Source organism: Streptomyces sp. NPDC032822, assembly GCF_055578825.1.
The window spans coordinates 620,391-676,251 of the sequence record NZ_JBVIOL010000003.1 but is presented as its reverse complement, the minus strand read 5'-3'; the positions used below and the strand labels follow the sequence as shown (position 1 = coordinate 676,251).

The following is a 55,861-nucleotide window of genomic DNA, read 5'->3' as shown; positions in this document are numbered from 1 at the left end:
TCATGGTGGCCCACGGTGATGAGAGCATCCCGAGAGAAACCTCGGAGCCCGCTGTGGGCCGACGGACATTTGAAGATTTCGTGTACCAACGGTGTCAACCGGGCTTCGGCGTACACAACTTGACTGACCGACTCCGGTCTTTTTTCGAATGCTGGTGCGGATACCGCCGGTAACTTTTCTGAAGCGGCCCCTTTTTGAACATCGGTCACTCGAACTTCTTGTTTCCTGTGATCCGTTTGTGCAAAAGTGAGCGCCCCTTGACCAACGGCTCATAACCGACTGCTCAAAACCGACCCCGCACCTGACGCGGCATAGGTACGCACCAATCAGGCACCTGCTTTCCTACGGACGCGCATTTCGCATGCCGTACTGCGGCTTGGAAGGAATTGGTCCAGTGCAATCCCCCTACCCACCACGGCCCCCGTACCCGCCCCGGCCGGGATCGAGCCCCGGGGAATCGGACCGGGACCTCATGGCCCGGCTCGACGGCGCGGGCGCCGACGCCCACGCCGTCGCACTGCTGATGGCCCGGCACTGGAGGGCGACCCACGACTACGCGCTCATCTGCCTGGTCTCGTCCGCGGACTCGGCGTCGATGGCGACCGCCGCCGCGTTCCATCGGGTGCTGGGGCATGCGGGGGACGGGGCCGTGCGACCCCAACTCCTGAAGGCGGTGCGGGAGACCGTCAGGGAGTGGGCCACGGACGACGGGATTTCCACCGTACTTCCGGAACTCCGCAAACCGACCGGCGGCCGGGGGCTGCGGGCGGCGAGGCCGGCCACCCCCGAAAGGCGAAAGCTCGCCGAGCGAGCTTTCCGGTCACTTCCGGGAGCCTCCCAATGCCTCCTGTGGCACACGGAGGTCGAGGCCGAGTCCATATCCGTACCGGCCGGTCTGCTGGGGGTGGACGCGGCGCGGGCGTCGGCCGCCCTGGAGCAGGCACGGGAGCAATTCCGGGCCGGCTGTGTGCGCGCCCACCGGGAACTCGCGCCCGGCAGGGAATGCCGCTTCTACAACCGTCTCCTCGACGTCCCCATTCGCCGGGGCGGCTCCCTGCTGCCCGATGTCCAACAGCATCTGATGGGGTGCCGGTACTGCCGGCACGCGGCCGAACAACTCAGCCATTTCGAGGGCGGGTTGGAGGAACTGCTCGCCGAGACCGTGCTCGGCTGGGGCGCCCGCCGCTATCTCGACTCGCGGCCCGGCCGGAGTACCGGCGACGCCGCGACCGCCACCCGGCCCGCCGTGCGTCCGAGGCTCGCCGGCCGCCATCGCCCCGCCTCGGCCGGCCTCTTCGCCGCGCAGCGCAGGCACCCGAAGGCGGTGCTCGTGGGCGCCGGTCTGACCTCCCTCGCCCTCCTGGCGACCGTGTTCGTGGCGCGGGGCTGGTCGGACGACGGCCAGGTCGCCGGATCGCAGGCCACCTGGGGCGCGGTCAGCGGGAACTCCGTCTCCCCGGACCCCACGGAAGACGGGACGCCCGGCGGATCGCCGTCCGCGGCCTCCGTGGGCAGCCCCGTCGAGGTCGGACACGGCAGACTGCGCAACGTCGCCGCCGGTCTCTGCCTGGACGCGCGCGGCGGACGAGCCGCCGACGGCGTCGCGGCCGTGCTGGTGGACTGCTCCGCGGCCGACTCCCAGCAGTGGTCGTACCAGGACGACGGAATGCTGCGCAGCGCCGCCGATCCCACCCTCTGCCTGGACGCCGACGCCGACAAGGGCTCGGTCGTCCTGGCCGACTGCGTGGTGCACCCCGGTGAGGTCCGCTACGACCTCACCGTCCGCGGCGAACTGCTGCTGCGCCGCGGCAAGGGACTGCTCGTGGCGCCCGGCTCGGGGAAGACCGTGGTCGTCGCCGAGCGGGACGGGGCGGCGAAGCAGCGCTGGGTGCTGGAAGCCGCGAGCGGCGACACGGGTGACTCCGAGAAGCGGGGCGACGCGGAGGACGACAGCTCCGGCACCCCGGGCTCGACGCCGGACCCGACCCCGACCGGCTCGCCGTCGCCCGACGCAGGTCGGCCGCACCAGGATTCCGGGGCCCCGCAGGACGCGCCGGTGGCGCCGCCGGAGTTCGAGAGACGGATGGCCCAGGTCGATGCCGACAGCGGCGGCGACCCCGGGACGGCCGCGCCCGTCGAGGACGCCGGGAACCTTCCGGGAGCCGTCCTGGGCGCGGTGGGATCGGTCACCGACACCGTCACCTCGACCCTCGGCGCGAGCCTGGACACGACCCTCACCACGGCGACCGGCACGCTGCTCGGCCGGTCGGCCGTCGGCTAGTCGGTCATCGACCGGCCGGTTCGGCGGACAGCGGACGGGTCCGTCGGCCGGTCGGTCGGCCGGGCGCCAGGGGCCACCCCCGTCGGGGTGGCCCCTGCTTCGTTTGTTGTGGGCATGAGGTCGATTTCTGTTCGACTCATTGACACGATTCAGCCTCGGACCTACCTTTCCGACGCACCCTTGGCGTTTCTCACGGATTGTCAAGTCGCTCCTGACGCATAGTGCGTTCATAGGGCGAAAGCAGACCGGGAGGCCGGGGAGCGTCCGCGGTTCACATCGTCGTGCCCGCACACCGAAGGAGTGACGGCCCGTGACCGACACTGTTTCCACCGTCTCCCGCCGATCCGCCCTGCGACTGCTGGGCGTGGCGATCGTCGTCGCCACGGCGGCCACCAGCCGGCTGACCCCGCCGTCCCGCGCCTACGCCCAGGACCGGCTCGACGAGGGCGCGGGTCCGCGCGTCGAAGGCCTCATCGCGAAGCTCGGCCTCGACGAGAAGATCTCCCTGCTGCACGGCGCCACCGACCCCGCCCCGCTCGGTCAGGCGGGCTACATCCCCGGAGTGGAACGCCTCGGCATCCCGCCGCTCCGCCTCGCCGACGGCCCGGCCGGCGTCCGCGTCACCAGACACGCCACCGCCCTGCCCGCCCCCGTCCTGCTGGCCTCCGCCTTCGACCCGGGCCTCGCCCGCCGCTACGGCCGTGTCATCGGCCACGAGGGCCGCGCCCTGGGCCAGGACGTGCTGCTGTCCCCGATGGTCAACCTCATCCGCACCCCCTACGCGGGCCGCAACTTCGAGACGTTCGGCGAGGACCCGCTGCTCTCCTGCGACCTGGTCGCCGCCGAGATCGAGGGCATCCAGGACGAGGGCCTCGTCGCGACGGTCAAGCACTACGCGATGAACAACCAGGAGAAGGACCGCAACACCGTCGACGTCCGCGTCGACGAGCAGACCATGCACGAACTGGAGCTCCGCGGCTTCGAAGCGGCCGTCGGCGTCGGCGCGGGCGCGGTGATGGGCGCCTACAACAGGGTCAACGGAACCTTCGCCTGCGAGAACAAGACCCTGCTCACCGACATCCTGCGCGAGCGCTGGGGCTTCGACGGCTGGGTCATGACCGACTGGTTCGCCGCCCACAGCACGAAGAAGGCACTCACCGCCGGCCTCGACATGGAGATGCCCGACGGCACCTACTTCGGTGCGGCGCTGAAGACGGCCGTGGAGAGCGGCAGCGTGTCCGAGCGGTACGTCGACCGGGCCGTACGCCGGATCCTCGCCGTCATGGACCGCTTCGGACTGCTCGACGGCAGTGCGCCCGCACGCCCCGAACGCGACGCGAAGGCGGGTGCCGCCGTCGCCCGCGAGGTCGCCGAGGCGGGCGCGACCCTGCTGCGCAACGAACGCGGCACCCTGCCCCTGACCGGCGGCGACAGCATCGCCGTGATCGGCCCGACAGGACTGCTCCCCTTCGTCAGCGGCGGCGGCAGCGCCTATGTCGTCCCCGACCACGCCGACAGTCCCCTCGACACGATCAGGTCCCGCGCCGGCGCGGAGGTGACGTACGCGGTCGGCGAGGACCTCTTCGGCAAGGCCGTCCCCGCCTCCGCCCTGAGCCCCGGCCTCGACAGCGAGGGACAGGAGGTCGGCGCCGGGCAGAGCTGGACGTACGACGGGAGGCTCACCGTCCCGGACACCGAGGAGTGGACGCTCGTCCTGCACTTCTCGTCCTCGCCGGTCGACCGCCCCAAGGTGCTGCTCGACGGGGAGGAACTCTTCCCGCTCGCCTCCGGCTGGGGCGAGTTCTTCCCCGGCGGCCTGGTCAACACCGCACCCGACGGGCTGACCGTGCGCCGCAAGGCCCTCAAGCTCTCCAAGGGCGCCCACACCCTGCGGATCACCGCACAGGGCGGCACCTCCGGACTGCTGTTCCGGCTGCGGCGCATCACCGTCGGCACCCGGGCCCAGGACGTGACCGACGCCGTGCGCGCTGCCCGCGCCGCCCGGCACGTCGTCCTGTTCGCCTACGAGGACGCCACCGAGGGCCAGGACCGGACCACCGTCGCCCTCCCGGGCAACCAGGAGCGGCTGATCGAGGCGGTGGCGGCGGCCAACCCGCGCACCACCGTCGTCCTCAACACCTCGTCGTCCACGTCGATGCCCTGGCTGCGCCGCACCGGCGCCGTGCTCCAGATGTACTACCCGGGCCAGGAGGGCGCCGCCGCGACCACCGCCGTCCTGTTCGGCGACACCGATCCCGGCGGCCGGCTCACCCAGTCCTTCCCGACCGACGACGACCACCACCCCGTCGCCGGCGATCCCCTCCGCTACCCGGGCGTGAACGGTGTCCAGGAGTACTCGGAGGGCATCCACGCCGGCTACCGCTGGTACGACGCCGAGGGCGTACGGCCCCTGTTCCCCTTCGGCCACGGGCTGTCGTACACCTCCTTCTCCTACGAGAACATCTCGACCTGGTGGCATCGCGGCGGTCTCGACGTGACCTTCACCGTCCGCAACACCGGGCGCCGCAAGGGGGTTTCGGTGCCCCAGGTGTACATCGGGCCCTCGCCGCGGATCCGACTCGACCAGGCGGTAAGGGTGTTGGGCGGGTACCGGCGGCTGGTGCTCGGGGCGGGCGAGCGGCGGCGGGTGTCCGTTCGGGTCGACGCCCGCACGCTGTCCTCGTGGGATCCGAAGCGGCACGACTGGCTGCTCGGGACGGGCCGCCGCTCGGTGTGGGTCGGGGCGTCGTCGGGCGATCTGCGGCTGCGGACGAACGCGGAGGTGGGCGCATGATCCGGCGCGCGGCCGTCGCCCTGGCCGCCCTCGCGGCCACCCTCCTCATCCCGGATCCGAGCCATGCGGTCCAGCGGACGGATCCGGTCGTCCGCACCGACGCGGGCCGGATCCGCGGCGAGAGCACCACCGAGGGACGGCAGTTCCTCGGCATCCCCTACGCCGAGCCGCCCGTCGGGAACCTCCGCTGGAGGGAGCCGCGGCCCGTCCGGCCCTGGCACGGGGTGCGTACAGCACAGGACTTCGGCAACACCTGCGTACAGAGCGCCAGTTGGGATCCGGGATACGAGCAGCCGTCGTACACCGAGAGCTGTCTGGATCTGAACGTGTACGTCCCCGAAGGCACCGCCCGGCGGGCCGTCATGGTCTGGTTCCACGGCGGGGGCCTCACCGCGGGCGCCGGCCGGGACGTCGTCCCCGACGCCTTCGCGCGGCAGACCGGGACGGTCGTCGTGACCGTCAACTACCGCCTGGGCGCGCTGGGTTTCCTCGCCACGACCGGACTCGACGACGAGGCGGACGACGGCGTCTCCGGCAACTTCGGCCTGCTCGACCAGCAGGCCGCGCTGCGCTGGGTGCGCGCCAACGTCGGCTCCTTCGGCGGTGATCCGGGCCGCGTCACCATCGCCGGCGAGTCGGCGGGCGGCCGCTCGGTCTGCACCCAGCTGGCCTCACCCACCGCGCGGGGCCTCTTCCGGGCGGGCATCGTCCAGAGCGGCGCCTACGACGACTGCGCGGCCCGCACCCACCGGGCGGCCGTGGCCGACGGAGCCGCCTTCGCCGAGAAGCTCGGGTGCGCGAGCCCCGCGTGTCTGCGCGGCAGATCCGCCGCCGAGATCCTCACCGCCCAGGCCGGCATGGACTGGGGCCCGGTGACCGGCGGGGCGGTGCTGCCCGTGCAGCCCCGGCAGGCCATCGAGAAGGGGGCCGCCGCCGGGGTGCCGGTACTGAACGGGGCCAACAGCGACGAGGGACGGCTCTTCGCGTTCTCCCGCTTCGACCTGAGCGGCACCCCGCTCAGCGCCGAGCGGTACCCCACCGTCATGCGCACGGACTTCGGAGAGCGGGCGCTCGCGCGCTACCCGCTCTCCGCGTACCCCTCGCCGACCCTCGCGTACGCCACCGCGCAGGGCGACCAGCTCTTCGCCTGTCCCGCGCTGCGCCTGGACCGGGCGCTCGCCGGACGCGGACCGGTCTACGCGTACGAGTTCGCCGACCGCACCTCCCCGCCCTTCGCCTCCCTGCGCAACCTGCACACCGACTTCGACTTCGGGGCGACCCATGTGAACGAGGTGCAGTACCTCTTCCGCCACTTCGGACTCGACTCGCCGCTCAACGCCGAACAGCGGCTGCTGGCGCGGCAGATGGTCCAGTACTGGGGCTCCTTCGTCCGGGACGGAGTACCGCGCGCCGACGGGCAGCCGGTCATGCCGGGCCGGCCGGGTGCCGTGCTCTCCCTGCGGACGGCGTCCCGGGGCGGGAACGTCGTCAGCGACGCCGTGGGCCGCGAGCACCGGTGCGACCTGTGGGGCGCCGAGGCGTCCCGGTGACCCGGTAGGCTTCCCCGGCGTGCGCCCGTGTCCCGGGCGCACGCCGGGAATCGGGAATGCAGGGACGCGAATTCGGAGGAACCGGCGTTGCACGTCCAGGACTGGCTCGACACGGTGCCCGCGGTCGCCGTCTACGCACTCGTGGGAATCGTCATCGGGCTGGAGAGCCTGGGCATCCCGCTGCCCGGGGAGATCATCCTGGTGTCGGCGGCCCTGCTCTCCTCCCAGCACGCGGGTATCGACCCCGTGATCCTCGGCGCCTGTGCCACCGCCGGCGCGATCGTCGGCGACTCCATCGGCTACGCCATCGGCCGCAAGGGCGGACGGCCGCTGCTCGCCTGGCTCGGCAGGAAGTTCCCGCGGCACTTCAGCGAGGGGCACATCGCCACGGCCGAGCGGTCCTTCGAGAAGTGGGGCATGTGGGCCGTCTTCTTCGGCCGCTTCGTCGCCCTGCTGCGGATCTTCGCCGGGCCGCTCGCCGGTGTGCTGCGGATGCCGTACTGGAAGTTCCTGATCGCCAACGTGCTCGGCGGAATCGTCTGGGCGGGCGGCACGACCGCCGTCATCTACTACGTCGGGATCGTCGCCGAGTCGTGGCTGAAGCGGTTCTCGTGGCTGGGGCTGGTGGCGGCGGTGCTGTTCGGGCTCACGTCGATGCTGGTGCTGAAGCGCAAGGCCAAGAAGGCGCAGGGCGCGGTGCGCGAGGTGGAGACGGTGGGCGCCGCGGAGTGACGTCGGGCGCGGGCCGGTCGCGCCCGCGCGGGCGGAGCCGCACCTCGGAAACGGCCCCGCGCCCCTGTCGGGTCGCTCTAGCCCCCGTGCACTTCCCGGTGGGCCTTCGCCAGGTCCGCGTACAGCGTCCCGTTCAGCGTGACGCCCTGACGCTCCTCCTCCGTCAGTTCCCGCTTGACCTTCGCGGGCACGCCCGCCACCAGTGATCCCGGCGGGACCCGCATGCCCTGCGGCACCAGTGCCTGCGCGGCGACCAGTGAACCGGCCCCGATCACCGCGCCGTTGAGGACCGTGGCGCCCATGCCGACCAGGCAGTCGTCCCCGACGGTCGCCCCGTGCACGACGGCGTTGTGACCGACCGACACCCGCTCGCCGATGGTGACGGGGAAGCCGGGATCGGCGTGCAGCGTGCAGTTGTCCTGGATGTTGCTCCGCGCTCCGACGGAGATCCGCTCGACGTCGCCGCGCAGCACCGCGCCGTACCAGACGGACGCACCCGCCTCCAGCGTCACGTCCCCGATGACCGAGGCCGTGGGGGCGACGAACGCCTCCCCGTCCAGCTTCGGTTCCCTGCCGCCGATGCCCGTGATCAACGCCTGCTGCGTCATCGCCCTCTCCTCCTGGTCGGTTCAAGCGGCACCGTACGCCACCCGGTGGGGTGAAGATCACAGGCCCTCGACCTCATGGGTTCCCGTGACGCTGAGTACGGTGTGCGGGTGCCGAAGAGCAAGAACACGTTCTCATCATGGCCCCGCGGCCTCGCGCAGCGGGCCGTGCACGCGGGCTGGGCCTGGGTGCAGCGCACCGGCTCCGTCACCGCCGCCCACCCGGGACGGTTCCGCTTCGGCGCGCTCGGCACGGGCACCCGGCTGGCCTTCCCGCTCGGCACGGTCTTCGGCGAGCCCTGGATCCACCTCGGGGCGTACTGCATCGTCGGCGAACAGGTCACCCTGACGGCCGGTCTGATGCCCGACCTCGACCTCGGCCCGGACCCGATCCTGCGCATAGGCGACGGGGTCGTCCTCGGCCGGGGCAGCCACGTCATCGCCGACACGACGGTCACCATCGGCAGCGACTGCTACTTCGGGCCGTACGTCTACGTCACGTCCACGAACCACTCCTACGACGATCCGCACGAGCCCATCGGGAAGCAGTGGCCCCGGATGGAGCCGGTGGAGATCGGGCCGGGGTGCTGGATCGGAACGGGCGCGGTGATCCTGCCCGGCGCGCGGATCGGGCGGAACGTGGTCGTGGCCGCTGGGGCGGTGGTCCGCGGGGTGGTGCCCGACCACGCCGTGGTGGCGGGGGCGCCCGCGAGGGTCGTACGGCGCTGGACTCCCGGTGACGGCTGGCAGCCGCCGCTGCGGACACCGGCCCCGGTGCCGATCCCCGAGGGGGTCACCCCGGAGCAGCTGAGCAGGCTGGCCGACCTGGACGAGGAGACGGTGGCGAGGCTCGCCGAGATGGACTGAGCGGGACCGGGACGGGGATCGGTTTCCGTGTCGGGACCGCACAGGGGCAGCAACAGGGACAGCAACAGGGCCAGGGCCGGGACCAGGGGTGGCGACACGGCCGGGATCGGCCCCGAACGGCGATCTCAGCCCGTCGCGAGCAGCAGTGTGCCCACCAGTGCCAGGCCCGCGCCCGCCGCCTGGACCGCCCGCAGCCGTTCGCTGAGGAAGCCGCGTGCGGCCAGGGCGGTCACCACCGGGTACAGCGAGGCGAGCACGGCGGCGACGGTGACCGGGCCGTGCCGGGCGGCGATCGAGTAGGTGCCGTTCGCCGCGACGTCCGCCAGCCCCACGAAGGCGAGCGCCGGCAGCGAGGGCCAGGGGAAGCCGCCCTCGGGAAGGGCAGTGTCGCCCCGCCGCACGGAGACGAGGAGTGCGGCACCGCCGACGGCCACGTTGGTCACCCGCTGCACGAAGAGGGCGAGGAAGAGGCCGGTGAGGGTGGTCGACGCCTCCGCGATCAGCGCGAACACCGTGCCGAAGCCGAGGGCCGCGACCAGGGTGAGGAGGATCGTCCGGCGCTGCACGGGCGCGCCCCGCAGCTGCGGTCCGCCCGCGAGGACGACCCCGGCCACGGCGACCGCGATCCCCGCGACCTGGAGGACGCCCGGACGCTCACCCAAGGAGAGTCCGACGCCGACCGGGACGGCCACGCTGAGGGTGGCGAGCGGGGAGACGACGCCCATCGGGCCCAGCGCGAGCGCCTTGTAGAAGCAGAGCAGGGCCACGGGCCCCACCACGCCGGCCGCCACCGCGAACCACAGGAGCGGACCGGCCTGTGACCAGGCCCCGGTGGCCTGCACGACCGTGCCCAGCACGACCGCGGCGATGGTCTGCGAGACGACCACCACCGTCAGCGCCGGGATGCGTCGCGTCAGCAGTCCGCCGCCGAAGTCGGCCAGGCCCCACAGGAGGCTGGTGACCAGGGCGAAGAGTGCTGTCACGGGTGCCTCGCAGTACAGTTCGGCGAACGATCGGGTGCACCACACCGTAGTGCAGTCGATTGAACTCTGTCATTCAGAATATTGGCCTAGATGTTGGACGGAATGTGTCGGACCTCGACCTGCTGACCCAGTCCCTGGCGCGCAACGTCAAACACTGGCGCTCGGTGCGCGGATTCACCCTGGACGTGCTCGCCGCCCGCGCCGGAGTCAGCCGCGGCATGCTCATCCAGATCGAACAGGCGCGGACCAACCCCAGCCTCGGCACGGTCGTGAAGATCGGCGACGCGCTCGGCGTCAGCATCACCACCCTGCTCGACTACGAGCAGGGCCCGAAGGTCCGGGTCGTCCCCGCGGACCGGGCCGTCCGCCTGTGGCACACCGACGCCGGCAGTTACAACCGGCTCCTCGCGGGCACCGAGGCGCCCGGCCCGCTGGAGATGTGGGACTGGCGGCTGATGCCGGGCGAGAGCAGCCCCTCCGAACCGCACCCCACCGGCACGGTCGAACTGGTCCATGTCACGGCGGGCGAGCTGACCCTCACCGTCGACGGCGCCGAGTACCGCGTCCCGCACGGCGCGAGCGCCACCTTCGAGGCCAACACCCCCCACACCTACGGCAATCAGGGCGATGTCCCGATGGAGATGGTGATGGCGGTCTCGGTGCCGCCGGTGTCCTGAGACGCCTGCCCCGAGGGGCTTCGACCGTCCTGCCGGCGTGCCGTCATGGACGCACCGACCGGAGTTCGCCTCCATGGACACGGCGACCGGGGAGACCGGCAGGGAGTACGGCGGCAGTACCCCGCCCGGACTGCCCGCGGCCTGGCCCCTGTTGGTGGACTCCGCCGTCGTCGACCTGCCCCACGTCCTGGTCGGCGACCGACAGTGGCGCGGCAAACCGCTGGTGTCGGGCAGGGCGCTCGCGGAACTCCCGGGCGCGGACGTGCCGGAGGGGCTGGGTGCCGTCCGACTCCCGGTCATACTCGGAGAGTCCGGGAAGGCTTCGTCTCGTCGGAGTGAGGTCGTGGCATGAGGGCGATCGTCGTGGGGGCGGGCATCGGAGGACTGGCCGCGACGCTGAGCCTGCGCCGGGCCGGCCACACGGTCGCGCTGGTCGAACAGGCACCGCGGTTCACCGAGACCGGCGCCGGGATCCAGCTCGCGCCCAACGCCACCCGCGAACTGCGCCGACTGGGCCTGCTCGACCAGGTCGCCGCACCGGCCACCCGCCCCTCCCACCTGAGCTTTCGCAGCTGGTCCGACGGGGCCGAGATCTGCCGCTACACGCTGGGCCGTGAGGTCGAGGACGCTTTCGGAGCGCCCTACCTCCAGCTCCACCGGGCCGACCTGCAAGGGGCCCTGGCCGCCGAGGTACCGCCCGGGTGGGTGCGCCTGGGCACCCGGGTCGTGGGTATCGACCAGGACGACGGGTCCGCCCACGTGACCATCGCGAACGGCGAGCGCTGGAGCGCCGACCTGGTGGTGGCCGCGGACGGGGTGCGGTCACAGGCCCGCCAGTGGCTCTTCGGCGCGGACCGGGCGGTCTTCTCACACACCGCCGCCTACCGCGCCCTCCTCCCGGCCGGCGCGGTGGCCGACCTCGACCTTCCGGAGTACGCCGGCTGGCTCGGACCCGACCGGCACGTCGTCCACTACCGGGTGCGCCGCGGTGAACTCCTCAACGTCGTCGCCGTGTTCCGGACCGAGGCGGCACAGGAGTCGTGGACCGCGCAGGCGGAACCGGGAGAGCAACTGCGCGAGTTCGACGGCTGGGACCCACGGCTGCTGCGCGTCCTCGCCCGCGCGGGCCGGGTGTTCCGCTACGGCATCCACACGCGGACCCCGCTCACACGCTGGAACACCGGCCGGGTGACCCTCCTGGGCGACAGCGCCCACGCGATGGTGCCCTTCCAGGCCCAGGGGGCGGCACAGGCGATCATGGACGCGGCCGTGCTCGGCGACGTCCTCACGGATGCGACACCCGCGGAGGTCCCCGCCGCCCTCGACCGGTACACGCGCCGACGGGTCGCCACCGCCACGCGGGTCCAGAGCGCCTCCTCGCGGGCGGGGGCGGACTACCACCTGCCGGACGGGCCCGAGGCCCGGCAGCGCAACGCCCGCCTGGTGTCCTACGCCGCCGAGAGCCGGTTCGGTCCGCACTCGGCCTCGTGGGGGCTCGACGTGCTCGACGAGCGGCCCTGAGGGGCGTCGCCAGGCCCCGGTGTCACGCGGTGGTGTGGTGGGCGAGGGCGTGGTGCGGGTCCTTCTCGCCCGGGACCGGTGCCGGGTCGGCGTGCACCAGGGCCGCGGTGAGGCGGGGCACGGCGTGCAGGAGGGCGTGCTCGGCGTTCACGGCGATGCCGTGCGCCTGCCGTACGGTCGCCTCGCCGTCCACCACGACCGCCACCTCGGCGCGCAGCCGGTGGCCGATCCAGCGCAGCCGCAACTCGCCCACCCCGTGCACCCCTTCGACCTCCCGCAGGGCCCGTTCGGCCTCGTCCACCAGGGCCGGGTCGACGGCGTCCATCACGCGCCGGAACACCTCCCGTGCCGCGTCCCGCAGGACCAGCACGATCGCGACCGTGATGGCCAAGCCCACCACCGGGTCGGCCGCTTGCCAGCCGAGGGCGGAGCCGCCCGCGCCCAACAGGACCGCCAGGGAGGTGAATCCGTCCGTACGGGCGTGCAGACCGTCCGCGACCAGCGCGGCCGAACCGATGGCCCGGCCGACCCGGATCCGGTACCGGGCCACCCACTCGTTGCCCGCGAAGCCGACCAGCGCGGCCACCGCGACCGCCGGCACGTGTGCGACGGGCCGCGGATCGAGCAGCCGGTCGATCGCCACCCACCCCGCGAACGCCGCCGACGCGGCGATCGTCAGCACGATCACGATCCCCGCGAGATCCTCGGCACGGCCGTAGCCATAGGTGAAGCGCCGGGTCGCCGCGCGCCGGCCCAGGACGAACGCGATCCCCAGCGGTACGGCGGTCAGCGCGTCCGCGGTGTTGTGCACGGTGTCGCCGAGCAGCGCCACCGACCCGGACACGGCCACCACGAACGCCTGCGCCAGCGCCGTCACGCCCAGCACCGCGAGCGAGATCCACAGGGCCCGCATGCCGCGGGCCGAGGACTCCAGCGCGGAGTCGAGCTTGTCGGCGCTCTCGTGGGAGTGGGGGGTGAGGAGATGCGCGAGGCGGTGGGTGAGGCGAGGGGGGTGCTGGTGACGGTCGTGCGGGCGCGCCTGCCCGTGCCCGTGCCCGTGCCCGTGCCCGTGCCCGTGCCCGTGCCCGTGCCCGTGCCCGTGCCCGTGCCCGTGTCCGTCGTGGTGCCGGTCGCTCACGTGGATCCCCTTCCGGTGTTTCCGGTACGTCCGTGCGCGGAGTGGACGCGCGACGCCCACGACGCCATTATGTGCGTATGAGCGCACGCATGCACCTGTCACCTGCGCACGATGCGCACCCGCGCACCCCCGGCGAGGAGCAGTTCGCGCTCGCCGCCGAACTGCTCGCCCTGCTCGGCGACCGCACCCGGCTCACCCTGCTGCATGCGCTGACCGCGGGGGAGGCCGACGTCACGACGCTCACGGAGGCGTGCGGGGCGGCGCGACCGGCCGTCAGCCAGCATCTGGCCCGGCTCAGGCTGGCCGGACTGGTGACCACGCGGAAGGAAGGCCGCCGGGTGGTCTACTCGCTGCGCGACGGCCATCTGCGCCGCCTGGTGAACGAGGCGCTGAACGTGGCGGACCACCGGATCGGCGACCGCCCGCCGCACGACTGACGGGCGTGGACGAGGGACGCCGTCGGCCGGTTCAGTACGCGGTCGCCGTGCCCAGGTACTGCTCGGCGAAGGCCGCCGCGGCGGCGGGCGAGGTGAACAGGCGGCGGAGACGGGCGAAGGTGGTGCCCGCCCGGTAGGCGTCGCCCGACGAGGTGCCGTGGTAGACCTCGGAGAGCCACTGGGAGAACTCCTGGTAGTCCCACACGCGGCGCAGACACGTCTCCGAGTAGCCGTCGAGACCGGCCTCGTCGCCCTCGGTGAGGTACGCGACGAGGGCGTCCCCGAGCAGGAAGGCGTCGTGCAGGGCGAGGTTCATGCCCTTGGCGGCGATCGGGGCGGTGAGGTGGGCCGCGTCCCCGGCCAGGAAGAGCCGACCGAACACCATGGGTTCGACGACGTAGTTGTGCATGTCCAGGACGCGCTTCTCGATGAGCGGACCCTCGATCAGCGGACCGGTGTCCGTGGCACCGAGACGCAGTTGGAGCTCCGACCAGACGCGTTCGTGCGACCAGTTCTCCGGATCGTCTCCGGGCGGGCACTCCAGGTAGTAGCGGGTCACCTCGGGGCTGCGCGCCATGTGCCCGGCGAAGCCGTTCGGGTGGACGCCGAACACGACACAGTCGTTGGACGGCGGCGCCTCGGCGAGCAGCGCCAGCCAGCCGACGCCGTAGTCGTGCCGCGAGATGTGCGCGTCCGCGGGCAGAGCGGCACGGGTCACCCCGCGCGCCCCGTCGCAGCCCGCGACGAAGTCACAGGCGACGACCTCCCGTTCGCCCGTCTCCGCGCAGACGTACGACACCGAGGGCCGGGCGGTGTCCAGGTCGTGCAGCTCGACGTCCCGCACCCCGAACCGCGCCTGTCCGCCCCGCACGTCCATGTACTCGCGCACCAGGTCCGTCACCAGCAACGGCTGCGGATAGACGTAGTGGTGCGTGCCCGTCAGTTCCCGGTACGGGAACCGGAAGCGTTCGCCGCCGTAGCGGAACTCGCACTCGGTGTGCAGCTGCGCCCGCTCCAGCAACGGGTCCGCGAGACCGCGCTGTTGGAGGCCGCGCACCGCCCACTCCTCGATGACGCCCGCCCGGGGCCGCCGCTCGATGAACTCACGCGTCTCCGTCTCCAGCACGAGAGAGTCGACCCCGGCGGCCCGCAGGATGTTGCCGAGGGTCAGTCCGGCGGGCCCGGCACCCACGACGACGACCGGGAAGCGCTGGGGAGAGCCGGAGTCGGCGTGGGGGGTGGTGGTCACTCGAACATTATGTCGGCCTCGGCGCGGGGGTGTCGGGCAGGACGGCCACGCGGTCGGCGAGGGCGCCGATGTCCGGATCCGGGAGGTCGTTCGTGAACACGACGTGGTGGGCCGCCTTCCAACGGCACTCGGTGGCACGGGCATTGGTCCAGAACCGGTCCCAGTGTCCGATCTTCCACGCGTCCCGGTCGTGGCCGCGCCGGACCAGCCGGTCGAGGACCGTGTCGCCGTCGGCCTCGACGTGCACCACGACCAGCCGGACGTCCGGCCAGCCGTGCCGCTCCCTCGCCCGCACCAGGTAGTCCGGGTCGGCGAAGTAGCGGCCGAAGGGCGCGTCGAGGACGACGGAGTTGCCGAGCGCCAGATTGTCGCCGCACGCCCGCAGCAGGGTCTCGTACTCCAGCGGCAGCACGGTGGAGAGGTAGAAGTCGTTGTCGTCGCGCTCGTTGCCGCCGAACCCCTTCTCCCTGAGGAGGCGTTCGGTGAACGCCGTGGCGAGCGTGTCCTTGTCCAGGTACGCGGCGCCGTAGTGCGCGGCGATCTTCTTGCTCACGGTCGACTTCCCCGATCCGGCCGGGCCGATCACGAGGAACACGGTGGGCTGCATGGCGGTGCGGTCTCCCCGCTGCGAGGTGCTGGTGGGCATGGCGACCGTTCAGGGCCGGACGGTGGTCGCGGGCCGGCCGGTCGCGGGCCGGCGGTCCTTGACGAAGAAGCCGTACGACGCTCCGCCGACGATGAGCATGACGCCGCCGACCAGGAAGACCAGTGCGAAGTTGCCGCCGGTCCGGTCCAGGATGACGCCCGTGACGATCGGGGCGACGGCCGCGCCGACGAAGCCGCCGAAGTTCTGGATCGAGCCGAGCGACGACACCTGGTGCTTCTCGGCGAGGTCGGAGGCGAGCGTCCAGATCAGGCCGATCGGCACCTGGGCGAAGAAGTAGCCGAGGCAGAGCAGCACCACGACCAGGGCGGTGCTGTCCACGTAGGCGACCGGCAGCACCGACGCGGCGGCGAGCACCGCGCCGGTGACGAGCGGGATCTTCCGCGCCCGGACCGTGCCCGTGCCGCGCGCGATCAGCCGGGTGGAGACGTAACCCCCGGTCAGTACACCGAAGATGCCGCACAGGAACGGCAGGGAGGCGACCCAGCCCATCTCGGTGAGGCTGAACCCGCGGTCCGTCTGGAGATAGCTGGGCAGCCAGGTCAGGTAGACCCAGACCGTGTAGAAGAGGCTGAACGCGCCGATCACCATGAACCAGGTGTTGGGCTGCCGCAGCAGCGAGAACCAGCTGGCCCTCTCCACCGGTTCGGCCGGCTCGCCCAGGCCCGTCCGTTCCGTCCGCTCCGCCTGTTCCTTCCGTTCCTTCTGTTCGGAGTCCTTCGTCATCGCCTCGACGGCTTCCGCCGCCTCCGCGCCCCGGATCGCGATCAGCTCCTGGAGCGTGGGATCGCGGTAGAGCTTGATCCACGCCACCGCCACCAGCAGCCCGACCGCGCCCAGCACGAGGAACATCCCGCGCCAGCTCATCGTCAGCAGCATGAAGGTCAGCAGGGGCGGGGCGATCGCGTTCGCTATCTGGGAGCCGGTGTTGATGATCGAGATCGGCAGGGACCGCTCGTCCTTGGCGAACCAGCGCTCCGACACCTTCAGCCCGGAGGTGAACAGCGGGGACTCGCTGATGCCCAGCGCCACCCGGACCGCGTAGAAGAGCGGGAAGGAACTCACGAACGCGGTGAGCGCGCTGACCACCGACCAGACGGAGGCGGCCCAGCCGAGCAGCTTCTTGGCGCCGTACTTGTCGACCAGGTATCCGGCGGGGAGGTTGGCGATCGCGTACGGCCAGGAGAACGCCGACAGCAGCAGGCCCATCTCGATGGTGTTGAAGCCGAGGTCCGAAGCGATCGTCGTGTTGCCGATGCCGAGGGCGTTGCGGTCCAGGTAGTTGATCACGCAGGCCACGACGATGAGCGCGATGAACGCCCACCGCACGCGGACGCCCTTGCCGGGCCCGGCGGGCTCTTCGGGTGCCGATGGTCCGGCGACCTCGGAGGTCCCCACGGTGGTACCGGTCATACGACTCACTCCTTTGTCAGTCGGGGAACGGGAGCGGGAGCGGAGCGGGGGTCCCCCCGGAGAGGGGTCTCAGGGGGAGAGGCTTACGGGGCGGTCCGGGCGGCGGTGACGGCGGAGAGGAAGGTCTCGGCGGCCCGGGTCACCCGTCGGTGGTCGCCCTCCTCGCCGCCGGCCTTGGTGATGAAGCTGCCGACGCCGACCGCGGTGACGCCGGCGTCGAACCACTCGCCGACGTTGTCCGGGGTGACCCCGCCGGTGGGGGCGAGCGGGACGTGCGGCAACGGGGCCATCACCGTCTTCACATAGCGCGGCCCGAGGAACTCCGCGGGGAACAGCTTCACGATGTCCGCGCCGGCCTGGACGGTGTTCACGATCTCCGTCGGCGTGAAGGCGCCGCTCATCGAGACGGCCTGGTAGCGGTGGGCGACCGTGAGCATCTCGGGGTTGAGCTGCGGGCTGACCAGCAACCGTGCGCCGGACTCGACCGCCCGGTAGGCGGAGTGGCCGTCGAGCACCGTGCCCGCGCCGACGAGGACGCCCTGGTCGCGGTACTCCTCGGCCAGGGTCTCGATCACCTTGAGGGCGTTGGGCACGGACAGGGTGATCTCCAGCGCGCGGATGCCCCCCTCGACCGCCGCCCGGGAGACCTCCAGGGCCGCCTTGTCGTCGTCGAGCCGGACGATGAGGACGGTGCCGGTGGCGCGGATGGATTCCAGGTGCTGCAACTTGCTTACCATGTTTTCACACGCTAGATCATGGATTCACATCGCACAACACCCTGTATCAAGGGTTAACATCTGGATGCGGGAACTCCAGCGGGGCTCAGCGGGACCCCGGCTGGAACTCCGACAGGAACGGGGGCGGTGACGGCGTGGCCGAGAAGACGTTCGCGGTGACGGGCGGCGGCGAGGTGCCCCTGATCCCGGAGCAGCGGCACGAGAAGCTGCTCCGGCTGCTGCGCCGGGAGGGGATCGTCAGCACCCGCACCCTCACCGACTACCTGGGCGTCTCGCACATGACCGTCAGGCGGGACATCGCCGCACTGGAGTCCGCGGGCCACCTCGTCTCCGTCAAGGGCGGCGTCCGGCTCGCCGACAAGGCGCCCACCGGGCAGGAGCCGCCCCGGGAGCGACGGGACCGGGCCGTGCTCGAACTCCCGCGCAAGTCGGCCATCGCCCGGCACGCGGCCACGCTCGTCCAGGACGGCATGGTGGTCCACCTCGACGCCGGCACCACCTGCCAGCTGATCGTCCCGCTGCTGGCCGGGCGCAAGGACCTCACCGTCGTCACCAACGACTTCCACGTCGTGACGAGCCTCTTCGAGCTGCCGGAGATCGAGGTGATCCACACCGGCGGCATCGTCGACCGCGACAGCGGCTCCAGCAGCGGACGCCTCGCCGCGCGCACCCTGGAGACGATCAACCTGGACCTGTTCTTCATGAGCACCGGAGCCTGGAGCCTGGAGCGGGGCGTGACGTCCTTCTCGCTGGACAAGGTCGAACTCAAGCAGGCCGCGCTGGCCGCGAGTTCGCAGTGCGTACTGCTGGCGGACAGCACCAAGTACGGCTCGTTCGCGAAGTACCGCGTCACCGACCTGGCCAAGGTCGACACCATCGTCACCGACGACGGGCTGCCCGAAGGCGGCCGGGAGAGCATCACCGCCCTCGGGGTGGAGCTGCACGCGCTCACCCCGAGGGTGTGAGTCCTCAGCCCAGACGGGGGATCTCGATCGCCGGGCAGCGGTCCATCACCATCTCCAGGCCGGCGGCCCGGGTGCGCTCGTACGCGGCCTCGTCGATGACGCCGAGCTGGAACCAGACCGCCCGCGCGCCCTTCGCCACGGCCTCGTCGGCGACCGCCCCGGCGAGATCGCTGTTCACGAACACGTCGACGACGTCCACGTCGAACGGAATCTCCGCCAGCGAGGCGTATCCCCGCTCCCCGTGCACGGTCTCCGCCTGGGGGTGCACCGGCACGACCCGCTTGCCGTAGCGCTGGAGCACCTCGGCCACGCCGTACGCGGCGCGTCGCCGGTTCGACGACAGGCCCACCACGGCCCAGGTGTCGCCGAGCCCGGTGAGGATCTTGCGGACCGTTGCCTCGTCGCCGTACACCGTGGGTCTCCTCGGGGGTCGTGAAAGGGCTGGCCCCTGCCACAACCGTGCGCGGCGATCGGCGATTCCCGCACCGTGATAGCTTGCCGAGGCCAGTCGAACCCATGCACGTGGGTCAGGGAATCCGGTGCGAATCCGGAGCTGACGCGCAGCGGTGAGGGGGACGGGCGGGGCATCGGCCACTGGACGACGCGTATGTCGTCCGGGAAGGCGCCCCGACCGGACGATCCCGAGTCCGAAGACCTGCTGGCGACCCCCGCGGCCAACGCACGGCGGGGGAGCACCGTACGACCGGGCTCCGCGTTAGGGCCCTCGACGACCGAGGATCGACTCCCGTGCCGATAGCACGTCTTGCCCGTCCCTCCGCGCTGCTCGCGGCCACCACCCTGCTCCTGGCCGGCTGCGGCGACGCCGACAGCACCGACCCGGCCGCCGCCGTCACTCTCGACAACTGCGGTCATGCGGTCCGGGTCGAGGCCCCGCCGCAGCGGGCCGTCTCCCTCAACCAGGGCACCACCGAGATCATGCTCTCCCTCGGTCTCGCCGACCGCATGGTGGGTACGGCGACCTGGACCGACCCCGTGCTGAAGGGGCTGGAGAAGGCCAACGCCAAGGTGCCGCGGCTCGCGGACAACGCCCCCTCCTTCGAACGGGTCCTGGACACCGAACCGGACTTCGTCGCCTCCTCCTTCGTCTCCACGCTCGGCAAGGGCGGTGTCGCCACCCGGGACCAGTTCGAGAAGCTCGGCGTGCCGACCTACGTCTCCCCGTCCGACTGCGCGGGCAAGGACAACTCCGGCGACGGGGACGGCGCCCGCGGCGAGCCCCTGACCATCGAGGCCATCTACGACGAAGTGCGGGACCTGGCCGCCGTGTTCGGTGTGGAGGAGCGCGGCGAGAAGCTGGTGGCCTCCCTCAAGAAGCGGATGGACACGGCCACGTCGGACATCGACGCCTCCGACGTGAGCCTCCTCTACTGGTTCGCCAACGCCGAGTCGCCCTACATGGCCGGCTGCTGCGGCGCCCCCGGAGTCGTCACCCGTGAGCTCGGCGCGAAGAACGTCTTCGACGACACCCACGACGAATGGCCGCAGATCAACTGGGAGACGGTCGCCGACCGCGACCCCGACGTCCTCGTCATCGGCGACCTGACCCGCAAGTCGCAGACCGCCGAGTCGGCCGAGAAGAAGATCGCCTTCCTGGAGTCCGACCCGGTCACCAAGAACATGACGGCGGTCCGGCACCAGCGCTACGTCCTGCTCAGCGGGCAGGCCCTGAACCCCAGTATCCGCACGATCGAGGGCGTGGAGCAGGTCGCGGCGGGGCTGCGCGACTTCGGACTCGTGAAGTGACCACCCGGGCGGTCCTGCTCGGTGTCGCCGGGACGGTCCTGCTGTGCTGCTCGGTGGCCGTCGCCATCACCATCGGACCCGCCGACATCGACGTCGCCGACGTCTGGTCCGTGGTGGCCGCCCATCTGGGCATCGGCACCTCGGAGTTGACGCCGATCCGGGACGGCATCGTGTGGCAGCTCCGGCTGCCGCGCACCCTCCTCGCCGCCGTGTGCGGTGCCGGACTCGCCGTCTGCGGCGCGGTGATGCAGTCGCTGCTGCGCAACCCGCTCGCCGACCCGTTCGTGCTCGGGGTGTCCTCCGGCGCCTCCACCGGAGCCGTGGTGGTGGTCGTGCTGGGCGTCGGCGGGGGCGCGCTGTCCGTCCCGGCGGGTGCCTTCCTCGGCGCCCTGCTCTCCTTCGCGCTCGTGCTGTTCCTCAGCCACACCCTCGGCGGCAGCACCGACCGGGTCGTCCTCGCCGGCGTCGCCGCCATGCAACTGTTCTCCGCGCTCACCTCGTTCGTCGTGATGACCGCGGCCGACGCCGAGACCACCCGGGGCGTCCTGTTCTGGCTCCTCGGCTCCCTCGGCGGGGCGGGCTGGACCGACGTCTGGGTCTGCTGCGCCGTCCTGGCCGTGGCGCTCGTGGTCTGCCTGTCGTACGCCCGCACCCTCGACGCCTTCGCCTTCGGGCAGGACGCGGCGGCCGCCCTCGGGGTGTCGGTGGCCCGCACCCGTCTGGTGCTGCTCTGTGTCACCGCCCTGCTCACGGCCGCGCTGGTCAGCTCGGCCGGGGCCATCGGCTTCGTCGGCCTGGTGCTGCCGCACGCCGCCCGCGCCCTGGTCGGCCCGGGCCATGTCCGGCTGCTGCCGGTCACCGCGCTGGCCGGTGCCGTCTTCCTCGTCTGGGTCGACACCCTGGCCCGCACGGTCCTCGACCCGCAGGAGGTGCCGGTGGGCGTCGTGACGTCCCTGATCGGCGTGCCGGCCTTCGTGGCGGTGCTGTACCGGACGCGGAGGGTGCGGTGACCACGACCCCGCGTACGGAACGCGAGACGCCCCTCGCCACCGGCCTCCGCGCCGACCGCGTGAGCCGCCGCGCCGACGGCCGGCTCATCCTCGACGGCGTCGGCCTCACCCCCGAACCGGGCTCCACCGTCGGCCTCCTGGGCCCCAACGGCTCCGGCAAGTCCACCCTGCTGCGGCTGCTGGCCGGCCTGCTCACCCCGAGCGCCGGCGTGGTCACCCTCGACGGCACCCCGCTCGCCGACCGGCCCCGCCGCGAGGTCGCCCGCCGTCTCGCCGTGGTCGAGCAACAGGCGGACACCCAGGTCGAGTTGACGGTCCTGGATGTCGTACGGCTCGGACGGGTCCCGCACCGTCGCGCCTGGACGCCCGCCTCCGCCGACGACGAGCGGGCCGTGCTGGCCGCCCTGGACCGCGCGGGGCTCACCGACCGGGCCGGCCAGCCCTGGCACACCCTGTCGGGCGGCGAACGCCAACGGGTGCAGATCGCCCGCGCGCTCGCCCAGGAACCCCGTGAACTCCTCCTCGACGAACCCACCAACCACCTGGACATCCACCACCAGCTCGATCTGCTGGCCCTGGTCACCGCCCTCCCGGTCACCACGGTCGTCGCCCTGCACGACCTCAACCTCGCGGCGATGTACTGCGACCAGGTGGTCGTCCTGCACTCCGGCCGGGTCGTGGCGGCCGGCACCCCGGGCGAGGTCCTGACCGAGCGGCTCATCGCCGAGGTCTACGGGGTGCGGGCCGCGGTGACCCCCGAGGGCCCTCGGGGGCGTCCCCATGTGCGGTTTCTGGGCACCCTGGCTTGAACGCGTGTTCGGTCAGGCGGTGGCGCGGCGCTGCCCGCCCGCCTACGCTCGGCCCGTGCTGAGCATCATCGACGCCCGAACCGGCAAGCTCGTCCAAGCCGCCCCCGCCCGCCGGGGCCTGACCCGTGTCCAGGCCCACGCGGAGGGCTACGACAGCACCACCCTGCGCGTTCTGCTGGTCGCCGATGTCCTGGTCCGGGCACTGGAGATCGGCGGCACACCCGTCTGGGCGCTACTCACCGGCGCCCGGGAGCAGGCGGAACTGCACGCGGGCGCCGCCGCCCTGGGCATCCGGCCCTTCGAGGACAGCCGGGACGTCTCGGCCGGGCTCGGGGAGGCGCAGGTCGTCCATGTGGTGGGGGAGAGCGGACCCACCCCCGAGGGCGTCCGTGTCGCCGTCGCCCCCGTGGAGCGGACGCCCGTCGCGCTCCTGGAGGGCGCCGCCCCGGCCGCCGTACGCCTGGCCCTGCTCTCCCGGCCCCGGAACGAGCCCGTGCGACTCGACGCGGACGCGCTGGGCGACGCCCACCAGACCCTCGTACGGTGGCGCCGCGCGGTGGCCGACTGGGCACGCGAGCCCTCGCGGGCCATTCCCGAGGACGTGCGCGCGGAACTCCGTACCGCCTGGGAGAACGACCTCGACGTGGGCGCGGTGCTGCGGGTCCTCGGGCAGGTGGAGACCTCGGACCGGCCGGAGGGCGCCCGCTTCGAGACGTACGCCTACGCCGACCGGCTGCTCGGTCTCGAACTCACCCGCGACGTGGGGTCGTCGGCGTGATCGCGCGGGCGGGAGCGGGCCCGCTGCGACACCTGGTCGTCCTGCGGCACGCCAAGTCGCAGTGGCCGGAGGGTGTCCCCGACCACGAACGCCTGCTCGCGCCCCGCGGACGCCGGGACGCGCCGGCCGCGGGCCGGGCCCTCGCCCTGGCCGACCTGCTGCCGGACCTCGCCGTGTGCTCCACGGCGGCCCGCGCCCGGCAGACCTGGGAGCTGGCCTCCGCGCAGTGGGACACCCCGCCGCCGGTGCGGCTCGACGCGCGGGTGTACGCGGCCGACGTACCCGAACTGCTGGCCGTCGTGCACGAGACGCCCGCCGAGACCGACACCCTGCTGCTCGTCGGTCACAATCCCGGTCTGGAGGAGCTGGTCCTCGGCCTGGCCGGGGACGGCCTCGACGGTGCCCTCGACGAGGTCCGCCTCAAGTTCCCCACCTCGGCGGTCGCCGTCCTGGCCTGGCGCGGTACCGACTGGCGCGACCTGGCCCCGGGCACGGCCCTGCTGACCGACGTGATCGTCGCCCGCGGAAAGAAGGTCTGAGGACCGGCCCGGCCGATCGGCCCCGCCCCGCCGCCGACGTCCCGCGGCGGATGCGCGCACCACCCGGCGGCAGACCGGCGGCGCGGCCGGCCGGGGTGGCGCGATCGGCACCGGCGTCGTGAGCGGTCCGGCCGCGGGCGGACCCGGTGCCGCGCGGTCCGCCCGCCCAGCCCCTCCGGTCGCCCCGCCCGGAACGGGCCGTGCCGGTCAAGTGGTCTCCCCGCGCACCGACCACAGGGGAGCCGGGTGTCCAGGACACCGCCCCCACACCTCCGGCGGCGGCGGGCGCGGGCGCGCCGCATAGGGTGGCCGGATGCCGGACGAGTACCGCACAGTGGCCCGCGCGGGCGTGCACGAGACCGAGGTCAACCGCTCCCGCTTCCTGTGCTCGCTCGCCCCGGCGGCCACCGAGCGGGAGGCCCAGGACTTCGTCGCCGGTGTCCGCAGGGCGCATGCCGATGCCACCCACAACTGCTTCGCGTACGTCATCGGCGCCGCAGCCGGGATCCAGAAGGCGAGCGACGACGGCGAACCCGGCGGCACCGCGGGCGTCCCCATGCTCCAGATGCTGCTGCGCCGCGACATGCGCTACGTCGTCGCCGTCGTCACCCGCTACTACGGCGGCGTCAAGCTCGGCGCGGGCGGCCTCATCCGGGCGTACGGGGGAGCGGTCGGCGAGGCCCTGGACACCCTGGGCACCCGCACCCGCCGCCGCTTCCGGCTCGCCACGGTGACGGTCGACCACCAGCGGGCCGGCAAGCTCCAGAACGAGCTGCGCGCGACCGGCCGCGAGGTACGGGACGTGCGCTACGGCGAGGCGGTCACGATCGAGATCGGCCTGCCGGACGCCGACGTCGAGGCGTTCCGGTCCTGGCTCGCGGACGCGACCGCGGGGACGGCCGGGTTCGAGCCGGGCGGAGAGGCGTACGGAGACGTGTGACATGCCCTCGCGGGCCTGACCGGACGCGGGCCGCGACAGAGGAACGCACAGGGCTCTTCGGGCCATCCCGGACATTCCCCTTCATCCCGCGTCGGGTCCGGGTGACAGGCCGGGGTTCGTGGTGGATCAGGGACCGGAACGCGTTAGCGTGGTCGCTGCTGACGGCGTGCTTGTGCTGGTTCGTGAGGGTTCCAGGACAGGTCCTAGGGGTGTAGCAGGGGGAGACATGCGGTTCGGAGTGGCCTTGTGAGGTTGCTGCACACGTCCGACTGGCATCTCGGCCGGGCCTTCCACCGGGTGAACATGCTGGGCGCCCAGGCCGAGTTCATCGGTCACCTCGTCACGACCGTGCGGGAGCGCGCAGTGGACGCGGTGGTCGTCTCGGGGGACGTGTACGACCGCGCGGTGCCGCCGCTCGCCGCGGTCGAACTCTTCGACGACGCCCTGCACCGCCTCGCCGACCTCGGCGTACCCACGGTGATGATCTCCGGGAACCACGACTCGGCCCGTCGGCTCGGCGTGGGCGCCGGCCTCATCGACCGCGCGGGCATCCACCTGCGCACCGAGCCGTCGGCCTGCGGCACCCCCGTGGTGCTGACCGACCCCCACGGCGACGTGGCCTTCTACGGACTGCCGTATCTCGAACCCGCCCTGGTGAAAGACGAGTTCGGCGTCGAGAAGGCCGGACACGAGGCCGTTCTCGCCGCCGCCATGGACCGGGTCCGCACGGACCTCGCCACCCGCGCCGACGGCACCCGCTCCGTCGTCCTCGCGCACGCCTTCGTCACCGGCGGCGAGGCCAGCGACAGCGAACGGGACATCACCGTCGGCGGCGTGGCAGCCGTGCCCGCCGGGGTCTTCGACGGAGTCGACTACACGGCACTCGGCCACCTGCACGGCAGCCAGACCATCACCGACCGCGTGCGCTACTCCGGCTCCCCGCTGCCGTACTCCTTCTCGGAGGCCGAGCACCGCAAGACCATGTGGCTCGTCGACCTCGACGCCGACGGCACGGTCACCGCCGAGCGCCTGGACTGCCCGGTCCCGCGCGCGCTGGCCCGCATCCGCGGCACCCTGGAGGACCTGCTCGCCGACCCGGACCTCGCCCGGCACGAGGAGGCGTGGATCGAGGCGACCCTCACCGACCCGGTCCGCCCCGCCGACCCCATGGCCCGGCTCGCCGAGCGGTTCCCGCACACCCTCAGCCTCGTCTTCGACCCCGACCGGACACCGGACGACCCCGCCCTGTCGTACGCCACCCGGCTCGCCGGGCGCACCGACCAGGAGATCGCGGAGGACTTCGTGGCCCATGTGCGCGGCGCCGGACCCGACGAGCGCGAACAGGTCGTCCTGCGCGACGCGTTCGACGCGGTGCGCGCCGACGAGGCCGTACGAGAGGTGGCGCGGTGAGGCTGCACCGGCTGGACATCACCGCCTTCGGCCCGTTCGGCGGCTCCCAGAGCGTCGACTTCGACGAACTGTCGGCGGCCGGACTCTTCCTGCTGCACGGGCCGACCGGAGCAGGCAAGACCTCGGTACTGGACGCGGTCTGCTACGCGCTGTACGGCGCGGTACCGGGCACCCGGCAGAGCGGGCAGGGCATGACGCTGCGCAGCGACCACGCCGCCGCCGGCACGCGCACCGAGGTCCGGCTCGAACTCACCGTCGCGGGACGCCGGTTGGAGATCACCCGGCAGCCGCCCCGGGAGCGGCCCAAGAAACGCGGTACGGGCACGACGCTCGACAAGGCCCAGAGCTGGCTGCGCGAGCACGACGCGGTCGCCGGCCAGTGGAAGGACCTCAGCCGCTCCCACCAGGAGATCGGCGAGGAGATCACCCAGCTGCTCGGCATGAGCCGCGAGCAGTTCTGCCAGGTCGTCCTGCTGCCCCAGGGCGACTTCGCGCGCTTCCTGCGCGCCGACGCCGAGGCCCGCGGCAGACTCCTCGGCCGTCTCTTCGACACCCACCGCTTCGCCGAGGCCGAGAAGCGGCTCGCCGAACGCCGACGGGTCACCGAGGCCCAAGTGCGCGAGGGTGACTCCGAGTTGCTGGCCGACGCGCACCGCATGCAGCAGGCCGCCGGACCGGCCATGGAGCTGCCGGACGCGGCACCCGGCGAACCCGGCCTCGCGGACGCCGTCCTGGGCGCCGCCGCCGTCGCCCGCAGTACCGTCCGCGAACAGCTGACGATCGCCCACTGCCGCCTCACGGCCACCGAGTCGGCCCACGCCGCCACCGACCGGGCACGGGCCGACGTACGCGAACGGGACCGGCTGCAGCGGCGGTTCGCCGAGGCACGGGAACGGGCCGCGCTCCTGGAGGAGCGCGCCGAGGGCTACCGCCAGGCGCAGGCGCGCATGGAGCGGGCCCGCAAGGCCGAAGCGGTGGCGCCCGCCCTGGAGCTGCGGGAGGCCACCGAGTCCGAACACCGGCGAGCGGCCGAGGCGCGGACCCGCGCCCGTGCGCTGCTGCCCGACAGCCTCGCGGACGCCGAGGCCGCCGGACTCGCCGCCGCCGCCCGCCGGTCCGCCGAGGAACTGGGCGGCCTGGAGTCGGCGCGGCGCGGCGAGCGACGGCTCGCCGAACTCGTCGACGAGCGTGCCGAGTTGGAGCGCCAGGAACGGGACGACGAGGACGTACGGCAGGAGGCCGAGAGCTGGCTGGCCGGCTGGGAGGAGACCCGCACGGGCCTCCAGACGCGGATCGACGCGGCCCAGGAAGCGGCCACCCGGGCCGAGCAGCTGTCCGTCCGGCGCGATCCCGCCGAACGCCGACTGGGATCCGCCCGGCAGCGCGACGCACTCGCCCACGACGTGGAGTCCGCGCAGCGACAGGTGCTCACCCTCACCGAGGACGCCCAGCAGGCCCGAGCGCACTGGCTGGACGTCAAGGAGCAGCGACTCGACTCGATCGCCGCCGAACTCGCCGCCGAGCTGAAGGACGGTGAGCCGTGTGCCGTCTGCGGTTCCGACGCCCACCCCGCGCCCGCCCGCAAGGACGCCGGACACGTCGACCGCGCGGCGGAGGAACGGGCGCTCGCCGACTTCCAGCGGGCGGAGGAGAGGCGCGCCCAGGAGGCGGAGCGCCTCGGCCTCGTACACCGGGCACTGGCCGCGGCCGAGGCGGAGGCCGGTGACATCCCGACGTCCCGACTCGCCGAGGAGTTCCAGGAGTTGGAGCGCAGGTACGCCGAGGCCCGGGCCGCCGCCTCCGGGCTGCACGGCGCGAACGAGGCGCTGCGGCAGGCCGAGCGGGAGCGTGAACGCCGGAACACCGTCCGCCAGGACGCCCAGGTGCGTGCCGCGTCACGCACCACCCGACGCGAGGCCCTGGACCGCGAACAGGCCAGCCTGGAAACCGAGTTGGAGCAGGCGCGCGGCGCCGCCGACAGCGTGGCCGCGCGGGCCGCGCAGCTGGAGCTGCGGGTCGCGCTGCTCACCGACGCCGCCGACACCGCGCGCGCCGCCGAGGACACCGCCCAGCGCCTCAAGGACGCCGACGCCCGGCTCGCCGACGCCGCCTTCCGGGCCGGCTTCGACACCCCGCAGGCCGCGGCCGCCGCGCTCCTCGACGGGGCCGCCCACCGTGAGCTGCAACGCCGCCTGGACGCCTGGCAGTCCGAGGAGGCCGCCGTCCGCGCCGTCCTCGCGGAGCCCGACACTTCGGCCGCCGCCCAGCAGCCGCCGGCCGACGTCGTCGAGGCGGAACAGGCCGCCGCCGCTGCCGCCCGGCGGCTGCGCGACGCCGCCTCGGCCCGTGACGCGGCGGCCCGCCGCTGCACCGAACTCGACCGGCTCTCCGCGCGAGCCGCCGCAGGTGTACTACGGCTCGCGCCGCTGCGCGACGAGTACGACCGGGTGGCCCGACTGGCCGGCCTCGCCGCGGGCACCTCGGCGGACAACGAACGCAAGATGCGGCTGGAGTCGTACGTGCTGGCGGCCCGCCTGGAGCAGGTGGCCGCCGCCGCGACCGTACGGCTGCTGCGCATGTCGTCCGGCCGCTACACCCTCGTCCACTCCGACGACCGCAGCGGACGCGGTCGCAGCGGCCTCGGGCTGCACGTCGTCGACGCCTGGACCGGCCGTGAGCGGGACACCGCGACCCTGTCCGGCGGCGAGACCTTCTTCGCCTCGCTCGCCCTCGCCCTCGGCCTCGCGGACGTCGTCACCGACGAGGCCGGCGGGGTGCGCCTGGACACCCTCTTCATCGACGAGGGCTTCGGCAGCCTCGACGACCAGAGCCTGGACGAGGTGCTCGACGTCCTCGACTCGCTGCGCGAACGCGACCGCAGCGTCGGCATCGTCAGCCATGTCGCCGATCTGCGCCGGCGCATCCACGCGCAGTTGGAGGTCGTGAAGGGGCGCTCGGGGTCGGCGCTGCGGCAGCGCGGGGTCGGCTGAGCCCGGGAGTTCACCGGATCCCCGGGCCTCACCGGCCCAGCGGCCGGCGCGGCAGCGGCGAGGAGTACACGACGCTCGTCGTCACCGAGCCGAGGGCGCCGATCCTGCCGGACACCTCTTCCAGATGGCGCATCGAGCGGGCCGCGACCTTGATGACGAAGCAGTCGTCGCCGGTCACATGGTGGGCCTCCAGGATCTCGGGCGTGGCGGCCACCAGGTCGTGGAACGGCTTGTAGTTGCCGGTGGGATAGCGCAGCCGGACGAAGGCCAGGACCTTGAGGCCCAGCCGGTCCGGGTCCACCACCGCCGCATACCCCTGGATGACGCCCGCCTCCTCCAGCCTGCGCACCCGCTCGGTGACCGCGCTCGCGGACATGGAGACGGCCCGGGCCAGCTCGGCGAAACTGGCCCGGCCCTCCCGCTGGAGGACATCGAGGATGCGCCAGTCGGTGGCGTCCGGGGAATACGTGGTCATGTCCGAGGAATAGCAGGGGAATCCCCGGCCGGACAAGACCCCTGCCGTGGAATGCCCCTTCAGATCGCCGATCGGCGGCCATAGGTTGCCGGTCATGGAGAACGACCACGTCCACGTCCACGATCACGAAGGGTCCTCGACATGACCGGCACCACGACCACCGCCGACGCCGTGCTGCGGACCGCTCCCGCCGCCCCTGCCGAGGCCGCCGCGTACTTCCGCGCGAGCCTGGCCTTCCACACCGACGTGTCCGACGTCGCCGCCGCGCTCGCGGCCGACGGCGACCCCGGCTTCGTCGTCCTCGACTGCCGCTCCACCGAGTCCTGGGACCAGGGGCACGTCCCCGGCGCGGTCCACCTGCCCACCGCGCTCGTTCCCGAGCAGGCCGAGCGACTCCTCGACAAGTCCGTGCCGGTCGTGACGTACTGCTGGGGTCCCGGCTGCAACGGCGCCACCCGGGCCGCCCTCGCCCTCGCCGAACTCGGCTACCGCGTCAAGGAGATGCTGGGCGGCTTCGAGTACTGGGCCCGCGAGGGCTTCGCGTTCGAGACCTGGCAGGGCGGCGACCGACGCGAGGCCGACCCGCTGACCGCACCGGTGGACGCCGACAACTGCGGTTGCTGAGGCGGAAGATCGCCGGGATTTGCGAACGTGTAGGTTCAGCCGCATGGTGCGATACGCGGAGCCGGGCACGGCGGACTGGGTGGAGTCGGGCGGCGGTCCGCTCATAGCGGTGCCGGAGACGGTGCTGCCGTTCTGGGCGGGGGCCGACGGGGACGAGACGGCGTCCGACTACGACCGGGCGTGCGAGGTCGACGGACTCGTCGGACTGCTGCCCGTCGGTGACAGTGCCGCCCTGGTGTTCGGCGATGAGCCCGCCTCCACCACCTATCTGCCGGACCACCGGACCTTCGTACGGTGGTCCGCCGCCGACTCCGAGGCCGCCCTCCTCGCCGAGGTGCCGAACGCGCTCGACACGGCGGCCTGGGAACCCGAGGTGTGCTGGACCGTGCCGGGCGCGGTGCTGCTGTTCGACGCGGCCTGGCCCGGCCCCGACTCCGCGCGCACCGACCACGTCAGGGTCGCCCTCGATGCGGGCCGGTACGCCGTGCGGGCGGCTCAGGTGCAGCCCGGCCCGGAGACCTGGCTGGGCCTCGTGCAGCTGCGGCGGCTGCCGGACTGAGCCCCCCCGGAAGCCGCTGGCCCGGCCCCCGGGAACCGGCTGTCCGAGCCACCTCGGAGACCGCCGGGTCGCCCCACCCCGGAAACCACGTCGGACCGAGTACTCCGCAACCGCCGGACGGAGCCCTGCGCAACCGCGGGACCGAGCCGCTCCGATGCCTCGGACCGGGCCGCCCCGGAAAACGGGGTGCGCCGGGTGCGGGCCGCCGCTGATGATGATCGGCATGCCCCTGTTCCCGCACCCCACCCCCGACGAGCTCCGCCGCGACCCGCTGCCCCTGCGCGGCCGGACCGCCCTGGTCACCGGGGCCGGCCGACGGGCCGGGATCGGGCACGCGGTGGCCCGGCGGCTCGCTGCGTACGGAGCGAGCGTCTATCTGCACCACCACGTCCCGCACGACGAGCGCATGCCCTGGGGCGCCGACCGTCCCGAGGCCGTGGCCGACTCCGTGCGCGAGGCGCTCGGCGATCCGGCGGCCCGGGTGGAGTCGGGTCCCGGCGACCTGTCCGACCCCGCCATGCCCGCGGAACTGGTCGCCACCGCCGCGGCGGCGCTCGGCGGGCGGCTCGACATCCTCGTCGCCAACCACGCCCTCAGCGGTTCCGACGGCGCCCTCGACGCGCTCGACGCGGCGAAGCTCGACGCGCACTGGGCCGTCGACACCCGCGCCGTGCTGCTGCTCGTGCAGGCGTACGCGCGGCTGCGGGCCCAGCTGCCCGGAGGTACGCCGGGCGGCCGGGTCGTGATGATGACCTCCGGCCAGGACCACGCGGGCGGCATGCCCGGCGAGCTGGCCTACGCCCTCCAGAAGGGCGCCCTCGCCTCCGTCACCCGCACCCTGGCGACCACACTGGCCGAGCACGCGGTCACGGTGAACACCGTCAACCCCGGCCCCGTGGACACGGGTTACCTCACCGGGGAGGCCTACGACGCCGTCGCCGCGATGTTCCCGGGCGGACGCTGGGGCATGCCCGACGACCCGGCCCGCCTCATCGCGTGGCTCGCGACGGACGAGGCGGGCTGGATCACCGGCAATGTGATCGACTCGGAGGGCGGCTTCCGGCGCTGACGCCGCGGCTACAGCTGCGACAGCTCGTCCACCAGGTCGTCCAGGCCCAGCGAGCCCTGCGAAAGGGCCGCCATGTGCCAGGCCTTGAGGTCGAAGGCGTCGCCGTGCCGCTCACGCGCCTTCTCCCGGCCCAGCAGCCAGGCCCGCTCGCCCAGCTTGTAGCCGATCGCCTGCCCCGGGATCGTCAGATAGCGGGTCAGCTCGCTCTCCACGAAGTCCGCCGGACGGCTGCTGTGCGCCCCGAAGAACTCCTGCGCCAGCTCCGGCGTCCAGCGCTCGCCCGGGTGGAAGGGGGAGTCCGCCGGGATCTCCAGCTCCAGGTGCATGCCGATGTCGACGATGACCCGGGCGGCCCGCATCATCTGCGCGTCGAGATAGCCGAGCCGCTGCTCCGCGTCGGTGAGGAAGCCCAGCTCGTCCATGAGCCGCTCCGCGTACAGCGCCCAGCCCTCGGCGTTGGCGCTGACCATGCCGACGGAGGCCTGGTAGCGGGAGAGGCTCCCGGCGACGTGCACCCACTGGGCGAGCTGGAGGTGATGGCCGGGGACGCCCTCGTGGTACCAGGTCGAGACCAGGTCGTAGACCGGGAAGCGGGTCTGGCCCATGGTCGGCAGCCAGGTGCGGCCGGGGCGCGAGAAGTCCTCCGAAGGGGGTGTGTAGTACGGGGCCGCCGCACCGCCGGGCGGGGCGATCCGGGACTCCACCTTCCGGACCTGCTCGGCGAGTTCGAAGTGGGTGCCGTCCAGCGTCTCGATGGCCTGGTCCATCAGGCCCTGCAGCCAGTCGCGGACCTCGTCGACGCCCTCGATGTGCCTGCCGTGCTCGTCGAGGTGGGCGAGCGCCACCCACGGTGTCCCGGCGCCCGGCAGGATCCTCTCCGCCTCCTGCCGCATCTCGCCGAGCAGCCGGTGGTACTCGGCCCAGCCGTACGCGTACGCCTCGTCCAGGTCGAGGTCCGTGCCGTTGAAGTAGCGGGACCAGCGGGCGTAGCGCTCCCGGCCCACCGTGTTCGGGGCGCCCTCGACGGTCGGCGCGTACACCTCGCGCATCCAGTCCCGCAGCTCGCCCACGGCGGTGGTCGCGGCGCGGGCCGCCTCGTCGAGTTCGGCGCGCAGCGAGTCGGGGCCCGCCGACGCGAAGTCCTCGAACCAGCCGCGCCCGTGGCCGTCCGTGTCCGCCCACTCGGTGAGCTGTTCGACGAAGGTGGCGGTCGGGCGCGGGGCCGCGTACAGCTTGCGCTCCAGGCCCAGCGCGAGGGACGCGCGGTACCCGGCGAGCGCGGCCGGCACCCCGCGCAGTCGCTCGGCGATCGCCGCCCAGTCCTCGTCGGTCTCCGTCGGCGTGACCGTGAAGACCTCCCGCACCGCGTGCGCGGGCGTGGCCATGTTGCCGACCGAGCGCAGCCCCTCGTCGGCCTCGTGCACGGCCAGTTCCGCGCCGAGCCGCTCCCGCAGCAGACGCGCGCACCGGCGCTCGATGTCACTGTCCGCGCCGGGCCGGCGTTCGGCCTCGTCGAGCCGGGCGAGTGTGGACCGCTGGAGTTCCGCGAGCGCCTCCTGGCCCGCGGGCGAGGTGTCGGGCAGCCTGCTCGAACTCTCCTTCACGCCGAGATACGTACCGGTCACCGGGTCGAGGGCGATGAGCTCGTCGACGTACGCGTCGGCGATCTCACGGGGCAGCGGGCTCTGGGTATCGGACATGGCGACCATCCTCGTACGAGGTGTCGCCGCACGTCACCCCGATTGCGCGGTCGGCGTACCCGGCGGCAGCAACGGCCCGCAGTCCCACTGCTGGAAGATCAACCGGGTCTCCACACGGGCGACTTCGCGCCGGGACGTGAACTCGTCCAGCACCAGGCGCTGCAGATCGGCCATGTCCGCGACCGCGACATGGACGAGATAGTCGTCGGGACCGGTGAGATGGAAGACGGTCCGCGACTCCGGCAGCGCCCGGATCCGCTCCACGAAAGGGCCCACCAGCTCCCGCCGGTGCGGCCTGACCTGAACGGACAACAGGGCCTGCAGGCCTCGCCCGAGGGTGGCCGGATCGAGCCGCAGCTGATGACCGAGGATCACCCCCGACCGGCGCAGCCGGGTCACACGGTCGAGACACGTCGACGGGGCGACGCCGATCTGCGCGGCGAGATCGCGGTAGGTGGTCCGGGCGTCGTTCTGCAACAGCCGCAGCAGGTGGAGATCCACCGGATCCAGTACGACGGATTCGGTCATGCGGCGAACGTAACACGGCGTTCGATCCCCTGAGCCCGGTGGTTGTTCACTCTTCCGCCATGGACTCCACGAGAGCACTCGCCACCGAAGCCGTCCACGCCGGCCGCGACGACCTCGCCCGGCAGGGACTGCACGCCCCGCCGATCGACCTGTCCACCACCTACCCGTCCTACGACAGCCGCGGCGAGGCCGCCCGCATCGACGCCTTCGCGACCACGGGCGCCGAGCCCGAGGGCCCGCCCGTCTACGGGCGGCTCGGCAACCCGACCGTCGCCCGCTTCGAGACCGCCCTCGCCCGGCTGGAGGGCACCGAGGCCGCCGTCGCGTTCGCCAGCGGCATGGCCGCCCTGAGCGCCGTCCTTCTCGTACGGTCCTCCCTGGGCCTGCGGCACGTCGTGGCCGTACGCCCCCTGTACGGCTGCAGCGACCACCTGCTCACCGCGGGGCTGCTCGGCTCCGAGGTGACCTGGACCGACCCCGCCGGGATCGCGGACGCGCTGCGGCCCGACACCGGCCTGGTGCTGGTGGAGTCCCCGGCCAACCCCACCCTCGCCGAACTGGACCTCAGGGCCGTCGCCCACGCCTGCGGCTCCGTGCCGCTGCTCGCCGACAACACCTTCGCCACGCCGGTCCTGCAACGCCCCGCCGAACAGGGCGCGCGGCTGGTGCTGCACAGCGCCACCAAGTACCTCGGCGGGCACGGCGACGTCATGGCCGGGGTGGTGGCCTGCGACGAGAAGTTCGCCGGGCGGCTGCGGCAGGTCCGGTTCGCCACCGGCGGCGTCCTGCATCCGCTGGCCGGCTATCTGCTGCTGCGCGGTCTTGCCACCCTGCCGGTGCGGGTACGGGCCGCGTCCGCGAACGCCGCCGAACTCGCCCGGCGGCTGGCCGCGGACCCGCGCGTCGGCCGCGTCCACTATCCGCGGATCGGCGGCGCGATGATCGCCTTCGAGGTGTACGGCGATCCGCACGAGGTCATCGCGGGCGTCCGGCTGATCACCCCGGCCGTGAGCCTCGGCAGCGTCGACACCCTCATCCAGCACCCCGCCTCCATCAGCCACCGGGTCGTGGACGCGGCGGACCGGCGCGAGGCGGGCGTGAGCGACCGGCTGCTGCGGCTTTCGGTGGGGCTGGAGGACGTCGAGGACCTGTGGGGGGACCTGGACGCGGCGCTGGACGGGGCGCCGGGCGCGGCGCCTGGGGAGCGGTTCGGAAGCACCCGCCGCACCGCCCACTCCGTCGGCGCCCTCGACTCCTAGTCCCGCACGGCTAGTCCCGCAGGGCCGATTCCCCGAGCTCCCGCCCGTGGGACGCCCGGCCCGCGACCGCGGCCGTGTCCAGCCGGGCCGTGATCACCAGGGTGCCCTCCTCGATCTGGTAGTCGAGGGGGAGCCCGAGGCCGCGCATCGCGGCGACCATGCCGGTGTTGGCCGACTGTGTCACCGCGTACACGCTCGCGCAGCCGGCCTCGGCGGCCATCGTGACCAGCCGGCCGAGGAGTTCGCCGCCGATGCCGCGCCGCTGCCAGGCGTCCTCGACGAGCAGCGCGACCTCCGTCTCGTCGCCGTCCCAGAGCAGATGACCGAGCCCGACGACGCGACCGGAGGTGGTCTCTACGGCGAGGGTGCGGCCGTAGCGCGGGCTGAGCAGGTGATTGAGGTAGCGGTCGGCGTCACCGACCGGACCGTGGTAGCGCAGGCCGAGGGTCCGCTGCGAGCACCGCTCGTGCATCGCCTTGGCGGCCTCCAGGTCACCCGGGTCGGCCCGCCGCACGGTGATGTCACTGCCCTCGGACAGCGTCAGCACGTCCTGGCCGCGCGGCACCCGCGGGCCGAGCCGCGCGTCCAGCTCCACCAGGGCCCGCGCCCGCGCGAACTCGGTCGGCGTGAACGGCAGGTACGGCCGCTCCACGGTGATCACTCCGCCCTCCGGCGCCCGAAGACGCATCACGGTCTCCTCCAGCACCCCTTCCACCGGCACCGACTCGGGTCCCTCGCCCCCGCCGGCCGGCCTGCCGGGCAGCGAGCGGATGGTGCACCGGCCCAGCAACTGGCGTAGAGCCAACGGCAGTTCCGCCGCGTCCAGGGCGGTGCGGGTGGCCAGGCCCAGGACCCGGGTCGGCGCGTCCACCAGGTCGTGGGTGTCGGCCCGCTCGATCCAGGTGTCGCCGCCGCCGGCCAGTGCCACCGCACCGGTGATCCTGTCGCCCGCGAGCGCGCCGGGAGCGCGCAGCAGGAACTCGTCCACCGTGCCGTGGGCCAGCGGGTGCGTCTGGAGGCTGAGGATGTCGACCCGGTGCCCGGCGAGTGCCGTGCAGAGCACGGCCAGCGAGCCCGGCTCGTCCTTCACCGTGGTCCGCATCCGCCACAGCGTGCTCTCCGACACCGAGTCCTCCCGGATGTCGGTATCGGTATCGCCCACTGGAGGCGCGTGACCGTGGCGGCGTGTCCACCATGTGCGGAACCCCGCGGTGGCCCGCTGCCAGTGCGCTACGGGGCGGCTGCCCTGGGAACCTGTCGCTTCAGATACTTCTCGACTCATGCAACCACTGTGCGGGAAGGGTGTTGCGTGATCACGAACGCCTTGTGACCGATCGGTAAAGCGTGGTCCGCGCCTTTTGTTTTTGTTTGTACGATTTATGGGTGTGCGCTACTGCCCCACCCGCCCCGGCCGCAGCACCTGTGTGAACAGCACGGTGCCGTCCTGTTCCCGCAGCCGGACCGTCATCTCCCCGCTGTCACCGTCGATGTCGACCTCGCCGAAGAACTGGTAGCCCTCGGCCGGAGAGACGTTGGCCACGGTGGGCGCCTTGACGAAGACCCGGTCCGGGCCGAACGTGCCGTCCAGCGTGTTCGCCGGGAAGGCGCCCGCGTTGAGCGGCCCGGAGACGAACTCCCAGAAGGGTGCGAAGTCCTTGAACGCGGCCCGCGAGGGGTCGTAGTGCTGGGCCGAGGTGTAGTGCACGTCGGCCGTCAGCCAGACCGTGCCGGTGATCCGCCGGTGTTTGACGAACCGCAGCAGTTCGGCGATCTGCAGCTCACGGCCGAGCGGGGCCCCGGGGTCACCCTGGGCGACCGCCTCGATGTTCGGCTGCCCGTCCGTGGCGTCCGGGACGACCAGGCCGAGCGGCATGTCGGAGGCGATCACCTTCCACACCGCGCGGGAGCGGGCCAGTTCGCGCTTGAGCCACTCCAACTGCTCACGGCCGAGGATGCCCTGCGGGTCGGAGGTCTGGTCGTCCGCCGAGTTCGCGTCGCGGTACGTCCGCATGTCCAGGACGAAGACGTCGAGGAGCGGGCCGTAGCGCTGCACCCGGTGGACGCGGCCGCTCGGCCGGCGCAGGGTCGAGATCGGGAAGTACTCGGAGAAGGCCTGCCGGGCGCGGGCCGCGAGCACGTCGACGTTCTTCTCGGTGTACCGGGTGTCGCCGAGGATCTCCCCGGGGAACCAGTTGTTGGTGACCTCGTGGTCGTCCCACTGGATGATGGAGGGGACCTGGGCGTTGAACCGTCTGAGGTTCTCGTCGAGGAGGTTGTAGCGGAAGTTGCCGCGGAACTCCGTCAGCGTCTCGGCGACCTTCGCCTTCTCCGCGGTGGTGATGTTCCGCCAGGTCCGCCCGTCCGGCAGGGCCACGGTCTCGGTGAGCGGTCCGTCGGCGTAGATGTTGTCGCCGCTGCACAGGAAGAAGTCCGGGTCCAGCTTGGCCATCGCGTCGTAGATCCGGTAGCCGCCGAGGTCCGGGTTGATGCCCCAGCCCTGCCCGGCCAGGTCGCCCGACCAGACGAACCGCACCCCCTCACGCCGACTCGCCGACGCGGTACGGAAGGTGCCGGTGACCGGCTCGCCGGTGCGGCGCGGGTCGTCCGGGTCGGCGAGCCGTACCCGGTAGTGGATCTGCTCGCCCGCCGGCAGCCCGCGCAGCGATGTCGTACCGGTGAAGTCGGTGTCCGCGCCGAGGAGGGGCCCCTGCCATCGGCGCGGGGCGCGGAACGACTCGGTGGCGGAGGTCTCCACGATCATCCGGGCCGGCCGGTCCGAACGCACCCACACCAGCCCGGAGTCGCAGGTGACGTCTCCCGTCTGTACACCCCAGCCCGCCGCGGGCCGCCCCGACCGGGCGAACGCCGGCGCCGCGCCGGCCGCGGTGGGCAGGGTCAGGGCCGCGGACGCGGCCAGGGAGCCGCGCAGCACGCTGCGGCGGCCGGGGAACGGACGGTGGGACATGGATACGCCTCCGGGGTCGGGATCCGGCCAGTGTGCAGTGCCACACCTACGCGAACGCCGCGGCGCACACGGAAACCACAGGTGAACAACCGACCACGGGCCCTCACGTCCTGAGAGGCGGGGCTTGCGCAGGCCTCCGGGGTGGTCAGCGGCTGCCGTCGAGGATGACGCGCGCGACCAGCGCCGGGTCGTCGTTCATCGGGCAGTGGCCGCAGCCCGGCAGCCGCACCAGCCGGGCCCGGGGAATGATCTGCTTGGCCCGCACGCCCTGACGCGGGATCAGCAGCCGGTCCTTGGTGCCCCACGCGAGGGTGACGGGCAGCCCGGGGACGTCGTCGGTGAACCGGACGCTGCCGCCGGCCCGCAGGGTGTCGGCGAACCCCGTCGCCGTCGCCAGCGCGATCGTCTCGGCGACGACGGCCTCGGGCGAACGGCGGGTGGGACGGGCGTAGATGGTGCTCGTCAGGGCCGCGCGCCCGACCGCGGAGCGGGACAACCGCCGGACCGCGGGGAGCGGCATCCGCCGGGCGATCCCGCGCATCGTGAGGAGCACCCCGAAGGCGTACCGCCGCTCGGCCTCGGTCCAGAACCCGGCGGGGGACAGGGCGGTGACCGACCGTACGAGCCGCTCACGGCCGAGCTCCAGGGCGATCAGGCCGCCGAGCGAGTTCCCCGCCACATGCGGCCGGTCGACGTCCAGGGCCTCACAGAGGGCGCCGAACACCGCGGTGGTCGTGGGCAGGTCGTACGCGAGGCCGTCGGGCAGGCCGGGGGAGACGCCGAAGCCGGGAAGGTCCACGGCGATCACCTCGCGCTCGGTCGCCAGGATGTCCACGATCGGGTCCCAGGCCTGTCGGTGGTGACCTATGCCGTGCAGCAGGAGCAGCGGCTCCCCGCGGCCCGTGCGCGTGTAGGAGACGGTGACGGGCTCGGGCCCCTGCGCGGTGGGCACTTTGAAGGAGACGGTGCTGGACATGGAGGTGCTCCTCGACGCTCGGGGTTCGGTGGCGAACGCGGCGTAGACAGCTTGTCAGCAATTGCTACCGACGGGTAGCCCCGAGATGTGCGGTACCGGACAGGCCGTGCCGGAGCCGCCTGGACACGGCCGCACCGGTCCGGTGGGATGGGGCGGTGACCATCGACACCGTGACCGACGTCTTCGAAGAGCACCGCCCCGTCCTCCTGGGGGTCGCCTACCGCATGCTCGGCCGGGTCGCCGACGCGGAGGACGTGGTGCAGGAGGCCTGGCTGCGCTGGTCGTCCGCCGACCGCACCGAGGTGCGCGCCCCGCGCGGTTACCTGGTGCGCGTCACCACCCGCCTCGCCATCGACCGGCTGCGCCAGGTCAAGGCGCGCGGCGAGACCTACGTCGGCCCCTGGCTGCCGGAGCCGTACGCCACCGACTTCGGGGACACCGTGCCCGACACCGCGGAGCGGGCGGTGCTCGCCGACTCCGTCTCCCTCGCCGTCCTCGTGGTCCTGGAATCGCTGTCGCCGCTGGAACGCGCGGTGTTCGTCCTCAGGGAGGCCTTCGGCTACCCCTACTCCGACATCGCCGCGATGCTGGAGCGCGAGGAGCCCGCCGTACGGCAACTCGCCGGGCGGGCCCGCAAACACGTCGAGGAGCGCCGGACGCGCTACGAGGTCGACCCGGCCCAGCGCCGCGACCTCACCGAGCGTTTCCTCGCCGCCGCCACGGAGGGCGACCTGGAGGGCCTGATGTCGATGCTCGCCCCCGACGTCCGCCTGGTGGGCGACAGCGGCGGCAAGTCGAGGGCGCCGCTGCGGGTCGTGGAGTCCGCCGACAAGGTGGGCCGCTTCATCGCCGGCGCCGCGCGAAAGGGCGCCCCCGGCCTGTCCTTCCGCTTCGTGGAGCTCAACGCAGGACCCGCGATCCTCATCCTGTCGGGGGACAAGCCGGACTCGGTCTTCCAGCTGGACGTACTGGACGGACTCATCCAGTCCGTATACATCATCCGCAACCCCGAAAAGCTGCGGTCCCTGGCCGCACTCTGACCGGCGGCGAGGACGGCGTCGTACGAACGCCTCGTGAACGCCGCGCGGTAGGGCCCCGCGCGGTGCCCCGGGTATCGATGATTGGTCTTGACCAAGGGTGGGGGCCGTCCTATGGTCGCAGACAAGTGCAACAACCTTTAATAAACAAGGGCGCTAAAACGCCGCCGGACCACGGCGATTGCGGAGGCAAGGGTGGGGACCACGCAGCTGGAAACGGTGCCGGAACCGAAGTACTGGCATCTCAAGACCGTACTCAGTGAGGCACTGGACACCGAGTTCACGGTGGGGGAGATCCTGCCCAACGAGCGTGACCTCGCGGCCCGCTTCGGCGTGGCCCGCGCCACGCTCCGTCAGGCGCTGGAACAGCTCGAACTCGAAGGCCGTCTGCAGCGCCGACGCGGAGTCGGTACGACCGTCGCCCCGCCCCGGATGGGCGTGGCCGTCGGCCCGGAGCAGCACACCTGGCCGGGCGTCGCCGGCGACGACTGGAAGAGCGTCGACTCCGCGCGGGAGGTGCCGCCCACGGCCGTCGCCGCCGCCCTGGAGACCGGCGCCGACCAGAGCGTGCACCTGGTGCGCCGCTCCCGGACGACGCACGGCCAGCCCGTCGCCGCGGAGCTGCTCTACATCGCGGAGTCCGCGGTGCCCGAGCTCTCCGCCATAGACGCGGCTTCCGGAGCGCCACGCGCGCGTGCCGTGCTCCGCGAGCTCCAGCGCCTGGACCTGGAGGGCCAGGACAGCGCCGTCGAGCTGGGCTCCGCGCGCGCGGACGACGCCCGGGAGCTCGACCGGCTCCCCGGGGCACCGGTCCTCGTCGTCACCACGCGCTACTTCGCCGGCGGCCGTACGGTCGCCGTCTCCGTGGCCACCTACCGCGCGGACACCTGCCGGCTGACCTTCGGGGACTCCGGCGGCGTGGAGATCCACGAGGGCTCGCAGCGCCGGGCGTCCTGACCGTCGTACGGCCTGCCGTACCGCCTCGCGTCCAGCGCCCCGGAGCCGTCTCCGGGGCGCTGTCGCGTCCTCAGCGGCGTGCCGTCACCGTGCCCTCCACCGCGAAGAGCTGCTCCTCCACATGGTCGAGGGCCAGCCGCAGCGCGCCCGTCGCCACGGCCGCCTCGCCCAGGAGCGACAGGGTCACCTTCGGGGGCCGCAGACAGTACCGCGCCAACTCGCGGCGCAGCGGTTCCAGCACACCGTCCAGACCGGCCGCCCAGCCGCCGACGACGACCAGCTCCGGATCCAGGGCCAGCACGAGCGCCGCCACGTCGTGGACCAGCCGCTGGAGGAACCGGTCGACGGCCGCACGGGCCCCCTGGTCGCCCTCGCGGGCCTGCGCGAAGACCCCGGCGACCGCCTGCTCGTCCAACGGGTGCAGCGGTTCGCCCGTGGTGGACAGCAGCGTCTCCGGCGTGACCTCGCGGCCCAGCAGGTGCAGGGCACCGATCTCACCGGCCGCGCCGCCGTAGCCCCGGTGCAGCCGGCCGCCGATCAGCGCACCCGCGCCCGGACTCAGCCCGGCCAGCACGAACACCACATCGTCGGACTCGGTGGCGGAGCCCTTCCAGTGCTCGGCGACCGCCGCCGCGTTGGCGTCGTTCTCGACCAGCACCGGGCACTTGAAGGAGCGGCTCAGCCGCTCGCCCAGGCGCAGCCCCGTCCACTCGGGCAGCGCGGTCCCCAGCCGCACCGTTCCGTCGGCCTCGACGATCCCCGGTGTGCCGACCCCCACGGCCCGCAGGGAGCCGCGGGCGACCCCGGCGCGGCGCAGCAGTTCGGCCACCGCGGTCCGCATCCGTTCCAGCCGCTCGTCCGCCGACGCCGTCTCGTCGACGTCCTTGGCCTGCGCGCCGATCACCCGGCCGTCCAGGTCGGAGAGGAGCGCGGCCACCCGGTGCGCCCCGATCTCCAGGCCCAGCAGATGCCCGGCCTCGGCACGGAACCGGAACCGTCGCGCGGGCCGGCCCTGGCGTCGTACGACACTCTCGTCGGCGGCCTTCTCGACGACGTAGCCCGCCTCGATGAGCCCTTCTACGACGCCCTCGACGGTGGGGCGGGACAGCCCGGTGACCCGGGTGATCTCGGTCAGCGTCGCGCAGTCCGTGGCACGCAGCGCGTGCAGCACCACCGCGGAATTGATCCTTCGCAGCAGCGAGGGATCCCCGCCGGTCAGCTGCCCCAACGTCCGTCCTCCCAGCTCGTGCGCGTGTTGGCGGGATCGTACTCGGCGCGGCGCACCCCGGCGAGTGCCGTGACGCACGAGACACCGACCCGAGACCACCGATCGCATCCGCGCAGCGGGCCGAGACCGCCCGAGGGACACCGGTCGGCAGCCGACAGCCCACCCGGGGGCGCCGGTTCGACCGACGCGGGCCGGTCAGCCGGGCGCCACGAACCCCGACTCGTACGCGGCGATCACGGCCTGCGTCCGGTCCCGGGCGCCCAGCTTCACGAGGACGGCGCTCACATGCGACTTCACCGTCTCCGTCCCGACGACCAGCCGGACCGCGATCTCCGCGTTGGACAGCCCGCGCGCCATCAGCCGCAGCACCTCGGCCTCCCGCTCGGTCAGCCGGGCGCGCTCCATCACGGCCCGGGCCGCACGGTTGCCGCCGTCGTCCCCGTACCGGGCGGCCAGTTGACGCACCGAGGCGGGGAACAGCAGGGACTCGCCCTCGGCGACCAGCCGCACCGCGTGCACGATCTCCGCGGGCCGCGCCCGCTTCAGCAGGAACCCGTCGGCACCGGCCCGCAGCGCCTCGTACACGTACTCGTCGTTCTCGAAGGTCGTCACCACGAGGATCTTCGGCGGGTCCTCGACCGTCCGCAGCACGGCACGGGTGGCCTCGATGCCGTCCATGAGCGGCATCCGCACATCCATGGCGACCACGTCCGGCCGCAGTCGCCGCACCAGCGGAATCACCGCCGCCCCGTCCGACGCCTCCCCGACGACCTCGATGTCGGGCTGCGCCTCCAACACGGCCCGCAGCCCGGCGCGTACGAGGGGTTCGTCGTCGACGAGGAGCACGGTGACCGGCATCCGGCCAGCGTAGATCAGCGCAACGGCAGCTCCACCCGCACCTGCCAGTCACCCTCGTCGGGCCCGGTGCGCGCGCTTCCCCCGAGCAGGGCCGCGCGCTCGCGGATGCTGCGCAGCCCGCTGCCCCGCCCGGGACCGGGTATGTCCGCGGTGAGCGAATTGCGCACCTCCAGGCCGAGGACGCCGCCGGCGACGTCGATACGGACCCGGACGGGCACGCCCCCCGCGTGCCGCAACACATTGGTGAGGGACTCCTGGAGGATCCGGTAGCCCTCCCGGGAGACCGGGGCGGGCACGGTGTCCAGCGGGCCGGTCAGGTCGACGTCGACCTTCGCGCCGGAGGCCCGCGCGGACTCCAGCAGCCGGTCGGCGTCCAAGAGGGTGGGCCGGTTGCCCACGGGCCGCTCCGACTCCCGCAGGATCCCGAGCACCCGCTCCAGGTCCTCCAGCGCGGTCCGGCCGGTCTCCTCGATGGCGTTCAGCGCCCGGTCGGTGAAGGCCGGGTCCCCGGCCGCGCGGGCGGCCCCCGCCTGCACGACGGCGACGGTCAGCGCGTGGCCGATGGAGTCGTGCAGTTCGCGGGCGATACGCGTGCGCTCCAGGAGCTGTTCGGTGCGCTCCTCCAAGGCGGCGAGCCGCTCCGCCGGTGAGGGCCCGAGCAGTCGGCGGGCCCCCAGTGTGACGAGCTCGCCGGAGAGGACGACCACCGCGCCGAGCGCCACCAGGGGGAGGGGCACGAGCAGCGCGTGCCACCAGTGCCGGCCCGGCACCTGGACGAACGTGCTGGCATCGGGCATGCCACCACGGGCCGTGGTCACCAAGTCCACGGTGAGCATGGGGAGATGGATGGTGAGGAAGGCGACCGCAGTGCCGAGCAGCAGCCGGAACTCCAGCCACAGCACGGTCCGCCCGCGGTCGCCCCAGGTGACGGAGGGGGCGGCGACGATCTCACGGTTCTCCGCGTCGTGCCGTTGGCCCAGCAGCAGCGGGCCGGCCTGGAGGCCCTCCACCGTGCGCATCGCCGGCACCAGCCCCACGAGGGCCAGCAGGACCGCGGCCAGATACATGCGGGTGTTGTCGATGAACCACCACATGGCCGGCCACACGACGGCGACGAACAGATGCAGCCATCGTGTGTAGGTGACCGCCCGGAGGAACGGGCGCAGCATGCGGGCCATTTCGTCATCGTGCCAGCCGCCACCGACAACGGGCCTCCCCCGCCCGGGGGAGACGGTCTCCCCGCGCGGGGGAGGCCCCGAACCCGCCCCCGCGGCGAGGCTGTTGCCATGACCAGCATCGACATCCAGAACCTCGGCAAGGAGTACGGCACCAGGCGAGCCGTGGACCACCTCACCTTCCGTGTCCTCCCCGGCCGTGTCACCGGCTTCCTCGGCCCCAACGGCGCCGGGAAGTCCACCACCATGCGGCTGGTGCTCGGCCTCGACCGGCCGACCTCCGGCACCGCCACCCTCGGCGGTCGCGCCTACGCCACCCTCCGCGAACCCCTCCACCACGTGGGCGCGCTCCTCGACGCCCAGGCCGCGCACGGCTCCCGCACCGGACGCGACCACCTGCGCACCCTCGCCACCGGCAACCGCATCCCGGACCGCAGGGTGGACGAGGTACTGGAGGAGACCGGCCTCGCCTCCGTGGCCCGCCGCCGGGTGAAGACGTACTCCCTGGGCATGCGCCAGCGGCTGGGCATCGCGGCGGCCCTGCTCGGCGATCCCGAGGTGGTGATGCTCGACGAGCCGTCGAACGGCCTCGACCCCGAGGGCATCATCTGGATCCGCGGGCTGCTGCGCCGCCTCGGGGCCGAGGGACGCACGGTCCTGGTGTCCAGCCACCTGATGAACGAGACCGCCTCCTTCGCCGACCACCTCGTCGTCCTCGGACGGGGCCGCCTGCTGGCCGACACCCCGATGCGGGAGTTCATCCACGCACGCGTCCGGCCGCGCGTCCGTATCCGCACCTCGGACCCCACCGCGCTGAAGACCGCTCTCGCCCGACACGGTCACGACGCCGAACAGCACGAGGACGGCCACTGGACCGTGCACCACACGCGCGTGGACGACATCGGCCGACTCACCTCCGCCGCGGGCGTACCGATCCTCGAACTGGCGGCGGAAGAGGCCACGTTGGAGCAGGCCTACCTCGACCTCACGGCCGCGGAGACCGAGTTCGCCGCCCACCCGTCCACGACCCTGCCGCAGGAGGCCTGACATGCCGTTCGCACCCGTTCTCCAAGCGGAGTGGCTCAAGATCCGCACCCTGCGGTCGCTGTGCGGAGCACTGCTGGCGGTGTTCGCCGCGACCACCGCGTTCTCCGCCCTCGCCGGGGTCTCCGAGACGTCCGACCCCGAGTTCGACCCGCTGTTCATGGCACTGTCCGGGGTCACGCCCGGCCAGATCGCGGCCATCTCCTTCGGCGCGCTGGCGGTGTCGTCGGAGTTCCACGGGGGCGGGCTCCGGCTGGCACTCGCCACGGTTCCGCAGCGCGGCCGGTGGTTCGCGGCCAAGGTGACCGCCGTCGCCCTACCGACGCTCCTCGTCGGACTGGCCACCATGGTCGCCGCCCTCCTCGTGGCCCGGGCCGGGCTCGGCGACGCGGCGAGCGGGCTGACCGTCGGCGAGCAGGTGCGCGGCGTCGTGGGCGGAGGGATCTATCTCATGCTGATGGCCCTCCTCGCGAGCGGCCTCACGGCCCTGCTGCGCAGCGGCGTGGCCACCCTCTCCCTGCTGATCCCGTTCATCCTCGTGGTGTCCTTCGTCATCGGGGACGCGGCGGGCACCGTCGCCGACTTCCTGCCGGACCAGGCCGGCCAGGTCGTGCTGCACCAGACGCACGAGGGCACCCTGGGCCCCTGGTCCGGCCTCGCGGTGACCGCGCTGTGGACGGCGGCCTTCCTGCTCGCGGGGGCGTGGAGCGTGCGACGCCGGGACGCCTGACCCCGGAACCGCGACGGGCCTCGGACGCGGCGGGCCGCAAGAGCCGCCTGACGGCACGCCACTTGTCAGTGCCGCCCGCTTTACTGGAGTCATGGACATCGCACGACACCTCGCCACGATCGACCTGCTGTGCACCCGGGACTTCCTCCCGGAGCACGGCAGGACCGATGTGGGCACGGGGGGACCCGGTTACCACATAGCCGAGTTACAGACGAGCGGCGACTTCTGGGAGGACGACGGCACCGCACGGGAAGAGACGGAGACGCAGTACGAGTTCGACCGCGACGGTCTGGCGGAGCGGCTGACCGAGCGGTGGGGACCGCCCCAGGTCTTCAGCCTGTACAGCGTCTTCGAGCGGACCACGGAAGGCGAGGAGTCGGCGGCCGGAGAGGAGCCCGCCGAGCCATGGGCCTCGCTCAGCGCACACGTCCCCGACGTCCAGGTGTGGAAGCCGACCGGGACGGTTCGCCGGGTCGCCCTCGGCGTCTCCCAGTGGGACCGCGAACTCCCGTTCCAGCTCCTCGCCGTCGTCACGGAGATCGACCCTGCGTGACCCGCCCGCCGGTGACGCGTCCGCTGTGCCCCGTCAGTCCTGCGCCGCCACCCGCAACCGAGCGAACTCCTCGGCCATCGTCGCCGCCGTCCAGTGCGCGTTCAGCCCGCTCGGGTTCGGCAGCACCCACACCCGGGTGTCCCCGAACGTCCGCTCCTGCGGCCCCACCCGGGCCTTGCGGTCCTCGAACGCGGCCCGGTAAGCGGTGACCCCGACCACGGCCAGCCAACGCGGGCGCAGTCGCGCCACCTTGAGGGTCAGCTGCCGTCCGCCCTCGCGGTACTCCTCCGCGCTCAGCTCGTCGGCCCGCGCGGACGCCCGGTCCACGACGTTCGTGATGCCGAGGCCGTAGGACGGCAACTCCTGCTGCTCCGACGGCTTCAGGAGCCTCGGGGTGAAGCCGGACAGGTGCAGCACCGGCCAGAACCGGTTGCCGGGGCGGGCGAAGTGGTGGCCCGTCGCGGCCGTCATCAGACCGGGGTTGATGCCGCAGAAGAGCACCCGGAGGCCGTCCGCGACGACGTCGGGTACGAGACGGTCGCGCGCGGCCTCCAGCTCCTGGGGCGTCAGGCGCGTCAGAGGATCGCTCCGGGGGTGTAACCCGCGGCCTCGGGGCGCTGCTTGACGATCTCCTCGATCCGGCCCACGACCGTGGCGACCTGGTCGGCCGCGGCGCCTGTGAAGGAGAGCTTGTCGGCCATCAGCGCGTCCAGTCCGGCGCGGTCGAGCGGGATGCGCGCGTCGGCGGCCAGCTTGTCGAGCAGCTCGTTGCGCTCGGCACCCTGCTCGCGCATGGCCAGCGCGGACGCGACCGCGTTCTCCTTGATCGCCTCGTGGGCGAGCTCCCGGCCGACGCCCGCGCGCACCGCGCCCATCAGCACCTTGGTGGTGGCGAGGAACGGCAGGTAGCGGTCCAGCTCACGCGCCACGACCGCCGGGAAGGCACCGAACTCGTCGAGGACCGTCAGGAAGGTCTCCAGCAGACCGTCCAGGGCGAAGAACGCGTCGGGCAGGGCCACCCGGCGCACCACCGAGCAGGACACGTCACCCTCGTTCCACTGGTCGCCCGCCAGCTCGCCCGTCATCGACGCGTAGCCGCGCAGGATGACCATGAGGCCGTTGACGCGCTCGCAGGAGCGGGTGTTCATCTTGTGCGGCATCGCGGAGGAGCCGACCTGGCCCGGCTTGAAGCCCTCGGTCACCAGCTCGTGCCCGGCCATCAGCCGGACCGTCTTCGCCAGCGAGGACGGGGCCGCCGCCAGCTGCACCAGCGCGGTCACGACCTCGTAGTCCAGCGAGCGCGGGTAGACCTGGCCGACCGAGGTGAAGGCCTGCGAGAAGCCCAGGTGCCCGGCGATCCGCTGCTCCAGATCCGCGAGCTTGCCCGCGTCCCCGCCCAGCAGGTCGAGCATGTCCTGAGCCGTACCCACCGGGCCCTTGATCCCGCGCAGCGGGTAGCGGCCGAGCAGCTCCTCGACCCGGCCGTACGCCACGAGCAGCTCGTCGGCCGCGGTCGCGAAACGCTTGCCGAGGGTCGTCGCCTGCGCGGCCACGTTGTGCGAGCGGCCGGCCATGACCAGCTCGCCGTACTCGCCCGCCAGCTTCCCGAGCCGCGCCAGCACGGCCACCGTACGGTCGCGCACCAGCTCCAGCGAGAGCCGGATCTGCAGCTGTTCCACGTTCTCGGTGAGGTCGCGGGACGTCATGCCCTTGTGCACGTGCTCATGCCCGGCGAGAGCGTTGAACTCCTCGATCCGCGCCTTCACGTCGTGCCGCGTGACCTTCTCCCGCTCGGCGATCGAGGCCAGGTCGACCTGGTCCAGAACCCGCTCGTAGTCGGAGATCGCCGCGTCCGGCACCTCGATCCCGAGGTCCTTCTGGGCCCGCAGCACAGCGAGCCAGAGCTGCCGCTCCAGCTTCACCTTCTGCTCGGGCGACCAGAGCGTGGCGAGCTCGGCGGAGGCGTAGCGTCCGGCGAGGACGTTCGGGATGCGGGGCTTGGCAGCGGAAGTCACGTGTACGGATTCTACTGGCGATTCCTGCAGGCCAGCGCCACGGCTTCGCTTGTCGGAACCTACGAGAGCGTCTCGGCGAGTTCGGCGAGGACCTCCGCGTGGCACAGCTGGGGCGCACACCAGCAGGCCAGCGCCCTGCCGCGCAACGCGGGCACCAGGGCGAGCAGGTCCGGCCGCTCCAGGAGGTGGGCCCGGTACCGCGCCATGACCTCCGCCCGGGTGCCGTCCCGGCGCCTGGTCGGGGTGTCGTAGGCGAACGGGTTGTACAGCGGGTGCCGAGGCAGGTCCCAGCCGCCCAGGGTCCAGCGGCGGCCGACGTAGAGCAGGTCCTCGGGGGCGCGTTCCAGCCGGGGGCCGTACTCGTGGATCCGGCCCCTGACGTCGACCACCCGCGTGACCACGGCCGGCTACTCCGGGGGCCGCTCGTAGGGCAGCAGGTCGGCGCGCTTGGGTGCCAGGCCGTCGCCGGAGGAGCGGCCGGTGAGCCGGCGGACGATCCACGGCAGCAGGTACTGCCGGGCGAAGCGGGCGTCCGCGACCCGGCGGGCGGTCCAGCCCGGCGGGAGGGTGAGCGGCATCGGGGTCCGCCACTCGGTGTCCTCGGGCTCGTAGCCGAGCCCCTGCCACACCGCCTCCGCGACCCGCCGGTGTCCCTCGGCCGTCAGGTGCAGCCGGTCCACGTCCCACATCCGGGGATCGCCGAGCGACGGCGCCCCGTACAGGTCGACGACCAGCGCGCCGTGCTTCTCGGCGAGCCCGTCCACGCACTCGAACAGCTCCTCCATGCGTGGCTGGAACCGCGCCAGGACCGGGCCCTGGCGCCCCGGGCTGCGCATCAGGACCAGCTGCTCGCAGGCCGGGGCGAGCCGCTCCACCGCCTCCGTCAGCAGGGCACGCACCCGCCCCATGTCGCACTTGGGGCGGAGCGTGTCGTTCAGCCCGCCGACCAGCGTGATCACGTCGGGCCGCATGGCCGCCGCCACGTCGATCTGCTCGGCGACGATCTGCCCGATCAGCTTGCCCCGCACCGCGAGGTTCGCGTATCGGAAACCGGGGGAGTGGGCGGCCATCCGCCCGGCGAGCAGGTCGGCCCACCCCCGGTAGGTGCCGTCGGGCAGCAGGTCCGACATGCCCTCGGTGAAGGAGTCGCCGACCGCGACCAGGCTGGTGTGTGTGGGGTTCTTCTGCATGGCGACAGCGATGGTAACCCGCGGCCGTACCCGTCGGTACGTCGGCTGTGTACCCCCAGGGGCGCCCCCTGGGGGCACCACCTACGCCCGCTGCCCGAACAGCTCCCGCAGCACGTCCTCCATGGTCACCAGGCCGGTCAGCCTCCCGTCCTGGCCCAGCACGGCGGCCAGGTGCGTACGGCTGCCCCGCATCGCCGTGAGGACGTCGTCCAGCGGCGTGCTCTCCCGGATCCGGGCGATGGGCCGCATGTCCCGCTGCTGGAACGGCAGGTCACGCGGCGACTTGTCCAAGGCGTCCTTGACGTGGAGATAGCCGGTGATACGGCGCGCCTCGTCCACCACCGGGAAGCGGGAGTAGCCGGTCTCGGCCGACAGCATCTCCAGCTGCTCGGGCGTGACGCCGAGGTACACGTAGGCGACGTCGTCCAACGGCAGGACGACGTCCCGCACGGGCCGGCGGCCCAGCTCCAGCGCGTCGCGCAGCCGCTCCTGCGCACGGTCGTCGATCAGGCCCGCCTCGCCGGAGTCCCGGACGATCCGGGCCAGTTCGGCGTCCGAGAACGTGGCCGTGACCTCGTCCTTGACCTCGACCTTGAGGAGCTTGAGCAGGGCGTTCGCGAAGGCGTTGATCGTGAAGATCACCGGCCGCAGCGCCCGGGCCAGGGCGACCAGCGGGGGGCCGAGCACCAGCGCGCTGCGCACCGGCTCCGCGAGCGCGATGTTCTTCGGCACCATCTCGCCGAGCAGCATGTGCAGGTAGGTCGCCAGGGTCAGCGCGATCACGAAGGAGACCGCGTGTCCGGCGCCGGCGGGCACGCCCATCGCGTGGAACGCCGGTTCCAGCAGGTGCGCGATGGCCGGCTCCGCGACCACACCGAGCACCAGCGTGCACAGGGTGATGCCGAGCTGCGCGGCGGCCATCAGCGCGGACACGTGCTGCAGCCCCCACAGCACGCTCTTGGCGCGCCGGTCGCCCTCCTCGGCATGCGGCTCGATCTGGCTGCGGCGCACGGAGATCAGCGCGAACTCGGCGCCCACGAAGAAGGCGTTGACGACGAGGGTCGCCAGACCGATCAGCAACTGGACGGCGATCATCGCTGCACCCCGCCCTTCTTGTCGGCGGCCTTCTTGTCCGCCTTGTCCATGGCCTTCCTGTCCGCGGCCTTCTTGTCGGCCGCCTTGGTGTCCTCGGTCCGGTTCTCGTCCTCAGGGAGCGGCGCGTGCAGCAGCAGGCGCGCGGCCCGGCGGCCGGAGGCGTCCACCACGTCCAGCAGCCATCCGGCGACCTCCACCCGGTCGCCGTCGGCGGGGATCCGGCCGAGCTCGGTGGCGACGAGGCCGGCCAGGGTCTCGTAGGGCCCCTCGGGCGCCCGCAGTCCGACGCGGGCGAGCTGGTCGGTGCGGGCCGAGCCGTCCGCGGAGTACAGGGTGCGGCCCTCGTCGTCGGTGCCGGCCTGGGCCAGGTCGGGTGTCTCGTGCGGGTCGTGCTCGTCGCGCACCTCGCCGACGACCTCCTCGACGATGTCCTCCAGCGTGGCCACGCCCGCCGTACCGCCGTACTCGTCGATGACCACGGCCATCGTGCGCTTGCCGGAGAGCCGGTCCAGGAGCCGGTCGACGGTGAGGGACTCCGGGACCAGGAGCGGTTCGCGCATGATCTCGGAGACCCGGACGCGGGGGCGGCGCTCGGCGGGCACCGCCAGGCAGTCCTTGATGTGGGCGGTGCCCACGACCGAGTCCAGGTTGCCGCGGTAGACCGGGAAGCGGGACAGGCCGGTGGCCCGGGTCGCGTTGGCCACGTCCTCGCAGGTCGCCTGCACGTCCAGGGCCATGACCTGCACGCGCGGGGTCATCACGTTCTCCGCGGTCAGGTCGGCCAGGTTCAGGGTCCGCACGAACAGCTCGGCGGTGTCCGCCTCCAGGGCGCCCTCCCGGGCGGAGTGCCGGGCCAGCGCCGCCAGCTCCTGTGGGCCGCGCGCGGAGGCCAGCTCCTCGGCGGGCTCCAGGCCGAAGAGGCGTACCGCGCGGTTGGCGGTGTTGTTGAGGTGGGTGATGAAGGGGCGGAACGCGGCGCTGAACCAGCGCTGTGCGTTGCCCACCCGCTTGGCGACGGCGAGCGGCGAGGAGATCGCCCAGTTCTTCGGCACGAGTTCGCCGACGACCATCAGGAACACCGTCGACAGCGCTGTACCGAGGACCAGCGCGAGGGTGCTCGCCGTGGACGGTGAGACGCCGGCCGACTCCAGCGGGCCCGAGATCAGCGCGGCGATCGACGGCTCGGAGAGCATGCCGACGACCAGGTTGGTGACCGTGATGCCGAGCTGGGCGCCGGAGAGCTGGAAGGTGAGGTTCTTCACGGCCTTCAGGGCGCCGGCCGCGCCCCGCTCGCCGCGCTCCACCGCGCGTTCCAGCTCGCCGCGCTCGACGGTGGTCAGCGAGAACTCCGCGGCGACGAACGCGCCACAGGCCAGTGAGAGCAGGATCGCCACCAGCAGCAACAGGACTTCTGTCATCGGGTCACCTCCGTCCCATGGTCGGGCAGGGCGGGAAGGATCGCGCGATGTCGCGTACTGGGAGGCTCGCCCATGGGCGGACGCTCACACCTTTCATGGAGAACGGAAGAGTCTCCAATAGTAAAGGACGGGCAAAAGGGTGCGACCGGCCGACTGCGCGCCGGTACAGGGGCTAGCCGGCGAGGGGCTTCACCCAGCGTCGCCACTGCTCCTGCGGCGCGTACCCGGCCGCCCGCCACGCATGCTGCGCGGTCTCGTTCCGGGTCAGCACCATGGCGTCCCCGCGGCGCCCTCCGAGCCGTACGAAGCGCTCCTCGGCGGCCGTGAGCAGGGCGCCGCCGATGCCCCGGCGGCGGCGATCGGGGTGTACCGCGAGGCGGTAGAGGTGGCAGCGCCAACCGTCGAAGCCCGCGATCACCGTGCCGACCAGTTCGCCGTCCAGCTCGGCCAGGATCAGCGCCTGGGGGTCGCGGCCGACCAGCCGCTCCACGCCGGTCCGGTCGTCGCTGATGCTCGTGCCCTCGGCGGCCGTCTTCCAGAAGGCCAGGACGGTGTCGAGGTCGTCGGGCGTCGCGGCCCGGATCCGCAGGTCAGTCATACGGCGATCCCATCACGCCCGCAGCGCCGCGGCACGGAATTCCGGCATCCGGACGGTCACCGGCCACGCAGCGCGGCGACCACCGGCGCGAACGCCTCCAGGTACGGCTCCAGGACCGTCAGATACGAGAACCCGTACCGCTCACGCCGCGCCGGCACCTTCCCGGTGATCTGCTCCAGGGCGCCGGCCAGGACGAGCGGCAGATCCAGGGCCCGCTCCACGGTCAGGTCCGGCACGCGCTCCACCAGGGGCCGGACGGCCGCTTCGGGGTCGTCGGTGATCACCACCGGCTGGACGAGGAGGTTCAGTTCAGCCGGCTCCGCGCGCCCCTTCGCCAGGTCCTGGTACCGCGCCACCCGCTCGTCGAGTTCTCCGGCGGTGAGCGGCAGCACCCTGCCCGCCGGGTCGTGGCCGACCGCGTTCCCCTCACTCGTATGCGATGGCCGCGAGCACGTTCATCCGGGACGCGCGCAGCGCCGGCAGCAGCGCCGCCACGACACCCACCACCGCCGCGCCGACCACGACCGCGACGAGCGTGCCCCAGGGGATCGCCAGCGCGTCCATACCCTGCAACGCCAGCACCTGTTGGGTGCACACGCCCCACACCAGCCCCAGCGCGAGCCCGAGCACCGCCCCGAACACCGCGATCACCACCGACTCCAGCCGGATCATCCGCCGCAGCTGGCGCCGGGCGAGCCCGATGGCCCGCAGCAGGCCGATCTCCCGGGTGCGCTCCACGACCGACAGGGCCAGGGTGTTGACCACGCCGAGGACCGCGATGACGATCGCGAGCCCGAGCAGCGCGTACACGAGGTAGAGCAGGACCGCGATCTGGTCGTGCACCAGGTCCTTGTAGTCGGCCAGGTCGCGCACCTGCACCTGCGGGTAGGGGTCGAGCGTCTTCTCCAGGTTCGCGCGCAGCTCGTCGGCGCCCGTCCCGGAGGCCGCGTTCACGTACAGCGAGGAGTCCTGTCCCGAGGGCGCGAACCTCTCCAGTGTGGCCAGTCCGAGGAACAGGCCGCCCTGGGTGCCGAACCCCTCGGCGGAGCCCTGGTCGGTGAGCGCGCCCACGGTGAGCTCGGTGGTGCGTCCGCCCTGGAACTCGACGGGGATCGCGGTGCCGACCCGCACGCCGTGGTCCCGCGCGAACCCCAGGTCCATGGCGATACGGCCGTCCGCGAGGGCCGCCGCGCTGTCGCCCTCGGCGTACCGGATGCGGGCGACGTCGTCGAGGCGCGGATCGTAGGCCGCCGCGGTCGTCTCGACCCGGTCGCCGTCCGGCAGCCGTACGGCGACCGGTGTGAACCGCGACCGTACGACTAGCCCCGCGCCCTCGGTGTCCCGCACCGCTCGGGTGACCTCCTGCGGGAAGGGCAGGAAGTTGCCGTTCTGGATGACGAAGTCGGCGCCCAGCGTCTCGTCGATCTGCTGGTCGAAGGAGGCGCTCATCGAGGCGCTCGCTACCGACATCCCGCCGACCAGGGCCAGCCCCACCATCAGCGCGGCGGCGGTGGCGCCGGTGCGCCGGGGATTGCGCAGGGCGTTGCGCTGGCTCATCCGGCCGACGGAACCGAACAGCGCGGGGAAGGCCCCGCCGAGCACCCGGATCACCGGGCGCACCAGCAGCGGGCCCGCGATCACGGTCGCCAACAGGGTCAGCACGATGCCCAGGGCCAGCAGGGAGGCCGCCGAACCGGTCGCCGACGAGGTGACGCACCCGAGGAGCGCCGCCGCGCCCAGGGCTCCGACGACACCGCCGACGATCGCCCGGGTCCTGAGCGGTTTTCCGATCCCGGCGATCTCGGCGTCCGAGAGCGCCGCCATCGGGGAGACGCCCGCCGCCCGCCGGGCCGGGAGGTAGGCGGCGACGAAGGTGACGCCGACGCCGACGACGTAGGCCGCGACCGGTGTGCCCACGCCGATCACCATCTCGCTCGACTTGATGTTCATGCCGAGCGTGTTCATCAGCGCGATGAGTCCGGCCGCGAGCCCGATGCCGGTGGCCAGGCCCACGGTGGAGCCGACCAGGCCCAGCAGGACCGCCTCGGTGAGGACCGAGCGGCGGACCTGGCGCCGGTCGGCACCCAGGGCCCGCAACAGGCCCAGTTCGCGGGTGCGTTGGGCGATCAGCATCGAGAAGGTGTTGACGATGAGGAAGACGCCGACCAGTACGGCGATCCCGGCGAAGCCGAGCATCACGTACTTGATGATGTCGAGGAATCCGCCGAGCTGCTGGACGTCCGACTCGGCCTGTTCGTCGGCGGTCCGGTAGTCGTAGCCGTCCGCGCCGAGCGCGGCGGCCACGCGCTGCTTGAGCCGGTCGTCGCTCACGCCCTCGGCGGCGTCGACCGAGATGCTGGTCGCGGCCTTCGCGTCGCCCAGCAGCTTCTCCCGCGCGGTCGGCGGGTCCAGGAAGACCAGTGCGGCACCGGGGTTGGTGGTGGTGAAGGTGACGATGCCGACGACCTCGACCTTGAACGAGCCCGGGCCCGCGATCACCGTGAGCGTGTCGCCGATCCGCACGTCCTTGCCGTCGGCGGTCTCCGAGTCGAGCATCGCCTCGGCCGGTCCGCGCGGGGCGTGCCCCGAGGTGAGCTCGACGGGGCTGCGTTCGTCCGGGTTCCAGTCGGTGCCGATGGTGGGGGCGCCGGTGGTCGGGCCGACCGACTCGTTGTCGGCGTCGACGACGGTGATGTTCTCGGCCTCGGCGTCCGAGCGCGCGGCGGCCACGCCGTCGACCCGGGCCACCCGGTCCGCGAGCGCGGCCGGCAGGGTGGCCGTCATGCCGGAGGGCACCGCCTCGTTCAGGTCCTCCTTGGGGCTGACGGTGACCGAGGGCGCGGTCGAGGCGAAGAGCCGGTCGAAGGTCCGGCTGAGCGTGTCGGAGAAGATCAGGCTGCCCGCGACGAACGCCACGGACAGCACGACGGCCAGCGCCGAGAGCAGCAGCCGCCC

52 protein-coding genes, 1 pseudogene and 1 riboswitch (1 of these 54 running past the window's edge) are annotated in these 55,861 nt (G+C 72.9%); of the genes and pseudogenes, 27 read left to right on the top strand and 26 right to left on the bottom strand.

What is annotated here, in order from left to right; all coding sequences use genetic code 11:
• Positions 1-472: 472 nt before the first annotated feature.
• The 4 genes from ACZ5VD_RS12160 (at position 473) to ACZ5VD_RS12145 (ending at position 7,357) form a co-directional block, all read left to right on the top strand.
• A complete protein-coding gene (locus tag ACZ5VD_RS12160; protein WP_468549916.1) occupies positions 473-2,281 on the top strand; it encodes a ricin-type beta-trefoil lectin domain protein in 1,809 nt (602 codons plus the stop codon).
• A gap of 310 nt (positions 2,282-2,591) precedes the next feature.
• Complete coding sequence (locus ACZ5VD_RS12155; protein ID WP_468682166.1) at positions 2,592-5,075, top strand: beta-glucosidase; 2,484 nt, start codon at positions 2,592-2,594, stop codon at positions 5,073-5,075.
• Positions 5,072-6,625 (top strand): carboxylesterase/lipase family protein, encoded by a 1,554-nt coding sequence (locus ACZ5VD_RS12150; RefSeq protein WP_468682165.1) that lies wholly within the window; start codon positions 5,072-5,074, stop codon positions 6,623-6,625. Before ACZ5VD_RS12155 ends, ACZ5VD_RS12150 begins: the two co-directional genes overlap by 4 nt.
• An 87-nt stretch (positions 6,626-6,712) precedes the next feature.
• Positions 6,713-7,357 carry a DedA family protein gene (locus tag ACZ5VD_RS12145; protein ID WP_468549913.1) on the top strand — a complete coding sequence of 215 codons (645 nt, stop codon included), beginning with the start codon at positions 6,713-6,715 and terminating at the stop codon, positions 7,355-7,357.
• Positions 7,358-7,434: 77 nt separating this feature from the next.
• Here the strand turns inward: ACZ5VD_RS12145 and ACZ5VD_RS12140 are convergent, their stop codons facing one another.
• Positions 7,435-7,965, bottom strand: a complete 531-nt coding sequence (locus ACZ5VD_RS12140; protein WP_468549912.1) for a gamma carbonic anhydrase family protein — start codon at positions 7,963-7,965, stop codon at positions 7,435-7,437.
• A gap of 108 nt (positions 7,966-8,073) precedes the next feature.
• On the opposite strand from ACZ5VD_RS12140, the gene ACZ5VD_RS12135 reads away from it, so the two are divergent.
• Positions 8,074-8,829 (top strand): acyltransferase, encoded by a 756-nt coding sequence (locus ACZ5VD_RS12135; RefSeq protein ID WP_468549911.1) that lies wholly within the window; start codon positions 8,074-8,076, stop codon positions 8,827-8,829.
• A 125-nt stretch (positions 8,830-8,954) separates the two neighbouring features.
• Here the strand turns inward: ACZ5VD_RS12135 and ACZ5VD_RS12130 are convergent, their stop codons facing one another.
• On the bottom strand, positions 8,955-9,812 hold the full coding sequence (locus tag ACZ5VD_RS12130; RefSeq protein ID WP_468682164.1) for an EamA family transporter: 858 nt from the start codon (positions 9,810-9,812) through the stop codon (positions 8,955-8,957).
• 104 nt (positions 9,813-9,916) lie between these two features.
• On the opposite strand from ACZ5VD_RS12130, the gene ACZ5VD_RS12125 reads away from it, so the two are divergent.
• The 3 genes and pseudogenes from ACZ5VD_RS12125 to ACZ5VD_RS12115 all read left to right on the top strand — a co-directional run bounded on the left by ACZ5VD_RS12125 (position 9,917) and on the right by ACZ5VD_RS12115 (position 12,010).
• Positions 9,917-10,489, top strand: coding sequence for a helix-turn-helix domain-containing protein (locus tag ACZ5VD_RS12125; RefSeq protein ID WP_468682163.1), 573 nt, complete (start codon positions 9,917-9,919; stop codon positions 10,487-10,489).
• A gap of 55 nt (positions 10,490-10,544) precedes the next feature.
• Positions 10,545-10,769, top strand: a pseudogene (locus ACZ5VD_RS12120) (YbaK/EbsC family protein); the annotation flags it as partial.
• 68 nt (positions 10,770-10,837) lie between these two features.
• Positions 10,838-12,010 carry an FAD-dependent monooxygenase gene (locus tag ACZ5VD_RS12115; RefSeq protein WP_468682162.1) on the top strand — a complete coding sequence of 391 codons (1,173 nt, stop codon included), beginning with the start codon at positions 10,838-10,840 and terminating at the stop codon, positions 12,008-12,010.
• A 22-nt stretch (positions 12,011-12,032) separates the two neighbouring features.
• Here ACZ5VD_RS12115 and ACZ5VD_RS12110 read toward each other — a convergent pair whose 3' ends face one another.
• Positions 12,033-13,148 carry a cation diffusion facilitator family transporter gene (locus tag ACZ5VD_RS12110; protein WP_468682161.1) on the bottom strand — a complete coding sequence of 372 codons (1,116 nt, stop codon included), beginning with the start codon at positions 13,146-13,148 and terminating at the stop codon, positions 12,033-12,035.
• A 77-nt stretch (positions 13,149-13,225) separates the two neighbouring features.
• Between ACZ5VD_RS12110 and ACZ5VD_RS12105 the strand changes: the two genes are divergently transcribed.
• Complete coding sequence (locus ACZ5VD_RS12105) at positions 13,226-13,585, top strand: ArsR/SmtB family transcription factor (protein ID WP_468549906.1); 360 nt, start codon at positions 13,226-13,228, stop codon at positions 13,583-13,585.
• 31 nt (positions 13,586-13,616) lie between these two features.
• Here ACZ5VD_RS12105 and ACZ5VD_RS12100 read toward each other — a convergent pair whose 3' ends face one another.
• From ACZ5VD_RS12100 to ACZ5VD_RS12085, 4 genes are all read right to left on the bottom strand, one after another.
• Complete coding sequence (locus tag ACZ5VD_RS12100) at positions 13,617-14,834, bottom strand: 4-hydroxybenzoate 3-monooxygenase (protein ID WP_468682160.1); 1,218 nt, start codon at positions 14,832-14,834, stop codon at positions 13,617-13,619.
• 7 nt (positions 14,835-14,841) lie between these two features.
• The gene (locus tag ACZ5VD_RS12095; protein ID WP_468549904.1) at positions 14,842-15,480 is read right to left on the bottom strand and encodes a P-loop nucleotide/nucleoside kinase family protein; all 639 of its coding nucleotides are present in this window, start codon (positions 15,478-15,480) and stop codon (positions 14,842-14,844) included.
• Between the two features lie 9 nt (positions 15,481-15,489).
• The gene (locus ACZ5VD_RS12090; protein ID WP_468549903.1) at positions 15,490-16,911 is read right to left on the bottom strand and encodes an MFS transporter; all 1,422 of its coding nucleotides are present in this window, start codon (positions 16,909-16,911) and stop codon (positions 15,490-15,492) included.
• An 83-nt stretch (positions 16,912-16,994) separates the two neighbouring features.
• Positions 16,995-17,648 (bottom strand): bifunctional 4-hydroxy-2-oxoglutarate aldolase/2-dehydro-3-deoxy-phosphogluconate aldolase, encoded by a 654-nt coding sequence (locus ACZ5VD_RS12085; RefSeq protein ID WP_468549902.1) that lies wholly within the window; start codon positions 17,646-17,648, stop codon positions 16,995-16,997.
• A 134-nt stretch (positions 17,649-17,782) separates the two neighbouring features.
• Here ACZ5VD_RS12085 and ACZ5VD_RS12080 point away from each other — a divergent pair, with 134 nt between their 5' ends.
• Positions 17,783-18,613 (top strand): DeoR/GlpR family DNA-binding transcription regulator, encoded by an 831-nt coding sequence (locus tag ACZ5VD_RS12080; protein WP_468549901.1) that lies wholly within the window; start codon positions 17,783-17,785, stop codon positions 18,611-18,613.
• A 4-nt stretch (positions 18,614-18,617) separates the two neighbouring features.
• Here ACZ5VD_RS12080 and ACZ5VD_RS12075 read toward each other — a convergent pair whose 3' ends face one another.
• Positions 18,618-19,025, bottom strand: a complete 408-nt coding sequence (locus ACZ5VD_RS12075) for a CoA-binding protein (RefSeq protein ID WP_468549900.1) — start codon at positions 19,023-19,025, stop codon at positions 18,618-18,620.
• A 76-nt stretch (positions 19,026-19,101) separates the two neighbouring features.
• A riboswitch (cobalamin riboswitch) is annotated at positions 19,102-19,290 on the top strand.
• A 70-nt stretch (positions 19,291-19,360) separates the two neighbouring features.
• On the opposite strand from ACZ5VD_RS12075, the gene ACZ5VD_RS12070 reads away from it, so the two are divergent.
• The 8 genes from ACZ5VD_RS12070 to ACZ5VD_RS12035 all read left to right on the top strand — a co-directional run bounded on the left by ACZ5VD_RS12070 (position 19,361) and on the right by ACZ5VD_RS12035 (position 28,853).
• Entirely contained in the window at positions 19,361-20,377 is a 1,017-nt protein-coding gene (locus tag ACZ5VD_RS12070; protein ID WP_468682159.1) for an ABC transporter substrate-binding protein, read from the top strand.
• Entirely contained in the window at positions 20,374-21,387 is a 1,014-nt protein-coding gene (locus tag ACZ5VD_RS12065) for a FecCD family ABC transporter permease (RefSeq protein ID WP_468549898.1), read from the top strand. Before ACZ5VD_RS12070 ends, ACZ5VD_RS12065 begins: the two co-directional genes overlap by 4 nt.
• A complete protein-coding gene (locus ACZ5VD_RS12060; RefSeq protein ID WP_468682158.1) occupies positions 21,384-22,196 on the top strand; it encodes an ABC transporter ATP-binding protein in 813 nt (270 codons plus the stop codon). Before ACZ5VD_RS12065 ends, ACZ5VD_RS12060 begins: the two co-directional genes overlap by 4 nt.
• Before the next feature lie 55 nt (positions 22,197-22,251).
• Positions 22,252-22,974, top strand: a complete 723-nt coding sequence (locus ACZ5VD_RS12055) for a hypothetical protein (RefSeq protein WP_468549896.1) — start codon at positions 22,252-22,254, stop codon at positions 22,972-22,974.
• The gene (locus ACZ5VD_RS12050) at positions 22,971-23,513 is read left to right on the top strand and encodes a SixA phosphatase family protein (protein WP_468682157.1); all 543 of its coding nucleotides are present in this window, start codon (positions 22,971-22,973) and stop codon (positions 23,511-23,513) included. Before ACZ5VD_RS12055 ends, ACZ5VD_RS12050 begins: the two co-directional genes overlap by 4 nt.
• Positions 23,514-23,826: 313 nt before the next feature.
• A complete protein-coding gene (locus tag ACZ5VD_RS12045) occupies positions 23,827-24,453 on the top strand; it encodes a YigZ family protein (protein WP_468549894.1) in 627 nt (208 codons plus the stop codon).
• 246 nt (positions 24,454-24,699) lie between these two features.
• The gene (locus tag ACZ5VD_RS12040) at positions 24,700-25,863 is read left to right on the top strand and encodes an exonuclease SbcCD subunit D (protein ID WP_468549893.1); all 1,164 of its coding nucleotides are present in this window, start codon (positions 24,700-24,702) and stop codon (positions 25,861-25,863) included.
• Complete coding sequence (locus ACZ5VD_RS12035; RefSeq protein ID WP_468682156.1) at positions 25,860-28,853, top strand: AAA family ATPase; 2,994 nt, start codon at positions 25,860-25,862, stop codon at positions 28,851-28,853. Before ACZ5VD_RS12040 ends, ACZ5VD_RS12035 begins: the two co-directional genes overlap by 4 nt.
• Positions 28,854-28,881: 28 nt before the next feature.
• Here ACZ5VD_RS12035 and ACZ5VD_RS12030 read toward each other — a convergent pair whose 3' ends face one another.
• The gene (locus ACZ5VD_RS12030) at positions 28,882-29,328 is read right to left on the bottom strand and encodes an Lrp/AsnC family transcriptional regulator (RefSeq protein WP_468549891.1); all 447 of its coding nucleotides are present in this window, start codon (positions 29,326-29,328) and stop codon (positions 28,882-28,884) included.
• Between the two features lie 141 nt (positions 29,329-29,469).
• On the opposite strand from ACZ5VD_RS12030, the gene ACZ5VD_RS12025 reads away from it, so the two are divergent.
• From ACZ5VD_RS12025 to ACZ5VD_RS12015, 3 genes are all read left to right on the top strand, one after another.
• Positions 29,470-29,952, top strand: a complete 483-nt coding sequence (locus ACZ5VD_RS12025) for a rhodanese-like domain-containing protein (RefSeq protein WP_468549890.1) — start codon at positions 29,470-29,472, stop codon at positions 29,950-29,952.
• A 43-nt stretch (positions 29,953-29,995) separates the two neighbouring features.
• Positions 29,996-30,511 carry an immunity 21 family protein gene (locus ACZ5VD_RS12020; protein WP_468549889.1) on the top strand — a complete coding sequence of 172 codons (516 nt, stop codon included), beginning with the start codon at positions 29,996-29,998 and terminating at the stop codon, positions 30,509-30,511.
• A gap of 223 nt (positions 30,512-30,734) precedes the next feature.
• Positions 30,735-31,580, top strand: a complete 846-nt coding sequence (locus ACZ5VD_RS12015) for an SDR family oxidoreductase (RefSeq protein ID WP_468549888.1) — start codon at positions 30,735-30,737, stop codon at positions 31,578-31,580.
• A gap of 8 nt (positions 31,581-31,588) precedes the next feature.
• On the opposite strand, the gene ACZ5VD_RS12010 is transcribed toward ACZ5VD_RS12015, so the two are convergent.
• Both ACZ5VD_RS12010 and ACZ5VD_RS12005 read right to left on the bottom strand, forming a co-directional pair.
• On the bottom strand, positions 31,589-33,280 hold the full coding sequence (locus ACZ5VD_RS12010; RefSeq protein WP_468549887.1) for a DUF885 domain-containing protein: 1,692 nt from the start codon (positions 33,278-33,280) through the stop codon (positions 31,589-31,591).
• 33 nt (positions 33,281-33,313) lie between these two features.
• Positions 33,314-33,808: an Lrp/AsnC family transcriptional regulator gene (locus tag ACZ5VD_RS12005; protein ID WP_468549886.1), complete on the bottom strand. Its 495-nt coding sequence runs from the start codon at positions 33,806-33,808 to the stop codon at positions 33,314-33,316.
• Positions 33,809-33,867: 59 nt separating this feature from the next.
• Between ACZ5VD_RS12005 and ACZ5VD_RS12000 the strand changes: the two genes are divergently transcribed.
• Positions 33,868-35,067, top strand: a complete 1,200-nt coding sequence (locus tag ACZ5VD_RS12000; protein WP_468682155.1) for a trans-sulfuration enzyme family protein — start codon at positions 33,868-33,870, stop codon at positions 35,065-35,067.
• A gap of 10 nt (positions 35,068-35,077) precedes the next feature.
• On the opposite strand, the gene ACZ5VD_RS11995 is transcribed toward ACZ5VD_RS12000, so the two are convergent.
• From ACZ5VD_RS11995 to ACZ5VD_RS11985, 3 genes are all read right to left on the bottom strand, one after another.
• A complete protein-coding gene (locus ACZ5VD_RS11995) occupies positions 35,078-36,349 on the bottom strand; it encodes a GNAT family N-acetyltransferase (protein ID WP_468549884.1) in 1,272 nt (423 codons plus the stop codon).
• A 108-nt stretch (positions 36,350-36,457) separates the two neighbouring features.
• Positions 36,458-38,032, bottom strand: a complete 1,575-nt coding sequence (locus ACZ5VD_RS11990; RefSeq protein ID WP_468549883.1) for an alkaline phosphatase D family protein — start codon at positions 38,030-38,032, stop codon at positions 36,458-36,460.
• 145 nt (positions 38,033-38,177) lie between these two features.
• Positions 38,178-39,008 (bottom strand): alpha/beta fold hydrolase, encoded by an 831-nt coding sequence (locus ACZ5VD_RS11985; protein WP_468549882.1) that lies wholly within the window; start codon positions 39,006-39,008, stop codon positions 38,178-38,180.
• 155 nt (positions 39,009-39,163) lie between these two features.
• Between ACZ5VD_RS11985 and ACZ5VD_RS11980 the strand changes: the two genes are divergently transcribed.
• Positions 39,164-40,048: an RNA polymerase sigma-70 factor gene (locus ACZ5VD_RS11980; protein WP_468682152.1), complete on the top strand. Its 885-nt coding sequence runs from the start codon at positions 39,164-39,166 to the stop codon at positions 40,046-40,048.
• A 192-nt stretch (positions 40,049-40,240) separates the two neighbouring features.
• Positions 40,241-41,002: a GntR family transcriptional regulator gene (locus tag ACZ5VD_RS11975; RefSeq protein ID WP_468682149.1), complete on the top strand. Its 762-nt coding sequence runs from the start codon at positions 40,241-40,243 to the stop codon at positions 41,000-41,002.
• 70 nt (positions 41,003-41,072) lie between these two features.
• On the opposite strand, the gene ACZ5VD_RS11970 is transcribed toward ACZ5VD_RS11975, so the two are convergent.
• From ACZ5VD_RS11970 to ACZ5VD_RS11960, 3 genes are all read right to left on the bottom strand, one after another.
• Positions 41,073-42,230 (bottom strand): ROK family protein, encoded by a 1,158-nt coding sequence (locus ACZ5VD_RS11970; RefSeq protein WP_468549879.1) that lies wholly within the window; start codon positions 42,228-42,230, stop codon positions 41,073-41,075.
• A 195-nt stretch (positions 42,231-42,425) separates the two neighbouring features.
• Positions 42,426-43,088, bottom strand: coding sequence for a response regulator transcription factor (locus ACZ5VD_RS11965; protein WP_468549878.1), 663 nt, complete (start codon positions 43,086-43,088; stop codon positions 42,426-42,428).
• A gap of 14 nt (positions 43,089-43,102) precedes the next feature.
• Positions 43,103-44,266, bottom strand: coding sequence for a sensor histidine kinase (locus tag ACZ5VD_RS11960; protein ID WP_468682147.1), 1,164 nt, complete (start codon positions 44,264-44,266; stop codon positions 43,103-43,105).
• A gap of 108 nt (positions 44,267-44,374) precedes the next feature.
• On the opposite strand from ACZ5VD_RS11960, the gene ACZ5VD_RS11955 reads away from it, so the two are divergent.
• The 3 genes from ACZ5VD_RS11955 (at position 44,375) to ACZ5VD_RS11945 (ending at position 46,590) form a co-directional block, all read left to right on the top strand.
• Positions 44,375-45,310 carry an ABC transporter ATP-binding protein gene (locus tag ACZ5VD_RS11955; protein ID WP_468682145.1) on the top strand — a complete coding sequence of 312 codons (936 nt, stop codon included), beginning with the start codon at positions 44,375-44,377 and terminating at the stop codon, positions 45,308-45,310.
• Between the two features lies 1 nt (position 45,311).
• Positions 45,312-46,037, top strand: coding sequence for an ABC transporter permease (locus ACZ5VD_RS11950; RefSeq protein ID WP_468549875.1), 726 nt, complete (start codon positions 45,312-45,314; stop codon positions 46,035-46,037).
• Positions 46,038-46,128: 91 nt separating this feature from the next.
• On the top strand, positions 46,129-46,590 hold the full coding sequence (locus ACZ5VD_RS11945; RefSeq protein WP_468549874.1) for a hypothetical protein: 462 nt from the start codon (positions 46,129-46,131) through the stop codon (positions 46,588-46,590).
• 33 nt (positions 46,591-46,623) lie between these two features.
• Here ACZ5VD_RS11945 and mug read toward each other — a convergent pair whose 3' ends face one another.
• From mug to ACZ5VD_RS11900, 9 genes are all read right to left on the bottom strand, one after another.
• Positions 46,624-47,169, bottom strand: coding sequence for a G/U mismatch-specific DNA glycosylase (gene mug, locus ACZ5VD_RS11940; RefSeq protein ID WP_468550005.1), 546 nt, complete (start codon positions 47,167-47,169; stop codon positions 46,624-46,626).
• Positions 47,166-48,605, bottom strand: coding sequence for an adenylosuccinate lyase (gene purB / locus ACZ5VD_RS11935; protein ID WP_468549873.1), 1,440 nt, complete (start codon positions 48,603-48,605; stop codon positions 47,166-47,168). Before purB ends, mug begins: the two co-directional genes overlap by 4 nt.
• A 59-nt stretch (positions 48,606-48,664) precedes the next feature.
• The gene (locus ACZ5VD_RS11930; RefSeq protein WP_468682143.1) at positions 48,665-49,006 is read right to left on the bottom strand and encodes a DUF4326 domain-containing protein; all 342 of its coding nucleotides are present in this window, start codon (positions 49,004-49,006) and stop codon (positions 48,665-48,667) included.
• Positions 49,007-49,012: 6 nt separating this feature from the next.
• The gene (locus ACZ5VD_RS11925; protein ID WP_468549871.1) at positions 49,013-49,795 is read right to left on the bottom strand and encodes an SGNH/GDSL hydrolase family protein; all 783 of its coding nucleotides are present in this window, start codon (positions 49,793-49,795) and stop codon (positions 49,013-49,015) included.
• An 81-nt stretch (positions 49,796-49,876) separates the two neighbouring features.
• Positions 49,877-50,890 carry a hemolysin family protein gene (locus tag ACZ5VD_RS11920; protein ID WP_468682141.1) on the bottom strand — a complete coding sequence of 338 codons (1,014 nt, stop codon included), beginning with the start codon at positions 50,888-50,890 and terminating at the stop codon, positions 49,877-49,879.
• Positions 50,887-52,308, bottom strand: a complete 1,422-nt coding sequence (locus tag ACZ5VD_RS11915) for a hemolysin family protein (RefSeq protein ID WP_468682138.1) — start codon at positions 52,306-52,308, stop codon at positions 50,887-50,889. Before ACZ5VD_RS11915 ends, ACZ5VD_RS11920 begins: the two co-directional genes overlap by 4 nt.
• A gap of 172 nt (positions 52,309-52,480) precedes the next feature.
• Complete coding sequence (locus tag ACZ5VD_RS11910) at positions 52,481-52,906, bottom strand: GNAT family N-acetyltransferase (RefSeq protein ID WP_468549868.1); 426 nt, start codon at positions 52,904-52,906, stop codon at positions 52,481-52,483.
• A 56-nt stretch (positions 52,907-52,962) separates the two neighbouring features.
• Positions 52,963-53,298 (bottom strand): LLM class oxidoreductase, encoded by a 336-nt coding sequence (locus ACZ5VD_RS11905; RefSeq protein ID WP_468549867.1) that lies wholly within the window; start codon positions 53,296-53,298, stop codon positions 52,963-52,965.
• 34 nt (positions 53,299-53,332) lie between these two features.
• A protein-coding gene (locus ACZ5VD_RS11900; protein WP_468682136.1) for an FtsX-like permease family protein crosses the window boundary here: on the bottom strand, positions 53,333-55,861 show its 3' portion. It continues 39 nt past the right edge of the window; the window shows 2,529 of its 2,568 coding nt (coding positions 40-2,568); its start codon lies beyond the right edge, outside the window — the gene reads right to left on this strand; it ends in the stop codon at positions 53,333-53,335.

What these genes read in the sequence shown, in the direction of transcription:
- ACZ5VD_RS11995 (WP_468549884.1), bottom strand. Translation starts at nt 36,349, where the DNA reads ATGAGTCGAGAAGTATCTGAAGCGACAGGTTCCCAGGGCAGCCGCCCC.
- ACZ5VD_RS11960 (WP_468682147.1), bottom strand. Translation starts at nt 44,266, where the DNA reads ATGGCCCGCATGCTGCGCCCGTTCCTCCGGGCGGTCACCTACACACGA.
- ACZ5VD_RS12000 (WP_468682155.1), top strand. Translation starts at nt 33,868, where the DNA reads ATGGACTCCACGAGAGCACTCGCCACCGAAGCCGTCCACGCCGGCCGC.
- ACZ5VD_RS12095 (WP_468549904.1), bottom strand. Translation starts at nt 15,480, where the DNA reads ATGCCCACCAGCACCTCGCAGCGGGGAGACCGCACCGCCATGCAGCCC.
- ACZ5VD_RS12005 (WP_468549886.1), bottom strand. Translation starts at nt 33,808, where the DNA reads ATGACCGAATCCGTCGTACTGGATCCGGTGGATCTCCACCTGCTGCGG.
- ACZ5VD_RS12150 (WP_468682165.1), top strand. Translation starts at nt 5,072, where the DNA reads ATGATCCGGCGCGCGGCCGTCGCCCTGGCCGCCCTCGCGGCCACCCTC.
- ACZ5VD_RS11945 (WP_468549874.1), top strand. Translation starts at nt 46,129, where the DNA reads ATGGACATCGCACGACACCTCGCCACGATCGACCTGCTGTGCACCCGG.
- ACZ5VD_RS11920 (WP_468682141.1), bottom strand. Translation starts at nt 50,890, where the DNA reads ATGATCGCCGTCCAGTTGCTGATCGGTCTGGCGACCCTCGTCGTCAAC.
- ACZ5VD_RS11925 (WP_468549871.1), bottom strand. Translation starts at nt 49,795, where the DNA reads ATGCAGAAGAACCCCACACACACCAGCCTGGTCGCGGTCGGCGACTCC.
- ACZ5VD_RS12015 (WP_468549888.1), top strand. Translation starts at nt 30,735, where the DNA reads ATGCCCCTGTTCCCGCACCCCACCCCCGACGAGCTCCGCCGCGACCCG.
- ACZ5VD_RS11990 (WP_468549883.1), bottom strand. Translation starts at nt 38,032, where the DNA reads ATGTCCCACCGTCCGTTCCCCGGCCGCCGCAGCGTGCTGCGCGGCTCC.
- ACZ5VD_RS11910 (WP_468549868.1), bottom strand. Translation starts at nt 52,906, where the DNA reads ATGACTGACCTGCGGATCCGGGCCGCGACGCCCGACGACCTCGACACC.
- ACZ5VD_RS12160 (WP_468549916.1), top strand. Translation starts at nt 473, where the DNA reads ATGGCCCGGCTCGACGGCGCGGGCGCCGACGCCCACGCCGTCGCACTG.
- ACZ5VD_RS11950 (WP_468549875.1), top strand. Translation starts at nt 45,312, where the DNA reads ATGCCGTTCGCACCCGTTCTCCAAGCGGAGTGGCTCAAGATCCGCACC.
- ACZ5VD_RS12140 (WP_468549912.1), bottom strand. Translation starts at nt 7,965, where the DNA reads ATGACGCAGCAGGCGTTGATCACGGGCATCGGCGGCAGGGAACCGAAG.
- ACZ5VD_RS12115 (WP_468682162.1), top strand. Translation starts at nt 10,838, where the DNA reads ATGAGGGCGATCGTCGTGGGGGCGGGCATCGGAGGACTGGCCGCGACG.
- ACZ5VD_RS12010 (WP_468549887.1), bottom strand. Translation starts at nt 33,280, where the DNA reads ATGTCCGATACCCAGAGCCCGCTGCCCCGTGAGATCGCCGACGCGTAC.
- ACZ5VD_RS12030 (WP_468549891.1), bottom strand. Translation starts at nt 29,328, where the DNA reads ATGACCACGTATTCCCCGGACGCCACCGACTGGCGCATCCTCGATGTC.
- ACZ5VD_RS12025 (WP_468549890.1), top strand. Translation starts at nt 29,470, where the DNA reads ATGACCGGCACCACGACCACCGCCGACGCCGTGCTGCGGACCGCTCCC.
- ACZ5VD_RS12085 (WP_468549902.1), bottom strand. Translation starts at nt 17,648, where the DNA reads ATGGTAAGCAAGTTGCAGCACCTGGAATCCATCCGCGCCACCGGCACC.
- ACZ5VD_RS12090 (WP_468549903.1), bottom strand. Translation starts at nt 16,911, where the DNA reads ATGACCGGTACCACCGTGGGGACCTCCGAGGTCGCCGGACCATCGGCA.
- ACZ5VD_RS12020 (WP_468549889.1), top strand. Translation starts at nt 29,996, where the DNA reads ATGGTGCGATACGCGGAGCCGGGCACGGCGGACTGGGTGGAGTCGGGC.
- ACZ5VD_RS11965 (WP_468549878.1), bottom strand. Translation starts at nt 43,088, where the DNA reads ATGCCGGTCACCGTGCTCCTCGTCGACGACGAACCCCTCGTACGCGCC.
- ACZ5VD_RS11985 (WP_468549882.1), bottom strand. Translation starts at nt 39,008, where the DNA reads ATGTCCAGCACCGTCTCCTTCAAAGTGCCCACCGCGCAGGGGCCCGAG.
- ACZ5VD_RS12105 (WP_468549906.1), top strand. Translation starts at nt 13,226, where the DNA reads ATGAGCGCACGCATGCACCTGTCACCTGCGCACGATGCGCACCCGCGC.
- ACZ5VD_RS11915 (WP_468682138.1), bottom strand. Translation starts at nt 52,308, where the DNA reads ATGACAGAAGTCCTGTTGCTGCTGGTGGCGATCCTGCTCTCACTGGCC.
- ACZ5VD_RS12045 (WP_468549894.1), top strand. Translation starts at nt 23,827, where the DNA reads ATGCCGGACGAGTACCGCACAGTGGCCCGCGCGGGCGTGCACGAGACC.
- ACZ5VD_RS11955 (WP_468682145.1), top strand. Translation starts at nt 44,375, where the DNA reads ATGACCAGCATCGACATCCAGAACCTCGGCAAGGAGTACGGCACCAGG.